The sequence below is a fragment of the Raskinella chloraquaticus (SeqCode) genome (assembly GCF_021731865.1).
Lineage (GTDB): Bacteria > Pseudomonadota > Alphaproteobacteria > Rhizobiales > UBA4765 > Raskinella > Raskinella chloraquaticus.
Genome location: NZ_JAKFWN010000035.1, coordinates 1 through 44,089, shown reverse-complemented (window position 1 = coordinate 44,089; position 44,089 = coordinate 1). Strand labels below are relative to the sequence as shown.

The 44,089-nt window shown below is 61.7% G+C and carries 41 protein-coding genes, 2 tRNA genes and 1 pseudogene; 30 read left to right on the top strand and 14 right to left on the bottom strand.

What is annotated here, in order from left to right; all coding sequences use genetic code 11:
* The 3 genes from ACINK1_RS12255 to ACINK1_RS12245 form a co-directional block, all read right to left on the bottom strand.
* Positions 1–658: extracellular solute-binding protein (locus ACINK1_RS12255; RefSeq protein WP_395760142.1), on the bottom strand; the 658-nt coding region annotated here is incomplete at its 3' end.
* Positions 659–1,110: 452 nt separating this feature from the next.
* A tRNA-Ala gene (locus ACINK1_RS12250) sits at positions 1,111–1,186 on the bottom strand.
* 97 nt (positions 1,187–1,283) lie between these two features.
* Positions 1,284–1,688, bottom strand: a complete 405-nt coding sequence (locus ACINK1_RS12245; RefSeq protein ID WP_395760141.1) for a TIGR02300 family protein — start codon at positions 1,686–1,688, stop codon at positions 1,284–1,286.
* A 180-nt stretch (positions 1,689–1,868) separates the two neighbouring features.
* On the opposite strand from ACINK1_RS12245, the gene aroA reads away from it, so the two are divergent.
* From aroA to ACINK1_RS12205, 8 genes and pseudogenes are all read left to right on the top strand, one after another.
* Positions 1,869–3,203, top strand: coding sequence for a 3-phosphoshikimate 1-carboxyvinyltransferase (gene aroA, locus ACINK1_RS12240; RefSeq protein WP_376801995.1), 1,335 nt, complete (start codon positions 1,869–1,871; stop codon positions 3,201–3,203).
* On the top strand, positions 3,200–3,835 hold the full coding sequence (cmk, locus tag ACINK1_RS12235; protein WP_376801994.1) for a (d)CMP kinase: 636 nt from the start codon (positions 3,200–3,202) through the stop codon (positions 3,833–3,835). The genes aroA and cmk overlap by 4 nt, the downstream gene beginning before the upstream one ends.
* A gap of 243 nt (positions 3,836–4,078) precedes the next feature.
* Complete coding sequence (gene rpsA, locus ACINK1_RS12230) at positions 4,079–5,794, top strand: 30S ribosomal protein S1 (RefSeq protein WP_376801993.1); 1,716 nt, start codon at positions 4,079–4,081, stop codon at positions 5,792–5,794.
* A gap of 143 nt (positions 5,795–5,937) precedes the next feature.
* The gene (locus ACINK1_RS12225; RefSeq protein WP_376801992.1) at positions 5,938–7,230 is read left to right on the top strand and encodes a phosphopantothenate--cysteine ligase family flavoprotein; all 1,293 of its coding nucleotides are present in this window, start codon (positions 5,938–5,940) and stop codon (positions 7,228–7,230) included.
* 2 nt (positions 7,231–7,232) lie between these two features.
* Positions 7,233–7,691, top strand: a complete 459-nt coding sequence (gene dut / locus ACINK1_RS12220) for a dUTP diphosphatase (protein ID WP_376801991.1) — start codon at positions 7,233–7,235, stop codon at positions 7,689–7,691.
* Complete coding sequence (locus tag ACINK1_RS12215; protein ID WP_376801990.1) at positions 7,691–8,119, top strand: Rrf2 family transcriptional regulator; 429 nt, start codon at positions 7,691–7,693, stop codon at positions 8,117–8,119. The genes dut and ACINK1_RS12215 overlap by 1 nt, the downstream gene beginning before the upstream one ends.
* 116 nt (positions 8,120–8,235) lie before the next feature.
* Positions 8,236–9,212, top strand: a pseudogene (gene cysK, locus ACINK1_RS12210) (cysteine synthase A).
* A gap of 83 nt (positions 9,213–9,295) precedes the next feature.
* Positions 9,296–11,473 carry a transglycosylase domain-containing protein gene (locus ACINK1_RS12205; protein WP_376801989.1) on the top strand — a complete coding sequence of 726 codons (2,178 nt, stop codon included), beginning with the start codon at positions 9,296–9,298 and terminating at the stop codon, positions 11,471–11,473.
* Here ACINK1_RS12205 and ACINK1_RS12200 read toward each other — a convergent pair.
* The gene (locus tag ACINK1_RS12200) at positions 11,470–12,276 is read right to left on the bottom strand and encodes a M48 family metallopeptidase (RefSeq protein WP_376803095.1); all 807 of its coding nucleotides are present in this window, start codon (positions 12,274–12,276) and stop codon (positions 11,470–11,472) included. The two genes, ACINK1_RS12205 and ACINK1_RS12200, sit on opposite strands and share 4 nt — an antisense overlap.
* 95 nt (positions 12,277–12,371) lie before the next feature.
* Here ACINK1_RS12200 and speB point away from each other — a divergent pair, with 95 nt between their 5' ends.
* The 6 genes from speB (at position 12,372) to hemA (ending at position 18,044) form a co-directional block, all read left to right on the top strand.
* Complete coding sequence (gene speB, locus ACINK1_RS12195; protein ID WP_376801987.1) at positions 12,372–13,424, top strand: agmatinase; 1,053 nt, start codon at positions 12,372–12,374, stop codon at positions 13,422–13,424.
* A gap of 116 nt (positions 13,425–13,540) precedes the next feature.
* The gene (locus ACINK1_RS12190) at positions 13,541–14,395 is read left to right on the top strand and encodes a transporter substrate-binding domain-containing protein (RefSeq protein WP_376801986.1); all 855 of its coding nucleotides are present in this window, start codon (positions 13,541–13,543) and stop codon (positions 14,393–14,395) included.
* Positions 14,396–14,456: 61 nt separating this feature from the next.
* Complete coding sequence (locus tag ACINK1_RS12185; protein ID WP_376801985.1) at positions 14,457–15,170, top strand: ABC transporter permease; 714 nt, start codon at positions 14,457–14,459, stop codon at positions 15,168–15,170.
* Complete coding sequence (locus ACINK1_RS12180; protein WP_376801984.1) at positions 15,170–15,892, top strand: ABC transporter permease; 723 nt, start codon at positions 15,170–15,172, stop codon at positions 15,890–15,892. Before ACINK1_RS12185 ends, ACINK1_RS12180 begins: the two co-directional genes overlap by 1 nt.
* A gap of 5 nt (positions 15,893–15,897) precedes the next feature.
* Positions 15,898–16,668 (top strand): ABC transporter ATP-binding protein, encoded by a 771-nt coding sequence (locus tag ACINK1_RS12175; protein ID WP_376801983.1) that lies wholly within the window; start codon positions 15,898–15,900, stop codon positions 16,666–16,668.
* A 17-nt stretch (positions 16,669–16,685) separates the two neighbouring features.
* On the top strand, positions 16,686–18,044 hold the full coding sequence (gene hemA, locus ACINK1_RS12170; protein WP_376801982.1) for a 5-aminolevulinate synthase: 1,359 nt from the start codon (positions 16,686–16,688) through the stop codon (positions 18,042–18,044).
* A 2-nt stretch (positions 18,045–18,046) separates the two neighbouring features.
* Here the strand turns inward: hemA and ACINK1_RS12165 are convergent, their stop codons facing one another.
* From ACINK1_RS12165 to ACINK1_RS12150, 4 genes are read right to left on the bottom strand one after another with little or no spacing between them, the layout of a single operon-like run.
* Complete coding sequence (locus ACINK1_RS12165; RefSeq protein ID WP_376801981.1) at positions 18,047–18,940, bottom strand: SDR family oxidoreductase; 894 nt, start codon at positions 18,938–18,940, stop codon at positions 18,047–18,049.
* Entirely contained in the window at positions 18,937–20,073 is a 1,137-nt protein-coding gene (gene queG / locus ACINK1_RS12160) for a tRNA epoxyqueuosine(34) reductase QueG (RefSeq protein WP_376802071.1), read from the bottom strand. Before queG ends, ACINK1_RS12165 begins: the two co-directional genes overlap by 4 nt.
* Positions 20,070–20,756, bottom strand: a complete 687-nt coding sequence (locus tag ACINK1_RS12155; RefSeq protein ID WP_376801980.1) for a glutathione S-transferase family protein — start codon at positions 20,754–20,756, stop codon at positions 20,070–20,072. Before ACINK1_RS12155 ends, queG begins: the two co-directional genes overlap by 4 nt.
* A 15-nt stretch (positions 20,757–20,771) precedes the next feature.
* Complete coding sequence (locus ACINK1_RS12150; RefSeq protein ID WP_376801979.1) at positions 20,772–21,740, bottom strand: complex I NDUFA9 subunit family protein; 969 nt, start codon at positions 21,738–21,740, stop codon at positions 20,772–20,774.
* A 167-nt stretch (positions 21,741–21,907) separates the two neighbouring features.
* Here ACINK1_RS12150 and ACINK1_RS12145 point away from each other — a divergent pair.
* The 8 genes from ACINK1_RS12145 (at position 21,908) to ACINK1_RS12110 (ending at position 28,173) form a co-directional block, all read left to right on the top strand.
* A tRNA-Leu gene (locus tag ACINK1_RS12145) sits at positions 21,908–21,992 on the top strand.
* 134 nt (positions 21,993–22,126) lie between these two features.
* Positions 22,127–22,741, top strand: a complete 615-nt coding sequence (locus tag ACINK1_RS12140; protein ID WP_376801978.1) for a ribonuclease D — start codon at positions 22,127–22,129, stop codon at positions 22,739–22,741.
* A gap of 81 nt (positions 22,742–22,822) precedes the next feature.
* Positions 22,823–23,443, top strand: a complete 621-nt coding sequence (gene lptC, locus ACINK1_RS12135; RefSeq protein ID WP_376801977.1) for an LPS export ABC transporter periplasmic protein LptC — start codon at positions 22,823–22,825, stop codon at positions 23,441–23,443.
* Entirely contained in the window at positions 23,440–24,123 is a 684-nt protein-coding gene (locus ACINK1_RS12130) for an LptA/OstA family protein (protein WP_376801976.1), read from the top strand. The genes lptC and ACINK1_RS12130 overlap by 4 nt, the downstream gene beginning before the upstream one ends.
* Before the next feature lie 354 nt (positions 24,124–24,477).
* A complete protein-coding gene (gene lptB / locus ACINK1_RS12125; protein WP_376802070.1) occupies positions 24,478–25,239 on the top strand; it encodes an LPS export ABC transporter ATP-binding protein in 762 nt (253 codons plus the stop codon).
* Positions 25,240–25,273: 34 nt separating this feature from the next.
* Entirely contained in the window at positions 25,274–26,806 is a 1,533-nt protein-coding gene (rpoN, locus tag ACINK1_RS12120; RefSeq protein ID WP_376801975.1) for an RNA polymerase factor sigma-54, read from the top strand.
* A gap of 152 nt (positions 26,807–26,958) precedes the next feature.
* Entirely contained in the window at positions 26,959–27,546 is a 588-nt protein-coding gene (hpf, locus tag ACINK1_RS12115) for a ribosome hibernation-promoting factor, HPF/YfiA family (protein WP_376801974.1), read from the top strand.
* Positions 27,547–27,708: 162 nt separating this feature from the next.
* Positions 27,709–28,173 (top strand): PTS sugar transporter subunit IIA, encoded by a 465-nt coding sequence (locus ACINK1_RS12110; protein WP_376801973.1) that lies wholly within the window; start codon positions 27,709–27,711, stop codon positions 28,171–28,173.
* A gap of 3 nt (positions 28,174–28,176) precedes the next feature.
* Here ACINK1_RS12110 and ACINK1_RS12105 read toward each other — a convergent pair whose 3' ends face one another.
* Genes ACINK1_RS12105 through ACINK1_RS12095 form a run of 3 tightly spaced genes read right to left on the bottom strand, consistent with a single transcriptional unit; the run spans position 28,177 to position 30,611 of the window.
* Positions 28,177–28,656 (bottom strand): OsmC family protein, encoded by a 480-nt coding sequence (locus ACINK1_RS12105; protein WP_376801972.1) that lies wholly within the window; start codon positions 28,654–28,656, stop codon positions 28,177–28,179.
* Entirely contained in the window at positions 28,653–29,165 is a 513-nt protein-coding gene (locus ACINK1_RS12100) for an MmcB family DNA repair protein (protein WP_376801971.1), read from the bottom strand. The genes ACINK1_RS12105 and ACINK1_RS12100 overlap by 4 nt, the downstream gene beginning before the upstream one ends.
* A gap of 15 nt (positions 29,166–29,180) precedes the next feature.
* Positions 29,181–30,611, bottom strand: coding sequence for a sodium:proton antiporter (locus ACINK1_RS12095; protein WP_376801970.1), 1,431 nt, complete (start codon positions 30,609–30,611; stop codon positions 29,181–29,183).
* Positions 30,612–30,791: 180 nt separating this feature from the next.
* On the opposite strand from ACINK1_RS12095, the gene ACINK1_RS12090 reads away from it, so the two are divergent.
* The 3 genes from ACINK1_RS12090 to ACINK1_RS12080 all read left to right on the top strand — a co-directional run bounded on the left by ACINK1_RS12090 (position 30,792) and on the right by ACINK1_RS12080 (position 34,243).
* Positions 30,792–32,504 (top strand): AMP-binding protein, encoded by a 1,713-nt coding sequence (locus tag ACINK1_RS12090; RefSeq protein WP_376801969.1) that lies wholly within the window; start codon positions 30,792–30,794, stop codon positions 32,502–32,504.
* A gap of 63 nt (positions 32,505–32,567) precedes the next feature.
* Complete coding sequence (mutM, locus tag ACINK1_RS12085; RefSeq protein ID WP_376801968.1) at positions 32,568–33,473, top strand: bifunctional DNA-formamidopyrimidine glycosylase/DNA-(apurinic or apyrimidinic site) lyase; 906 nt, start codon at positions 32,568–32,570, stop codon at positions 33,471–33,473.
* Positions 33,470–34,243 carry an enoyl-CoA hydratase gene (locus ACINK1_RS12080; protein ID WP_376801967.1) on the top strand — a complete coding sequence of 258 codons (774 nt, stop codon included), beginning with the start codon at positions 33,470–33,472 and terminating at the stop codon, positions 34,241–34,243. Before mutM ends, ACINK1_RS12080 begins: the two co-directional genes overlap by 4 nt.
* Here the strand turns inward: ACINK1_RS12080 and ACINK1_RS12075 are convergent.
* Positions 34,230–34,370, bottom strand: coding sequence for a hypothetical protein (locus tag ACINK1_RS12075; protein WP_376801966.1), 141 nt, complete (start codon positions 34,368–34,370; stop codon positions 34,230–34,232). The genes ACINK1_RS12080 and ACINK1_RS12075 overlap by 14 nt on opposite strands.
* Positions 34,371–34,414: 44 nt before the next feature.
* On the opposite strand from ACINK1_RS12075, the gene rpsT reads away from it, so the two are divergent.
* The 5 genes from rpsT to gyrB all read left to right on the top strand — a co-directional run bounded on the left by rpsT (position 34,415) and on the right by gyrB (position 42,064).
* Positions 34,415–34,675 (top strand): 30S ribosomal protein S20, encoded by a 261-nt coding sequence (rpsT, locus tag ACINK1_RS12070; protein ID WP_376801965.1) that lies wholly within the window; start codon positions 34,415–34,417, stop codon positions 34,673–34,675.
* A gap of 1,034 nt (positions 34,676–35,709) precedes the next feature.
* Entirely contained in the window at positions 35,710–37,113 is a 1,404-nt protein-coding gene (dnaA, locus tag ACINK1_RS12065; protein WP_376802069.1) for a chromosomal replication initiator protein DnaA, read from the top strand.
* A gap of 128 nt (positions 37,114–37,241) precedes the next feature.
* The gene (gene dnaN / locus ACINK1_RS12060; RefSeq protein ID WP_376801964.1) at positions 37,242–38,360 is read left to right on the top strand and encodes a DNA polymerase III subunit beta; all 1,119 of its coding nucleotides are present in this window, start codon (positions 37,242–37,244) and stop codon (positions 38,358–38,360) included.
* A complete protein-coding gene (gene recF / locus ACINK1_RS12055; RefSeq protein ID WP_376801963.1) occupies positions 38,357–39,511 on the top strand; it encodes a DNA replication/repair protein RecF in 1,155 nt (384 codons plus the stop codon). The genes dnaN and recF overlap by 4 nt, the downstream gene beginning before the upstream one ends.
* A 129-nt stretch (positions 39,512–39,640) precedes the next feature.
* Positions 39,641–42,064: a DNA topoisomerase (ATP-hydrolyzing) subunit B gene (gene gyrB / locus ACINK1_RS12050; protein WP_376801962.1), complete on the top strand. Its 2,424-nt coding sequence runs from the start codon at positions 39,641–39,643 to the stop codon at positions 42,062–42,064.
* 23 nt (positions 42,065–42,087) lie between these two features.
* On the opposite strand, the gene ACINK1_RS12045 is transcribed toward gyrB, so the two are convergent.
* Together ACINK1_RS12045 and ACINK1_RS12040 are read right to left on the bottom strand one after the other, a co-directional pair.
* On the bottom strand, positions 42,088–43,155 hold the full coding sequence (locus ACINK1_RS12045) for a flavin monoamine oxidase family protein (protein WP_376801961.1): 1,068 nt from the start codon (positions 43,153–43,155) through the stop codon (positions 42,088–42,090).
* A gap of 16 nt (positions 43,156–43,171) precedes the next feature.
* On the bottom strand, positions 43,172–44,089 hold a 918-nt coding region (locus tag ACINK1_RS12040), incomplete at its 5' end, for an MDR family oxidoreductase (RefSeq protein WP_395760140.1).

Genomic DNA, 44,089 nt, shown 5'->3' with positions numbered 1-44,089 from the left:
AGCCATTGGCTTTGCTGGCAACACCGACATTGTGGATGGCGCCAACCTGCTCGATCTGGGTCCAGGTCGGCCATGACGAGGTGAAAGCGCAGGCCGATGCGCCGCTTTCCTTGATCTTCTTGGCGGCGGCGCGAAGCTCTGCCCATGTAGCGGGAGCCTTTTCGGGGTCGAGGCCAGCCTTGCGGAAGGCCTCCTTGTTATAAAACATGATCGAGGTCGATGAATTGAACGGCATCGACATCAGCTTCCCGTCCGTGGTCGAGTAATAGCCGCGGATGGCTGGCAGATAATCATTGGTGTCGAGCGCCACGCCGGCTTCGGCAAGCAGCTCATGCACCGGCTTCACCGCGCCGCGTGCCGCCATCATGGTGGCGGTGCCAACCTCGAACATCTGGACGATGTGCGGGGCATTGCCGGCGCGGAAAGCAGCGATCGAGGAGACCATCGTCTCGGGATAGGAGCCACGGAAGGAGGGCTTGATCTCGTATTGCGCTTGTGAAGCATTAAAGCCGGCCACCACCTGCTCCAGCAGACCGCCCAGCGGTTGCGGCAGGCCGTGCCAGAAGTCGATCGATACTTTCTGCTGCGCGTGCGCTGATCCGGTCAATGCCAGCGTCAGCACCAGCGCGGCCAATCCTCTGCGATGAAACAAGGCCATATCACCCTCCTCCGGTTATTTTTATTCTGTGACGGCCTAGAATGACGCGGTCATGACGCAAGGGCAACAGCCTGATGACGATGCTGCCCCGAAATCGTGTTGGGACAAGATTTCTGCAAGCCCCGACACCATCAGCCTGTGACGGCCGATTCCAGTAGCGATTCATACAAATTTAACCATGTTCGAACATCTTTGCGATGATGAGCACCGAGGTGTCGAATGATCGAGATCAATGACAGCAAGGACGGGCTGTGGATTTTTGCGGTATCAGCGATGACCGCACTCAGCGTCGCGGTCGCGGTGCTGCGGCTTCTAACCGTCTGATGACCGCCAGCGCCAAGCCGGTGTGAGTGACAAGCACCGCTTCGTCGCCAGCCGCGCCCCGTCAGGCAAATGCGTGCCCGCCAACATCACTTCATCAACGAACCAGCCTGATTGACAAAACAGAGGGATGGTGGAGCCAAGCGGGATCGAACCGCTGACCTCCTGCGTGCCACGCAGGCGCTCTCCCAGCTGAGCTATGGCCCCATCAGATGTCCCGCCACTCTTGGGAGCGTGGCGGGGTGAACGCGCGAACACTAACGACAGGTCCACCGACGATCAAGTGCGCGGCGGGCTGGTCGGGTTAAACTTCTTCCTCAGGCTCGATGTCGCCATCAATCAGATCGGCGACATCCGTATTCTCATCTTCGTCTTCCTCAAGTAACGTGTCATCCTCGACACCATCATCCTCGATCTCGACATCATCGTCGATGCTCACGGCCACTTTGCCGCCCGCATCGGCCTGCTCCTGCTCGGCTTCATCGAGGCTGATCACCTCGACCTTGTCCGCCTCGGTGGGCAATTCATCATCAGCCTCGACTTCGGCAGGCGCCGATTTCGCGGCGATCTGATTTTTTACCACTTCGAACTGCGATCGCGGATAGGAAATGCCCGTATAGGGCGAGACGACCGGATCCTTGCCGAGATCGTAAAATTTCCGCCCGGTGACCGGGCAGACACGTTTTGTACCGAGTTCGGGTTTTACCACGGTCCAAGGCCTCGAGATTCAGGCGCCGTTTCAGGCAGCTGTGACGGGAAGGACGCGGCCTTTAAGCTATTCAATCGCGCTTGTCAAAACGTCTGGAGCCGATGTCGGGACGATGACGCGCACCGCGACCCGTGTTAGGAGCACGCCGCCTGCCATTTCGTGACACCAAGGACAACATTCGTGACCTCTTCCGCTCCCACCCGTTCCGCCCGCGCCGATTGCTCGCCAGCGCTCAGTGGCACTGTTAAGGTTCCCGGCGACAAGTCGATCTCGCATCGCTCGCTCATGCTGGGATTGCTGGCGCGAGGGCGAAGCGAGATCACCGGGCTTCTCGAAGGTGAGGACGTGCTGGCAACCGCCAGGGCGTGTGCTGCGCTTGGCGCCACCGTCAGACAGAACGCTCCCGGTGAATGGCAGGTTGACGGGGTGGGCGTCGGCGCGCTGCTTGAGCCGCGTCACGCGCTTGATTTCGGCAATTCCGGTACGGGAGCGCGCCTGATGATGGGTGTTATCGGCGGCCACGGCATTACCGCGCGCTTTGACGGCGATGCCTCGCTGTGCCGGCGGCCGATGCAAAGGGTTATCCTTCCCCTTGAGCGCATGGGCGCGCGGGTCGTCTCGTCTGCTGCCGGGCACCGTTTTCCGCTGACGCTGCAAGGAGCACGGGACGCGATAGCGATCACGTATGAGGTGCCGGTGCCCTCGGCGCAGGTGAAATCGGCTGTCCTGCTTGCCGGCCTTAACGCGCCGGGAACGACGACGGTGATTGAGAAAGAAGCCACGCGCGACCATACCGAGCGCATGCTCACAGGCTTTGGCGCGCGGCTCCGGATCGAGCCCTACGGGGCGCAGGGGCGAAAAATCGAACTCGACGGCGAGGCCGACCTCGTCGGGCAGAAGGTCGCGGTGCCGGCGGATCCCTCTTCCGCCGCTTTCCCGCTGGTCGCAGCCCTCATCGTGCCTGGCTCGCAGATCCGGCTGCTCAACGTGATGATGAACCCGACACGCACCGGGCTTTTGACGACGCTGCGCGAGATGGGCGGCGATATCGTGATCGAGAACCGGCGGCTTGAGGGAGGCGAGGAAGTGGGTGATCTCATCGTCTCGGCAAGCGGGCTTGCCGGCGTTGAGGTACCGGCTGAGCGCGCGCCCAGCATGATCGATGAATATCCGATTCTGGCGGTAGCGGCGGCGTTCGCCTCGGGCACAACCATCATGCGCGGGCTCGCCGAATTGCGCGCCAAGGAATCAGACCGCTTGGCGGCCGTCGCTGCGGGGCTCAGGGCAAACGGTGTCAGCTATGCCATCGAGGGCGATGATCTCATCGTCGAAGGCGGGCGGGTGCCAGGCGGCGGGGTGGTTGAAACCCATCTTGATCACCGGCTTGCGATGTCGTTTCTGGTGATGGGGCTGGCGAGCGAAGCCGGTGTCACAGTCGATGATAGTGCTACAATTGCCACCAGTTTTCCGCAATTCATGCCCTTGATGCGGGAGTTGGGAGCGCGGATACAGTGATTATCGCCATTGACGGGCCGGCAGCCTCCGGCAAGGGCACGCTGGGGCGGAAACTCGCCACCCATTACCGTTTTCATCATCTTGACACCGGTCTTCTCTATCGCGGTGTGGCGGCACGTCTGATGGCTGATGGCGCGCACCTCGATGACAGGGAAGCGGCGCACAGAGCCGCGTGCGATCTCGACATTGCCGATCTTGATGCAACGCGCCTGCGGACGGCCGAACTCGGCGAGGGTGCCTCCATCATCGCCGCCTACCCGGCCGTGCGCCAGGCACTGCTGGAGTTGCAGAGGGATTTTGCGCGCCGGGCGCCGGGCGCCGTCCTTGACGGGCGTGATATCGGCTCCGTCGTCTGCCCGCATGCCGATTGCAAGCTGTTTGTGACCGCCAGTGCGGAGGAGCGGGCGCGCCGTCGTGCTCGCGAATTCGCGGCGACGGGGGCAGGTCCGAGCTACGAGGCCGTGCTGGCCGATATCCAGCGCCGTGACGCGCGGGATGGCGCACGCAGCAGCGCACCGCTCGTGATGGCCAGCGACGCGGTATTGCTCGATACGACCAAATTGGATATAGAAGCGGCGTTGCAAGCAGCCATCGATATTGTCGACGGCAGCGCAAATTTAGCGCAAGGGTAGCTCTGGCTACAATCCACACCTGGCGCTGAAGTTGACTTGCAGGGTTCTGCGCTTCTTTGAAGCCTGCTCTGCTTTTGCGGCAAATTCACTGTTGAACAATGAGGGTCTGGCGGCCTCGCGCCGTTTGCGCACGCTGACACGTGCGCCTTGTTCCCTGGAAACGGGGAACACCGCCGGGTCTTCATTGCCCTGAAACACTCACCCCCGGCGCCGGCCCTCGAGAAGAGGCCCTATGGAGACCTGATGAACGCGCAAGCCGCGATGACGACCCCGACGCGCGATGATTTCGCCGCGCTGCTCGAGCAAAGTTTCAACGACGACAACATGATGGAAGGCACGGTCATCAAGGGCCGTGTGGTTGCCATCGAGAAGGATCTCGTCGTTATCGATATCGGCCTCAAGACCGAAGGCCGGGTTGCCCTGAAAGAATTCACCGGTCCTGGCCGCACCGCGCCGGTGGTTGGCGAAGAGGTCGAGGTTTATCTCGAGCGCGTCGAGAATGCGCTGGGCGAAGCCGTCCTGTCGCGTGACAAGGCGCGGCGCGAGGAAAGCTGGATCAGGCTGGAGCGCGCCTTCAAGGCCAATGAGAAGGTCAGCGGCAGCATCTTCAATACCGTCAAAGGTGGCTATACGGTTGATCTTGACGGCGCGGTGGCCTTCCTGCCGCGCAGCCAGGTCGATATCCGCCCGGTGCGTGACATCGGCCCGCTGATGCATGCGCCTCAGCCCTTCCAGATCCTGAAAATGGATCGCCGTCGTGGCAACATCGTCGTGTCACGGCGTACCGTTCTCGAAGAGACACGAGCGGATGCGCGCGCCGAACTGGTTGCCAATCTGAGCGAAGGCCAGATCATTGATGGTGTGGTGAAGAACATCACCGATTACGGTGCCTTCGTCGACCTTGGCGGCATTGACGGCCTGCTGCATGTCACCGACATCGCCTGGCGGCGCGTCAACCACCCCTCCGAAGTGCTGTCGATTGGCCAGCAGGTCAAGGTGCAGGTGATCAAGGTCAATCCCGAGACGCACCGTATCTCGCTTGGCATGAAGCAGCTCCTTTCGGATCCGTGGGACGGGATCGAAGCGAAATATCCGATCGACGCCAAATTCTCGGGCCGGGTCACCAACATCACCGATTACGGTGCGTTCGTTGAGCTTGAGCCGGGCATTGAAGGCCTGATCCATGTTTCGGAAATGTCGTGGGTCAAGAAGAACGTTCATCCCGGCAAGATCCTGTCGACTTCGCAGGAAGTCGAAGTGATGGTGCTCGAAGTCGATTCGGTGAAGCGGCGCATCTCGCTTGGCCTCAAGCAGACGCTCGACAATCCGTGGGATGCCTTCGTCTCGAAACATCCCGTTGGTTCGACCGTTGAGGGCGAGGTCAAGAACAAGACCGAGTTCGGTCTCTTCATCGGTCTTGATGGCGAGGTTGACGGCATGGTCCATCTCTCCGATCTCGACTGGAACCGGCCGGGCGAGCAGGTGCTCGACGAATACCAGCGCGGGCAGATGGTGACGGCCGTCGTTCTTGATGTCGATGTCGAGAAGGAGCGTATCTCGCTTGGCGTCAAGCAAGTGTCCGGCGACCCCTTCAGCGAGCCCCAGGCGGGTGACATGAAGAAGGGCTCGGTGGTGACGTGCGAGGTCATCGAGGTGAAGGAAAACGGGCTTGAGGTGAAGATCACCGGCTCCGATCTCACCGCCTTCATCCGCCGCTCCGAACTGGCGCGCGACCGGGCCGACCAGCGCCCCGAGCGCTTCGCGGTCGGCGAGAAGGTTGATGCGCGCATCACGCTCCTCGACCGTCGCGCCCGCAAGGTGCAGGTGTCGATCAAGGCTCTTGAGATGGCGGAAGAGAAAGAGGCGATTGCCCAGTATGGCTCGGCTGATTCGGGGGCCTCGCTTGGTGACATTCTCGGAGCGGCACTGCGCCAGCGTGGCGACAAGGGCGACAAATAAGCGCTTCTTGCAAACGATATGGAAAAGGGGCGGCCAAAACCGCCCCTTTTTCCTGTCTGCCCGGTGAACAGCTTTTACACCGCGCAGGGCTCTCGCATTCGCTCATTCAATGGTAAGCTTGCCATCGTTTGAACGGGTTAGGCATGCTGAAACACAAACGTATTCTTCTCATCATCGGTGGCGGGATCGCTGCCTACAAATCGCTCGAACTCATTCGCCTGCTGCGCAAGGCCGAGGCGAGTGTCCACGCCATTCTGACCAGCGCCGGCCAGCATTTCGTGACCCCCCTTTCGGTGAGCGCTCTGTGCGAGGCAAGAGTATTCACCGATCTGTTTGATCTGACCGCCGAAGCGGAGATGGGGCATATCGAATTGTCCCGCGCCGCCGATCTCGTCGTCGTGGCGCCCGCCACAGCAGATCTCATGGCCAAACTCGCCGGCGGCCTTGCCAATGATCTGGCCTCGACAACGCTGCTGGCGACCGACAAGGCGGTCTTGATGGCGCCAGCGATGAATGTGCGGATGTGGACCCATGCCGCCACCCAGCGCAATCTCGTGCAACTCATTGCCGACGGCGTTCTGTTCGTTGGCCCTGATGAGGGACCGATGGCCTGTGGCGAATATGGACCCGGGCGGATGGCTGAGCCCACTGACATCCTGCAGGCAATCGCAGCGGCACTCGCGGGCGTCACCGCGCGGCCGGCTATGGCGGCAACCAGCACGACTGTCCCGGTGCCCAAGCCACTGCGCAGCGAAAGCCTGCCGGCGCTCACCAGTAATGCACTGCAGGGCGTGCGGGTGGTCATCACATCAGGACCGACACATGAGCCGATTGATCCGGTGCGCTATATCGCCAACCGCTCCTCGGGAAAGCAGGGCTATGCGATCGCGCGGGCGGCGGCGGCGGTTGGTGCCGAGGTGACGCTGATCAGCGGACCGGTTCAGCTTGCCCCGCCTGCCGGCGTGGAGGTGGTGCAGGTCGAATCGGCACGCGACATGCTGAACGCGGTCGAACTGGCTCTGCCGGCTCAGGTGTTTATCGCGGCGGCGGCTGTCGCCGACTGGCGCACCGCTGCGACCGCCGGGCAGAAGATCAAGAAAGTGCCGGGCGCGCGTGGACCGACATTGGCGCTGGTTGAAAACCCCGACATCCTCGCCGCCATTGCCAAACGGCGCAAGGATCGTCCGCGCCTTGTTATCGGTTTTGCGGCCGAAACCGAAGAGGTGGTGGCTCACGCCAAGACAAAGCGCGTGCGCAAGGGCTGCGACTGGATTGTCGCCAATGACGTGACGCCGGCGAGCGGGGTCATGGGGGGTGATCTCAACACCGTTCATATCATCGACACCGGTGGCGTCGAATCCTGGCCGAAACTTGCAAAGGAGGAGGTGGCGCGCCGCCTCATTTCGCGCATCGGCGATTATTTCGCCGCGCATTGATCATGCCGGTCTCGTCGATAAAAATCCGTGTTCTGCCGCATGGCGAAGGGTTGGCCCTGCCGCGTTACGAGACGCGCGATGCGGCGGGAATGGATCTGCGCGCAGCCATTGACGGGGCTTCCCCTCTCACTCTGTCACCATCCTGCCGCATTCTCATCCCGACCGGTCTCATTTTCGCCATTCCGCCGGGTTTTGAAGGTCAAGTGCGTCCAAGATCGGGGTTGGCTCTGCGGCACGGCATCACGGTGTTGAATTCACCGGGGACGATTGATGCCGATTATCGAGGAGAAGTCAGTGTGATCCTGATTAATCATGGTTCTGAAACTGTCATGATCGCCCGCGGTGAACGCATCGCCCAGCTGGTGATTGCACCCGTCACCCGTCTTGATCTCGCCCTCGTCGATACGCTCGACGAGACGGATCGCGGCGCAGGTGGCTACGGCTCGACGGGTTTGTCGTAATGGTGTTGTCGCGGCGCGTCATCCTGGCGCTGCTGGCCATTTGCGATATCGCGCTGCATGCCCGGGCAAACCGGGTGTCGGCACGCGAGTTATCGCAGCGCTATCAGCTGCCCCCCCGTCACTTTGAATCGATCCTGCAGGATCTCACCCGGGCCGGCATCATTCGCGGTCAACGCGGCCCGAAAGGCGGTTATGAGCTTGCGGTCGAGCGCCGGCGCCTGCCGATCTCCGCCATTCTCGAAGCCGTCTACAAACACCCCGACAACGACATTCTGCCGCCCGATGGTCTGGCAGCCCGGCTTGTGGGTTCAGTTGTCGAGGCCGCCGACCAGCGGCTCAAATCGCTCCTCAGCGACATATCAATCGACGATGTCCTGGAACGATCCACCCTCAAGGCCGAAGTTAATGCCGGGGATTTTTCTATCTGACAGACAAAATTTGGAAAATCATTTCTCCTCGTTGACGGCTGCCACCGCCAGTGCTCCCTTGCGGCAACACAAAGGCGCCGGCGCCGCTCGCGTCCGGGTTTTCAGGGAGCACGATCATGTCCGATCCAAACGCCACACCGCCGGGCCATAAGCCCGGTCGCGGGCGCATTTACAGCTCGATCACGCAGACCATCGGCGATACGCCGGTCGTCCGCCTGGAGAGGCTGATGGCGCAGGCCAATGTCGGGGGAGAAATTCTCGCCAAGCTCGAATTCTTCAACCCGCTGGCAAGCGTCAAGGACCGCATCGGCGTGTCGATGATCGATACGCTGATGGAAGAAGGCTTGATCAAGCCCGACACTGTTCTGATCGAACCAACCTCCGGCAATACCGGTATCGCGCTGGCCTTCGTGGCGGCCGCGCGTGGCCTTCGGCTTATTCTGGTGATGCCGGAGACAATGTCGATTGAGCGGCGCAAGATGCTGGCGCTCCTCGGTGCCGAGCTTGATCTTACTCCCGGCCCGCTCGGCATGAAGGGGGCGGTGGCGCGGGCGGAAGAATTACAGCGCAGCATTCCCCATTCCCTCATTCCCCAGCAATTCAAGAACCTCGCCAATCCGGCGATCCACCGGCGCACGACGGCTGAGGAAATCTGGAACGATACCGGCGGCAAGCTCGATTTCTTCGTCTCGGGCGTTGGCACGGGCGGCACCATCACCGGCGTCGGCCAGGTGCTGAAACCCCGTTTGCCCGGGCTCAAAGTGGTGGCGATCGAACCGGAAGATTCGCCCGTTCTCTCCGGCGGCGCCCCGGCCCCCACAAGATCCAGGGCATCGGCGCGGGGTTCATACCTGATATTCTCGATCGCTCTGTCATCGATGAAGTGATGCGCATCGGTAACCAGACGGCCTTCGACACCGCCCGCAGGCTGGCGCGCGTCGAGGGTATCCCCGGCGGCATCTCGTCAGGTGCGGCGGTCGCAGCAGCGCTTGAACTGGCGGGGCGAGCGGAGAACAAGGGCAAGCGTATTCTTGTCATCATCCCCTCCTTCGCCGAGCGCTACCTGTCAACCACGCTCTTTGACGGGCTGTAGAAGCGCGCAACCTTAACGCCGCCTTAAAGCCACGCTTTTATAATGGCCTCACGAGTTCGGCCCGCCCGGCCGAGTGATGCGGGATGGCGATGGCGCGCGGCAAGGCACAGAATCGGCGCGAACCTGTGTTCAGGGACGAGCGGGATGATCTGCGGGTCAGCCCTGATGATCGTGTGTCGCAGCCCGCGCGCGGACGTCCTGCGGCACCCGCCTGGGATACCGATGATGGCGAGCCACCCGAGCGCAGCGCCAGCAAAACAAAACGGCGCAATCCAGCGGCGCGGCGCGGCGCCAAGGGTTCAAAGAAAAAGCACAAACGGTCCTTTTTCGGCCGCCTTGTCTACTGGGGTTTCGTCGTCAGCCTGTGGGGCGGGCTGGCCGTCGCAGGGGTGGTTGGATGGTATGCTGCGCATCTACCGGCGATGTCGGAACTCGAAGTGCCTGAGCGCCCGCCCAATATCTCGATTGTCGGCACGTCCGGCGACGTGCTGGTTGACCGTGGCGCCATGGGGGCGGCGGTCAAGCTTGCCGAATTGCCCAAACATCTGCCGCGTGCGGTCATCGCCATCGAGGATCGCCGCTTCTACAGCCATCTGGGGATTGATCCGCTCGGCATTGCCAGGGCCGCCGTGCGCAACCTGCTCGGTCGCGGCGTCTCGGAGGGTGGCTCGACGCTCACCCAGCAGCTTGCCAAGAACATCTTCCTCACCAGCGAGCGGACCTTCGGGCGCAAAATTCAGGAAATGATCCTGGCTCTGTGGCTTGAGGCGCGGTTTTCAAAAAATGAGATCATCGAGATGTATCTCAACCGCGTCTATCTGGGCGCCGGCGCCTACGGCGTCGAAGCCGCCTCGCAGCGCTATTTCGGCAAATCGGCGCGGGCGGTGAACCTGCAGGAAGCCGCAATCCTTGCCGGCCTTCTGCGGGCGCCCTCGCGCTATGCGCCCTCGCGCAATCCCAAACTGGCGATCGCACGAGCCAAAACCGTGCTCAACTCCATGGTGGAAGAGCGTTACATCAGCGACAACGACGCCAGGATCGCCGGCGCCGGGCGCCCGAGCGTCAAGCCGGCTGACGCGGCCGGCTCCTCGATCAATTATGCCGCCGACTGGGTGATGGATCTGCTGCCGACGCTGATTGGCACGATCGACAGCGATATCGTGGTTGAGACGACGATTGACGCTAATCTCCAGCGCGAGGCAGAAAAGGCGTTGCGCGAGACGCTCGACAAGGACGGCGGGCGCTATCAGGTGAGCCAGGGGGCGGTGGTGAGCATCGATGTCAACGGCGCGGTCCGTGCGCTCGTCGGCGGCAAGACCTATAGCGAAAGCCCCTATAATCGGGCGGTGGTCGCCAGGCGCCAACCGGGCTCCGCTTTCAAGCCCTTTGTTTATCTGACCGCGCTTGAGAGAGGCCTCACGCCCGACACGGCGCGCGAGGACGCGCCGATCACGATCAAGGGCTGGTCGCCTGAAAACTACAGCCGCGATTATCGCGGGCCGGTGAGCTTGCGCGATGCGCTGGCGCTGTCGCTCAACACAGTTGCCGTCCGGCTTGGCGTTGAAGCTGGCCCGGCCAATGTGGTGCGCACCGCCCAGCGGCTCGGCATCGCCTCGTCTCTCCAGGCCAATCCCTCGCTGGCGCTTGGCACCTCGGATGTCAGCGTGCTTGAGCTGACGCGTGCCTATGCGGCCTTTGCCAATGGTGGCTTTGCGGTGCCGGCCTATGTTGTGAAATCGATCCGCACCGCCAAGGGCCGCGTGCTGTTTGATCATCTGGGGGATGCGGGAAAGCGCGTCATCCGGCCCGAGCAGATCGCCCAGATGAACGACATGCTGGCGCGGGCGGTCGATATCGGCACGGCACGCAATGCCCGCGTGCCGGGCTGGCCGGTTGCCGGCAAAACGGGCACCAGCCAGGATTTTCGTGACGCCTGGTTTGTCGGCTATTCAGCGCAGATGGTCACCGGGGTATGGCTTGGCAATGATGATGGAACGCCGACCAAACGCGCGTCAGGCGGTGGCCTGCCGACCGCCATCTGGAGCCGGGTGATGGGGCTTGCCCATCGCGGCCTGCCGGCGATCTCGCTGCCAGGCGCCGGACAGCCCCTGCGCGAGCCTGATCAGCCAGCCCCGCACTCGATTGATGAGATCCTGCTGGGCAGGAACGAGCGCCAAAACCCACCACGCAGCGCCGGGCGCCCGACGGCCGCACCCTGCCAGATCAACGCCGATTTCCTGCGCTGTCTGTTTGGCGGTTAGGCCGGCGGCACTGCCCGGCGTGGTCCAGGTGGCGGGCCATAGGCATGGAGGCTCGCGCCATTGGCGCTCATCCACGCCTTGGCGGCCGCGGTGCCCGGACATATCTCGTTGAGCAGGCGCCAGAAGTTCGGCCCGTGATTCATGTGCTTTAAATGTGCCACCTCGTGTGCTGCGACATAATCAAGAACAAGAGGCGGCGCCAGAATAAGGCGCCATGAAAACGACAGAGCCCCATTGGCCGCGCATGATCCCCAGCGGCTTGAGCCGTCACGCAGGACAAGCCGGGCCGCGCTCGTGCCGGTCAGCGCCGTGTAGGTCGCGACCGCCCGCTCCAGATCGCGCCGCGCTTCGGCTTTCAGGAAATCGACCAGGCGGCGCTCGACATGGGGGGTGTCGCCGGGAATGACGAGGCAGGGATACTCGCCCTCCTCCACCTGCACCCGCCCGCGATAATCTCCGCTTTCGCGCAAGCGGTGCGGTATGCCTCTGAGAGGGACCACTGCCCCGTCAGTGAACCGCAGACGCTGCGGCTGGCGCGTCAGCCGCTCCACGATCCACGGGCGATGGCGATCGATAAACGCCGTGATCGCCGACAGCCGCAGTTGAGGTGGCGCGGTGACGGTGACCGCGCCGGTGGCGTTGGAGAGGCGCAAGGTGAGGCGACGTGAGCGCAGGCTGCGGCGCAGTGTCACCACACAGTCCTGCCCGCCCAGATCAACACGCAGCAGGGTTGCACGCGGCGGCGGACCGGCTGTGCCCCCGACCCGGTTCCTGCTTACGCCGCGCCTGAAAAGTGCTTTCATATCGATCATCGTCCTGTCGAAGAGGCATGATATCGCTGATTCGCCAAGCGCAGCCTCGCCAGGCTTCACTGGCCAGCGCAGAAAGAGGTGGCAAGATGGACATCGATAAGCTCAAGCGCCTGCGCGAGCGCTATCTGACGGCCAAGGGCGGAGACATGTTCGACCCGCATTTCGCCGCCATCGCGCAGGCCCAGTTCAAGGATGGCGACAAGCGTAAATGGCCCTTTGCCGATCCGGCCACCTTTCTGGCGGCTCCCCTGCGCGCCAGCAATGACGAGGCGTCCAATATCACGGACGTTGATATCGCGCTCATCGGCGTGCCGATGGATCTGGGTGTCACGAACCGGGCCGGCGCGCGCCTCGGGCCACGAGCGGTCAGAGGAATCGAGCGCATCGGCGCCTATGAGCCAGCCCTCAAGATGGCACCGCTCGGCGAGGCCGTGATCGCCGATATCGGCGATGTGCCGATGCGCTCGCGCTTTTCGCTTGCCGACTGCCACAGTGACATTGAGACTTTTTTTTCTAGGCTTGCCGGGCATGACATCCGGCCACTGGCGATCGGCGGAGATCATTCCATCTCCCTGCCCATTCTGAAGGCTCTGGGTGCCAAGCGCCCGCTCGGTCTCATCCACATTGACGCTCATGCCGACACATCAGGCGAGTATGAAGGGACCAAGTTCCATCATGGGGGCCCGTTTCGTCAGGCAGTCCTCGAAGGCGTCCTTGATCCCGACCGGACCATCCAGATCGGCATCCGCGGTGGTGCCGGCTGGCTGTGGGAGTTTTCCCACGAGAGCGGCATGACGATGATCGAGATGCATGAGGTGGTGGCGATGGGGCTGCCGGCGGTCATCGCCAAAGCCCGCGAAATTGCCGGCTCGGGGCCGACGTATCTGACTTTCGATGTCGATTCGCTCGATCCCGGCTTCGCGCCCGGCACGGGAACGCCGGAAGTGGGTGGGTTCAGCCCGCGCGAAGTGATTGAAATCCTGCGCGGCCTTGTCGGACTTGATATTGTCGCGGGCGATGTTGTGGAGGTTGCACCGCAATATGACGCCACCACCAACACCGCGCACGCGGCCGCGCAGATGGCGTTTGAAATCCTCTGCCTGATGCTGCGCGCGCCGTCCTTTCAGCGCAAAGTTTGAAAACGATGAAAAAACGCCCTTGCCTGTCCCTCCATTCTTTCTGCTAGCTTGTGGGCAGGCGCAGGCGGGCGGGCACCACGCAGACCTGCCCGCGTGCAAAAATGGAGGTCGTCACAATGAACATGCTGAAACCGCTGACGCTGGCCGCGCTCGGCCTTGTCGCCACCTATACGGTCGCCTTCACCCAGGGAAAAACCTGGACCAAGGTCACGATTGCCACCGAAGGCGCCTACGCGCCATGGAACTTCACGGAAGCAGGAGGCAAGCTCGCGGGCTTCGAAATTGATCTGGGCAATGAGCTGTGCAAGCGCATGAAGGTCGAATGCAATATCATTGCCCAGGATTGGGACGGCATCATTCCAGCCCTTCAGGCCGGCAAGTATGACGCCATCATGGCGGGCATGAACATCACCGAAAAACGTCTCGAGACGATCAATTTCTCGCGCGTCTATGGCACCGGCGGGCAGGTGTTCGGGGTCGCCAGGGGCGGGCCGCTTGCGGCGCTTCCAGGGCTAGGCGCGCGGCTTAATCTCACCACCAGCGAGGCTGATGCGCTCAAGGCGATGGAGGAGATGAAAAAGCTCCTCAAGGGCAAGACGGTTGGCGTCCAGGTGTCGACCATCAACTCCCAGTTCCTCGACAAATATTTCAAGGATGCCGTCACCATCAAGGAATACAAGACCACCGAAGAGCATGACCTTGATCTGGCCAATGGCCGCCTTGACGCCATCTTCGTGTCGATCCTGGCGCTGAATGCGACCATCGAAAAGCCGGACTTCAAGAACCTTCAGGTTGCCGGCCCGAGCTTCGGTGGCGGATTGCTCGGCAGCGGGGTTGGAGTTGGTCTGCGCAAGGCCGATCCGGAGCTGAAAGCAATGTTCGACAAGGCAATCGGCGACATGATCGCCGATGGCAGCCTCAAGGCGCTCGCGGTGAAATGGTTCAAGCTTGATATCTCGCCACAAAGCTGACGTTACGATGCGGGGCATCAATGATGCCCCGCCTCCCTGACCCGATCCGGATCATGTGCTGATGGCGTGGTACGATTTGCTCGGCTTCGGCCCCAAGGGTTGGGGCCTTCAATTGCTGATCGCCGCCGGCATGACGCTGGCGGTCGCCACCTGTGGCGCCATCATCGGCCTGATGATCGGCACGCTTGCCGCCTGGGCGAAGCTCAGCCGCAGCCTGGTGGCGCGCCTGTGCGCTGACGCCTATACGACGATCCTGCGCGGGGTACCCGATCTCCTCGTCATCTATCTTTTCTATTTTGGCGGCTCGCTGGTCCTCACCTATGTGAGCAGTCATGTGCTGGGCACCAGCGGTTTTGTCTCGGTGCCGGCCTTCGCCATCGGCGCGCTGGCGCTTGGTGTGTGCAATGGTGGTTATCAGGCGGAGGTGCTGCGCGGCGCCTACCTGGCGTTGTCGAAAGGCGAAATCGAGGCTGCGCGCGCGGTCGGGATGTCACCCCTTCTGATGTTCCGCCGCATCATCGGCCCGCAGGTACTGCGCTATGCCATTCCCGGGCTCGGTAATTGCTGGCAGCTTTGCCTGAAGGAATCAGCACTGGTGACGGTCACCGGCCTCGTCGAATTATTGCGCCAGTCAAACGTCGCCGGGCGCTCGACGCGCGAGCCGTTCCTGTTTTTCTCGGCCGCAGCCATTCTCTACCTCGTCATCACAATCGTCTCGGGGCAGATTTTCGAGCGCGCCGAGAAGCGGGCGATGCGCGGCATGAGGAGAGCGTGATGGATATCGCTTTCCTGTGGTCGACGCTACTCGCCATTCTGCCTGGCGTGCCAACGACGCTGAAGCTCACCGCCATATCGGTCTTTATCGGTCTGTTTCTGGCGCTGGCGTTGGCGGCCATGCGCCTGTCGGGACATCCGCTGCTGGTATTGCCGGCGCGTGCCTATGTTTTCGTGTTCCGTGGGACACCGCTGCTGGTGCAGATTTACCTTATCTATTACGGGCTGGCGCAGTTCTCGGTGGTACGTGAGAGCCTGTTATGGCCTTTCCTGCGCGAGGCCTATTGGTGCGCCATCCTGGCGCTGACGCTCAATACGGGCGCCTATGCGAGTGAAATCGTGCGCGGCGGCCTGCAATCGGTGCCCTTTGGCCAGATCGAGGCGGCGCGGGCTGCTGGCATGTCGCGGCTCGTGATGTTCCGGCGCATCGTCGCACCGCTTGCCATCCGCCAGGCTCTGCCGGGCTATTCGAATGAACTGATCCTGATGATCAAATCAACGTCGCTTGCCTCCATCATCACCATTTTCGAGATTTCGGGCCTTGCCTACAAGGTGGCGTCGGAAACTTACCGCTATATCGAGGTTTTTTTCGTCGCCGGGCTCATTTATCTCAGCCTCAACTTCGCCATCACCCGTGCCATCCAGGCGCTTGAACACTGGTTGTCGCCGCATCTGCGCCCGGCGCCAGCCACCCCCCTCCTTAACGAACTCAAGGCCGTGTGACGATCATGCCCGACATTGCCGTTGAAACCCGCAACCTCAGCAAACGTTTCGGCTCGAATGAAGTGCTGAAAGGTATTTCGCTTGCCGCACATGAAGGCGATGTCATCTCCATCATCGGCGCCTCGGGATCGGGAAAATCAACCTTCCTGCGCTGTATCAATTTCCTCGAAACGCCCGATTCGGGTGATGTCATCGTTGCCGGTGAAAAGGTCGAGATGAGGCAGCGCGGCGGGCGCGTTGAGCCGGCTGATCGCCAACAGATCGACCGCATCCGCTCCAGCCTCGGCATGGTGTTCCAGAATTTCAATCTGTGGAGCCATATGACGATCCTTGAGAACATTATCGAGGCCCCAATCCATGTGCAGAAGCGCCCGCGGGCGGAGGCGATCGAGGAAGCGGAAGCCTTTCTTGCCAAAGTAGGCATCGCCGAGAAGCGCGATCATTACCCGGCCCATCTTTCCGGCGGCCAGCAACAGCGCGCAGCGATTGCCCGCGCCCTTGCCATGCGCCCTGCCGTCATGCTGTTTGACGAGCCGACGTCCGCGCTTGATCCTGAACTCGTCGGTGAGGTACTGCGAGTGATCCGCGCCTTGGCGGAGGAAGGACGAACGATGCTGCTGGTCACCCATGAGATGAAATTTGCCCGCGAGGTTTCCAGCCGGGCGATTTTCCTGCATCAGGGCAGAATCGAATGCGAAGGCGCCCCGCGCGACATATTCACGCGCCCGCCCAATGAGCGGTTTGCCCAATTTATTGCTAATAGTGCGATGCACTGAAAGCGGACGGAGCACCGATGGATTACGACAGGTTTTTCCGCGATCGCCTCGATCATCTGCGCGATGAAGGACGCTATCGCGTGTTTGCCGATCTTGAACGTCAGGCAGGCGCGTTTCCACGCGCCATCCACCACGCTGCCGACGGCCCGCGACCGGTAACTGTCTGGTGCTCGAACGATTATCTCGGCATGGGCCAGCACCCGCAGGTGCTGGCAGCAATGACAGCGGCGCTGGAGGCGAGCGGCGCCGGCGCGGGCGGCACGCGCAATATCGGCGGCACCAATCACGCCCATGTCGTGCTTGAGCACGAACTTGCCGATCTCCACGGCAAGGAAGCAGCCCTTGTGTTCACGTCAGGCTACGTCGCCAACTGGGCGGCGATTTCAACGCTTGCCGCGCACCTGCCCGATTGCGTCGTGTTGTCGGATGTCGGCAATCACGCCTCGATGATCGAGGGGTTGCGCCATTCGCGCGCCGAGCGGCAGATCTTTGCCCATAATGACCCGGCTGACCTTGAGCGCCGTTTGTCAGCACTTGATCCGGCGCGCCCCAGGCTGGTGATGTTTGAATCCGTCTATTCGATGGATGGCGATATCGCCCCGATCAGCGCCCTGTGCGATGTCGCCGAGGCCCATGGCGCGCTCACCTATCTTGACGAGGTGCATGCGGTTGGCATGTACGGACAGCGTGGCGGCGGCATTGCCGAGCGCGAGGGGGTCATGCATCGCCTCGACGTCATCCAGGGAACGCTTGGCAAGGCGTTCGGCGTCATGGGTGGTTATATCGCCGGCTCGCGCGCGCTGTGCGATTATGTGCGCAGCTTTGCCTCGGGATTTATCTTTACCACCGCCCTGCCTCCTCATGTCTGCGCTGGCGCGATTGCCGCCATCCGCCATCTGAAAACGAGCGCGGGCGAGCGCCATCTCCAGCAGGAGCGGGTGAGCGAACTGCGCTGGGCGCTGCAACGCAAGGGCATCCCCCATCTCGCCAATGACAGTCACATCGTTCCGGTCATGGTTGGTGACCCGCGCGCCTGCAAGGCGGCAAGCGACATGCTGCTGGAGGATTGCGGCATCTATGTCCAGCCGATCAACTACCCAACCGTGCCGCGTGGCAGCGAACGCCTGCGCCTGACGCCAACGCCGCTCCACAGCAGCGCTGATATCCGTCATCTGGCGCTGGCGCTCGATGAGACCTGGGATCGGCTTGGCCTGCCACGGACGACGAAGCCGTCGTCCAGCAGCACCCTTTCCCAGCTGTGCCCGGTGGTTGGTCTCTACAAGGCCGATCCGCAGAGCCTTGGTTGCGATAGCTGTCCGATGAGCAAGGACAAAAGCCTCACCCCCGCCATCGACCATATGACGCAGGATCTGTGATCTCAGGCGTCAGGCGGCGGGTTTTTCTCCCAGTCGCGCTGCGCCGCCAGCGCCGCCAGCCCTTCCCGGTAGGTCGGATAGAGCAGGCGATAGTCCAGTTGCGCCTTGGTCGCGCGATTGGAAACGCGCTTGTTCTCAGCATAAAAACTCCGACCCATCGGTGACAGGTCAGCCTCGTCAAGCGTGATTGCCGGCGGCGGGTCACGGCCCATGAGCCCGGCGGCATAGACGACAACATCCTGCGGGGCAGCCGGTTCATCATCAACACCGTTCAGAACCGGCCCGGCCTGCGGATGGGCCATGCCGGCGAGCACCATGCCGGCGATATCCTGGACATGGATGCGATTGAAGACCTGCCCGGGTTTGACGATGCGCCGCTGGCTGGCGTCTGCAAGCGCCACGAGTGTGTTGCGGCCGGGACCATAAATGCCGCCCAGACGGAAGATCTGGACCGGCGTTCCACGCTGTTGCGCCAGCTTTTGCCAGTCCGCTTCGGCGCCCAGACGCTGGCGCGCACGCGCGGAATTGGGCTGCGGCATTGTCGTTTCATCCACCCATCTCCCGTCATGATTGCCATAAACGCCCACTGTTGACAGATAGCCGATCCAGCCCAGGCGGGGTGCGGCCAGCACATCAGGGCGATGGCGCAGGAGCAGCGGATCGCCGCTCGCGCCCGGCGGGGCGCTGATGAGCAGGTGTGTCGTCGTGGCGAGGGCATCAGCGAGTTCCGCGCTTACGCTCTCGCCATCAAACAAGATCGGCCGGGCGCCCAGCGTTTCGACTTTATGGTAATTTTCCCGGCGTCGAATGGTAGCGCTCACCGGCATCTCGCCGACAAGCGAGCGGGTGATCGCCGCCGCGCTATAGCCCATGCCGATGATCAGGCAGGCGTTCATTCCCGTGCCTCACCCAGCGCCAGCTGCCATTCATGGCCGACATCGTCATCAACCTCGCCCTGTCGTTTTGCCGCCATCCTGCGCAGGCGTGCATGGTCCAGTTTCCCCAGAGCCCAGACGGCGGCACCACGCACCAGCGGCGAGGGATCGTCGAGGCAATCGGCGATCGGGTCGGCAAGTGTTCCATTCGCGGAATTGCCGGCGGCAATCAGGCAATTGCGCAGAAAACGGTCTCGTCCGGTACGTTTGACCGGTGTTCTGGCAAACAGGGTGCGAAAGGCCAAATCATCGAGGCGCAACAACTCCGCGAGGGGGCGAAGCGCAATATCACGCCGGGCGCTCAGGCGCTGGTCGCGGGCAGCGCCGGCAAAGCGGTTCCACGGGCAGACCGCGAGACAATCATCGCAGCCGAAAATACGATTGCCCATGGGCCCGCGAAACTCATGGGGAATGGGGCCCTTGTGCTCGATTGACAGATACGCAAGGCAGCGCCGGGCATCGAGTTTGTGAGGGGCGGGAAAGGCCTGCGTCGGGCAGATATCCAGACAGCGGCTGCACGTGCCGCATCGGGGTGCATGTGGCTCATCCGGGGTGATTTCAAGCGTGGTGTAGATAACACCAAGCAGCAGCCACGAGCCGGCGCGGCGCGACACGAGCACCGTATGCTTGCCCTGCCAGCCAAGACCGGCAGCGGCGGCGAGCGGCTTTTCCATCACGGGTGCCGTATCGACGAAGACCTTGGCCTCACCCTCGCCCGCCGCCGCAAGCAGGGCGCGCGCCAGAACCTTCAGCCGGGGCTTGATGACGTCATGATAATCCTGTCCCTGGGCGTAGGTGGCGATCAGGCCGCGGTGCCGTTCATCGAGGGCTGCGATCGGATCATGGTCGGGGGGGGCGGCCACGCCGACGACGATGATGGAACGCACCGCCGGCCACAGAAGAGGCGGCGCCCGGCGCTCCTCAGCGCGGCCCTCCATCCATGTCATGCCGGCTTGAAAGCCCTTGGCCAGGTATTCGTCGAGGCCCGGTCCGGCAGCAGCAATGGATTGCGGCGTGCAGACGCCTGCTGCATCAAAACCCTGCGCGCCAGCAAGCGTACCGAGGGCGGCACGCCAGTCAGGCGGCGCGCTCAGAAGTCGAGATCGGCGTAATGCGCCGCCGGCGGCAACCCCGGCAGTTCCTCGCTCAGCAGCGGACGGAAGCTCGGCCGCGACTTCATGCGCGCGTACCAGGTCTTGGCGGCGTTGTCCTCGTCCCACGGCACATCCCCGAAATAATCGACGGATGAAAGATGCGCCGCCGCCGCCAGATCCGCAATCGACAGCCATTCGCCCGCCAGAAAACTGCGCGTATTCATGAGGAAGCCGATATATTTGAGGTGATAGCGGATATTGGCGCGGGCGGCGCGTATCAGCCCCATGTCGGGCGCGCTCTTGCCGCCCTTGTAGGAGCGCTTGGTGAGCTTCTCGTGGACGATGAGGTGGCTCACCTCATCATGGAATTTGAGCGAGAACCATTCAACCAGCCGACGCACCTCGGCGCGGGCGACCGCATCAGCCGGCAACAGACGGCGCGAGCCAAGCTCGCTGCCGCGCGTCTCGTCGAGATATTCGGCAATCGGCGTTGCGCCGATGATGGCGCGCTCCTCGTCGACCATAACCGGCACATGCCCGGCCGGGTTGAGGCGCAGGAAATCAGGGCGGCGCTCTTCAACATTTTCATACACGGCATCGAAACGCACGCCACATTCGCCCAGACAAAGGCGAACAAAACGCGAGGCAGGGTCAAGCATCCCCTGATGGAGTATCACCGTCATTTGACCAGAATTCCGTCAGCGCGGCATGGCAGCGAACTGTCCGCCCTTGCGATAGCGCCACAAATAGGAAGGAAGAACCGCCGCCATCGCGGTCGGGGCGATACCAAGACCCTCGATCGTGCGGCCCTCGGCATGAGCGGCTTCACCTACAATGTTGTCTTTTTCGAGAAGCCGTACCTGGTCAACCGTCAAAAAAGGTTTGGGTAGCATCTGCAGGAAAAGCGCGATGAGCCGGGCAAGAGCGAAGGGCAGTGGAACGAGCAGGCGCTGGCGGCCGATTTCCTGCATCATCACTTCCAGCAAGGCACGGAAGCTGCAGATATCCGGCCCGCCCAATTCGTAGATGCAGCCTGGCCGCGCCTGCCCGTCAACGGCGCGCGCAATCACTTCGGCGACATCGCCGACAAAGACCGGCTGGAACCGGGTATGACCGCCGCCGATCAGCGGCAGGGCGGGAGCAAATTGTGCCAGCCCGGCGAAGAGATTGAAAAAGCGGTCCTCGGCGCCAAAAACAATCGATGGACGCAGGATCACCGCGCCCGGCACGGCAGACAGAATTGCCGCCTCGCCGGCTGCCTTGCTGGTGGCATAGTCGGAGGAGGAATCGTCATCAGCGCCGATGGCTGAAAGCTGGACAAGCGAGGAGATATCCTTTTGTGCGCAATAACGGGCAATGGTCGCCGCGCCCTCGCGCTGGACGGCTGCAAAGCTCTGGCGCCCTGTTTCCGCCAATATGCCGACCAGATTGACGGCGGCATCCGCCCCTTTGAGCGCAGCAGCCACCGATTCGGGATAACGAAGATTGGCCTGCACCGCATGAATCTGGCCAACCGTGCCCATGGTTTGCAGGTGACCGGCAAGGTCAGGCCGGCGGACGGCGACACGAATACGATAGCCACGCTTTGCCAGCGCGCGCACCGCATGGCGCCCTACAAAGCCCGATCCGCCGAAAACGGTCACCAGGCGCTCATTTCGTCCCGCCATCACGCTTCCCCGCTGTTGTCGCCGATGCAGCTGACAAATGATACCCTGCCGCATAGCTGACCGCGCTTGTGCCGTCCAGCACAAGCTTGTGCCAGGGTCAGGTCATCGTGGTGCCTGCCTATGTGCGTTGACAAGTCCGGCTCTTTACCCCTATTCGAGGCATCAGGGCCCAGGTGGCGGAATTGGTAGACGCACTGCTTTCAGGTAGCAGCGGGTAACACCGTGAAGGTTCGAGTCCTTTCCTGGGCACCACAAATCTCAAATCCTCGCAGTGCAGCAGCCGGCAAGCTGATGATCTCGAGGCGATCAGGACCACATTGATCGCTTGCGATGCGCGCCCGGAAAGTGTTGATAGGGCATGAAAACGGGGCGAGAGCGAAAATATCATGAAAATCGACGTGCATGAGGGTGATTTGCCTGCGGGATGGCAATCAGGTCCGGTGGTCGCCATCGACACCGAGACGCGCGGACTTGATCTGAGACGCGACCGGCTGTGTCTCGTGCAGCTGACAAACGGCAATGGCACGGTCGATCTGGTACGCATCGCCAAGGGGCAGATTTCGGCTCCGCATCTGAGCCGCATGCTCGCTGACCCGAACGTGGAAAAACTGTTCCATTTCGGGCGTTTTGATATCGCCGTGCTGCTCAATGCCTTCGGCGTGCTGACGACGCCCGTCTACTGCACCAAAATCGCCTCGCGCCTGGTGCGCACCTATACTGATCGCCACGGCCTCAAGGATCTGGTGCGCGAACTTCTTGCCCGTGATCTTTCCAAGGAACAGCAATCATCCGATTGGGGGGCGGCGAGTTTAAGCGAGGCGCAACAGCTCTATGCCGCCTCTGATGTATTTCACCTCCATGAGCTTCGCCAGAAACTTGACGCCATGCTGGAGCGCGAAGGGCGCAGCGAACTTGCCCGGGCCTGTTTTTCGTTCCTGCCGGCGCGCGCGGCGCTCGATCTGGCTGGCTGGGCGGAGAGCGATATTTTCGCCCATTCCTGATCCGTGCGGCTTGCCGTCAAAAAATCACCTTCTTGCGGCATAGGCAGATGATATGGATGGATTTCAGGAATTTTCCAGGACATGAGCGCGATCATTTCAGGCGAACGCTATGCCGCCGCCGCGCGCCACAGCCGGCTGGTGCGCCGCCTGCGCTGGCTGCTGCCGGCGCTTGTCGGCATCGCCATCATCGCCTTTATCGGCCTTGGTGCCGCCCGCTCATTCCTCGGATCGATTTCGTTTCTTCCCGTCCGTCTTGACGGATCGACACTCGAGATGGCGCACCCCCATCTGACGGGGTATGATGCCAACCGGCGCCGCTACTCGCTGTCTGCCGAGCGGGCGCGTCAAGATATCGCCGCACCGAGCAAAATTCAGCTCGATAGACTTGATGCACATATGGAACTTGCCGGAAACAACGAAGTCCGCATCCTTTCCGACAAAGGTTTTTTCGACGGCGAGGCCAATCGCTTCATTGCGCAGGGAAATGTGCGCGTCAACACGACGCTTGGCTATGAACTTTTTCTCAGGAGCATGACGGTCCTCACTAAAACCTCCTCCATGGAGTCCGAGGAGCCGGTGGAGGTGCGCAATGGCGACAATCGCATCTTTGCCGACCGCATGCAGGTCCATAGCGGTGGTGAGCGCATCGTCTTTGACGGGCGGGTGAAGACCATCTTCCATCTGCCGCCAGAGAGCCCATGACCGTGACCTTGATTACAGCCTTGCGCCTGCCCTGTTTGAGCGCGCTGATGGCAGCGGGATTTATGCTCGCTGTGGACGGCGGACCATTGCTTGCCCAACCCAGGCAAGCACCGGCGGCGCCAACATCCAACGCGGTCGGCGGCTCGGGTCCCATCACCATCGATGCTGACCGCCTGGAAGTTCTCGACAAGGACAAGCGAGCCGTTTTCAGCGGCAATGTGGTAGCTGCGCGCGGCGATATGACGGTGCGCTCCTCCACGATGACAGTTTTCTACGATGCCGATCTGACCAGCAACACCTCGACCAGCAGGCCCGCAGCGGCCAATTCAAACCAAAGCGTGCGGCGAATTGAAATGACCGGCAAAGTCCTGTTCGTCCAGCGTGACCAGCAGGCAACAGGCGACGCCGCCGTGTACGAACGCGCCAGCGAGACCCTCATCCTGAGCGGTAATGTTGTCCTGACCCAATGCCAGAACGTGGTCACGGGACCGCGCCTGGTCGTCAACCTGCGGACCAATCAGGCCCAGGTTGAGGGCGCTCCCGGCGCGCGGGTGCGCAGCATCCTCGTTCCTGGCGATTCGTCCTCGCCCCAAGGGAGTGCGGGGACGGGCTGCGCCCAGCCTGCGGCTCAGCCACCGCAAGGCGCGGCGCCACCGCCCGCTGCCAAGCGCAAAAACTGAGCCCCCGGCGGAATCACTCGCATAAATGACGTCATAATGGCGCTGAGCAGATTCTGGTAATCTTGTTGTGGCATGAAAATTGCGCTCGCCTGCCGGCACGTGGCATGCGATGGAGACATCGTTACGTCCGAGCGTTCAAACAGAACCGTTCAACGACCTCATGAAACCGGGTGTTCGACAGCAGTGAAGCAGATTTTCGCACGAGTGACGTCGAGCGTTGCCAAGGTCGACCTGTTCGGGCGCCTTGCGAAGGCCAGATTGCGTGCGCCGGCGATATTGAAGACAGATAGTGCAGTATCAACTTCCGCCAAGCTGTCGGCAAACCGGGCCGGGCCGGCAGCGCCGCGCCCGACCATCGCCGGCTCATCCAAGCCGCCAGCCGCCCGAGACGGGCAAAGCTGGCTGGTGGCGGAGGGAGTTGAGAAGAGCTTCAAAAACCGGAAAGTCGTCCAGGGTGCCAGCCTGGCGGTGGGGCGTGGCGAATCGGTGGGGCTGCTTGGCCCCAATGGCGCCGGCAAGACAACGATCTTCTATATGATCACCGGCCTTATCCCGGCTGATGCCGGCTTCATTCAGCTCGATGGCCACGATATCACCAAGCTGCCGATGTATCAGCGCGCGCGCCTTGGCATCGGCTATCTGCCGCAGGAAGCCTCGATTTTCCGCGGGTTGAGCGTCGAGGACAACATCATGGCCGTCCTCGAAGTGGTCGAGCCCAATGCCCGCAAACGCGAAAACGAGCTCAACTCGCTGCTTGAGGAATTCCGCATAAGTCATCTGCGCAAGAGCCCGTCGCTCGCCCTGTCCGGCGGGGAACGCCGGCGCACGGAAATCGCCCGGGCGCTGGCGACGCGCCCCTCCTTCATGCTGCTTGATGAGCCGTTTGCCGGGATCGATCCCATCGCTGTCGGTGATATTCAGCTTCTGGTGCGCCATCTCACCACGCGCGGCATCGGCGTGCTGATTACCGACCATAATGTGCGCGAGACACTGGGGCTGATCGACCGCGCCTATATCATTCATTCCGGGCGCGTGCTGATGCAGGGCACGCCCGACGAGGTCGTCGCGCACCCCGATGTCAGGCGCTTCTACCTCGGCGAACAATTCACCATGTAAGCGGCCATCGGCCCAGCAAGGACACGGGTTACACATGGCACTCGCAGCCAGGTTGGAAATGAGACAGGGCCAGGCCCTGATCATGACACCGCAGCTGATGCAGGCAATCAAGCTGCTGCAGATGTCGAATGTCGATGTCGTGGCCTATGTCGAGGCCGAGCTTGAGCGCAACCCGTTGCTGGAACGCGAAGAGGGCACAGGCGACAATGACGGGCCGCTGGAGAGCGCTGGTACGAATGAGGGCGCAGGCAGTGATGACGGCCCGCGTGAAGGTGACTGGAGCGAAATCGATCCGACACCCAGCAGCGAGGCAATTGCCGCCCGCCTCGATACGGATCAGGCCAATCTCTACCCGGAGGCGGAGCCTGCCACGAGGGAGCGCAGCGGCGAGACGCCGGACGGCCTTTCGGCAAGTGCATGGAGCGGGGTTGGCGGATCGGGCGGCGACAGCGATTATAATCTTGAATCATTCGTGGCGCGGGAGCGAACGCTGGGTGAACATCTGGCAGAACAGCTCGCCGTCGCCCTCAAGGATCCCGCCGACAAGTTGATTGGTCAGTACCTCATCGATCTCATCGACGAGGCAGGCTATCTGACTGCCTCGCTTGAGGACGTCGCCGATCGGCTCGGCGCAGCGATGGCGGATATCGAGCGGGTTCTCAGTCACATCCATCGTTTCGACCCGCCGGGCATCGGCGCCCGCCATTTGCGCGAATGCCTGGCAATCCAGCTGCGCGAGCGCGATCGCCTCGATCCCCTCATGCAGAAACTTGTCGACAATCTCGACCTGCTCGCACGCCATGATTATGCGGGATTGCGCAAAATATGCGGCGTTGATGACGAAGACCTCGCCGATATGGTGGGCGAGATCAAGCGGCTGACCCCCAAGCCAGGTCTTGCGTTCGGCCATACGATCATCGAGCCTGTCGTCCCTGATCTGACGGTGCGCAAGGGACCGGATGGCGGGTGGATTGTGGAACTCAACAGCGAAAGCCTGCCGCGCGTGCTGCTCAACCAGAGCTATTATGCGCATGTGACCCGCAGCAAGCTCGGCGACAAGGACAAGGTGTTTCTGCATGATTGTCTGCAGAATGCCAACTGGCTGGTCAAAAGCCTTGACCAGCGGGCGCGCACGATTCTGAAGGTCGGGATCGAACTGGTGCGCCAGCAGGACAGTTTTCTTGCCCATGGCGTCGCCCATCTGCGGCCGCTCAATCTGCGCACAGTCGCCGAAGCCATCGGCATGCACGAATCGACCGTTTCGCGCGTCACATCGAACAAATATCTGGGGACGCCGCGCGGCGTCTTTGAACTCAAATACTTCTTCACCTCGTCGATTGCGTCTTCGGAAGGCGGGGAGGCTCATTCGGCTGAAGCCGTTCGCCATCGCATCAAGCAATTGATCGACGCGGAGCCTGCCAATAGTGTTTTGTCCGATGATACGATTGTCGACGTGCTCAAGGAGGCCGGGATCGATATCGCCCGGCGAACGGTCGCAAAATACCGGGAATCGATGCGTATCCCCTCAAGCGTCCAGCGCCGCCGCTCCAAGCAGGCGCCGGCATAGGATTGCGCGCCCGTGACCGCCAGCGGGGCTGGCATAATTGACTTGGCCGCAAGCCACGCCTACCTCTTTTATCAGCGTAGAAGTCCAGCGGTTTTGACTGGCAGTGCCTGTGCCAGCGGACAAACGAACAGGGCCAGGGGTGGAGACAAGCGATGGCGTTTCGCGTTTCTGGAAAAAATATCGATATCGGCGACGTTCTGCGGACACGGATCACGGAGCGTGTCGCAGAAGTGCTGGAGAAGTATTTCGACGGTACGGCGAGCGGTCATGTGACTGTGAAGCGCGATGGCTCGTCCTATACGACGGAAGGGGTTCTGCACCTCTCATCGGGCATGACGATCCATGCCGAGGGCGCGGCAATGGACCCTTATCAAAGCGCCGATGCGGCGGCGATCGTGATCGAGAAACGCCTGCGCCGCTACAAGCATCGCCTCAAGGATCATCATGCCGGGCGAGGTAATGGCGCGGTTGAGGAGGCGATGGCGGCAAGCTATGTTCTAGCCGCACCGCCGGACGAGGAGGACGAGGCGGCCGAGGGCGCGTATCATCCGGTCATCATCGCTGAATCCGCGACGCAATTGCGCCGTCTGTCGGTTGGCGAAGCGGTGATGGATCTCGACCTGTCAGGGGCGCCGACGCTGGTCTTCCGCCATGCCGGGCATGGCCGGGTCAACATCGTCTATCGCCGGGCCGACGGGAACATCGGCTGGGTCGATCCTTCGACAGCCACTGGAAATTGAACGGACAACCTATCCAGATATGTTAGGTTAGAAAGATCGCTTACCCCTTCCCTAACGGCAAATAACTGCGGACGCTGAACCAGAATCATTATACGTCGCACCTCTCGATGTCGTCCTCGGTAGCGGGGCCATTCCCACCCCCCTCGTTTCAATAGGTAAACCATGCGAACGAGTGACCTGCTGAGCGAACACTCTGTTCTTTCCTCGCTCAGGGTAAGCGGCAAGGACCATGCCTTCGAGCAGATCGCCCGCGCCATCGGCTCGCTGCATGGGCTCGATGCGAAGCGCATCTTCCAGGCCCTTCGCGAGCGCGAGCAGCTCGGGTCAACCGGCGTCGGGGCCGGCATTGCCATTCCGCATGCGAAACTTCCTTCGCTTGAGCGGATCGTCGGCTTCTTTGCCCGGCTGGAAAAGCCCATCGACTTCGCCGCGCTCGACGAAGAGCCGGTTGATCTCATGTTCGTGCTGGTGGCACCGGAAGCAGCGGGAGCCGATCATCTGCGGGCGCTGGCGAATGTCGCCCGGTTGCTGCGCGACCCGGTGATGGCGGAAAAATTACGCGGGACGACCGAGCCAACAGCCCTTTACACGCTGCTTGTTGGCGCAGAGCGCTCGCACGCGGCCTGATGGTCAATCCGCGTGCCGGATGACCGGACTGACCGTCACCGTAAAATTCACCGAATTGGCCAGAAAGCACGCCGCATGCGCATCTCCATGCAAAGCGCGGGCCTTGTTGATGTCGCCGGCGGCGGCAATCACCACATCAGGGCGCAGTGTCAATGAGGTGATGCGCCCACCATGCGCGTCATCCTCGATCATCGTGCCTTCGGCCTTGTCGACATAGGAGGTGACGATCACCCCCTCGACGGCGCACAGATGCAGGTACCACAGCTTGTGGCAGGCGCTCAGCGAGGCAATGAACAGCTCCTCGGGGTTCCAGCGCGCGCAATCACCGCGAAAGCTCGGGTCGGAGGAGCCGGGAATATCGCTTTTTCCAGCCGCCGAAATGACATGGGCGCGCTCATAGGCGCGGTAACCGCTGGTGCCGCTGCCGGTATTGCCGGTCCAGGTGACCGTCACATGGTAGCGGTGTTGTTTGTGATCGCTCATCCCCTTTCAACCTCTCCTATTCCAGCAAAGCCACCATCCCAGAGATTATGAAGGCGCTGGGCGGCGATGGTGGCAAAACGCAGCATGACCGCCTTGCGACGAGCCGCTGAAAGGCGCGTCTCGCCTGCTTCGCGCAGAATGGCGGCGCCATGTTCGTCAGCAGCGATATAGCCGGGATCGGCGGGAAAGACAGCCATATCCAGCTCACGCGGCGCGGCAAAGAAGAAGCGATCGCAATGGGCCAGGTAATCCGGCCATTTCTGATCGGAACGCAAATCGGCGAGCGATGATTTGATTTCAACAATCCATATATCGCCAGCGCCGTTCAGCGCCACGATATCGGCGCGGCGCCCGTCGGACAGCGGTAATTCGCTCAGGATGGAGAAGCCCAGTGCCCGCAGCAACCGGCCGCTGCCGCGCAGGACACGGCGGGCCTGGGGCGACAGACGCCCGTCGCGCAGCAACGGATCGCTTGCCGCCGGTTCGTCGAACCCGGCCAGTCCTTCCATCAGCCGTGCTCCCGTTCAGCGGAAGAATATGATGGTGATAAGAATGAACAGGGGGATCAGAAAACACAACGCCCAGCCGCAATAACCGAAGAACGAGGGCATCTTGACGCCCATATCATCGGCAATCGACTTGACCATGAAATTGGGCGCATTGCCGATATAGCTGTTGGCACCCATGAAGACGGCTCCGCAGGAAATGGCCGCAAGCGTCAACGCCCCCTCGCCCATCAGGCGCTGGGCGTCGCCACCGGCAACGTTGAAAAACAGCAGGTAAGTCGGTGCGTTGTCGAGAAAGGATGACAGCCCGCCCGTCAACCAGAAATACATCGCATGATTGGGTGTGCCATCGCCATTTGTGACCAGAGCCACCAGGCCGGCGAGCGCTCCCGATTTGCCGGCCTGCAGGATGGCCAGAACCGGCACAATGGTGAGAAAAATGCCGATGAAAAGCTTCGCCACCTCGGCAATCGGCCCCCAGTTGAAGCCATTGCCCTCGCGCGCCAGCGCCGGCGTCAGTTTCAGCGAAACAAAGGCGATGAGCAGCAAGAGGACATCTCGGGTGAGGTCCTGAAGCTGCAATGTGTTGTGAAACACCTCGACGCTGACACCAGGCTTCCAGCCGGCGCAGGTGATGAGAACGGCGATGATGGCCGCCAGCAGCAGGAGATTGACCTGGCCAAAAAGCCGGATGCCCGGGTGGGTATCGGGGGGCGGATCGCGCATGACGGGCGCGGAGCGGTCGCTCGCCACAAAATAGCTGTCAAGCGCGAAAAACACCACGAGCAGGATGACAGCGGCCGTCAACATCTCGGAAAAGAGATGGGTGGTGGTCCAGAAGAAATCGACGCCCTTGAGGAAGCCCAGGAACAGCGGAGGATCGCCCAGCGGCGTCAGGGATCCGCCGATGTTCGATACCAGGAAGATGAAAAAGACGACGACGTGGACGTTGTGCTGGCGGGCGTCGTTGGCGCGGATGAGGGGGCGGATGAGAATCATGGAGGCACCGGTGGTGCCAACCAGGCTCGCCAGCACGGTTCCCAAAGCCAGGATCGCAGTATTCATCAGCGGAGAGCCATGAATGTTGCCCGAGATGAAAATGCCGCCCGCCACCGTGTAGAGGGCAAAAAGCAGAATGATGAACGGGATGTATTCGAGAAGCAGCGTGTGCAGAACCGCGTAGAGCGCGGGAGAAAACCCTGCCAGCGCGAGATAGGGTATGACAAAGCAACCCGCCCAGAAGAGCGCGACCTTGCCGAAATGATGATGCCAGAATCCCGGCGTGAGAAGCGGGCCAAGCGCAATCGACAGCAGGATACCGGCAAAGGGCAGCGCCCAGATCAACGACAATCTGCTCCCGTCGACAGCAAGTGCGGCGTCGGCGCCAAAGGCCGTCGCCGGAAACAGGCCGAGGGCAAGTGCGATCAGCGTCTTTGTCAGGCAGGGCATCGACATCTCCGGTTCACAGCGTGCGTTGGCAGCGCCCCGGCGGATGATGCACGGACGATTTGCACGAGGAAAGAGGCCTTATCGGTATTTCCGCTGCTGGCAAAAGATAAATTGCCTCTTCCCGCCGCTGCCATCTCGGCTTAGCCTTGTCGCACAAGAATGAAAAAGGGGAGGCACACGATGGCAGCGACCGGCAGACCGTGGCAGATGCATTATCCGCCAGGCGTGCGAGCAACGATTGATGCTCCGCCCTACCGGAACCTCGCAGATTTCGCCCGCGACCGCGCCCGGCATTTCGGCGACGCGACCGCCTTTACCTGCGTTTTGCCCAACGGCATGTCAGGTGCGCTCAGCTTTCGCGAAACTGATCGGCTGGCTGACTGCTTTGCCGTTTATCTGCGGGAGGTCGCTGGGCTCAAGGCAGGCGACAGGGTGGCGGTGCAAATGCCCAACAGCCTGACCTATCCGGTCGTGGCGCTGGGCATTTTCAAAGCCGGCTGCGTGCTGGTCAACGTGAACCCGCTCTATACGGCCGATGAAATGGCGCACACGCTCGCTGATTCGCAGCCGAAGGTGCTGGTGATCATCGATCTTTTCGCTGACAAGCTGACTCCGGCGCTGGCGAAAAGCCCGGTGCCGCACGTGGTGATTGCCGGAATTGCCGCGTTTTTTCCCCTGCTGCGCAAGACCATCGTCGGCATCGTGCAGAAATATGTGAAAAAGCAGGTTCCGCCGGTCGGCGTTCCAGCCATCACCATCGACAGCGCGATCGCCCAGGGTCGCGCCCGCCATGGCGGCGGTGACCAGCAAATTGCCGCCTATAGTGCGGACGTCAACGGGGATGATCTGGTCTGCCTGCAATACACGGGCGGCACGACGGGGGTGTCAAAAGCCGCCATGCTCTCCCACGGCAATCTGATCATGAACATGGCCCAGGTCAGCGAGATGATCAGCAGCGGGCTCAAAGAGGGCGAGGAAACAGTTCTGACCGCGCTGCCGCTCTATCATATCTTTGCCTTCACAGCGAATTTCCTGTGTTTTTACGCGCTTGGCGGCCATAATGTGCTGATCCCCAGCCCGCGCCCCCTGTCCAATCTGCGCAAGGCCTTCGAGCAGATCCCGATCACCTGGATGACGGGCGTCAACACATTGTTCAACGGCCTGCTGAACGAGGAATGGTTCAAATCCAATCCGCCACGAACACTCAAAGGCTCGTCGGCGGGCGGTATGGCGCTTCACAGCGCGGTTGCGGAGCGCTGGACGAAACTGCTGGGAACGCCGGTGATTGAAGGTTACGGCCTCAGCGAGGCCTCGCCCGTTCTCACCTTCAACCCGTTCGGGGGCATCAAGGCCGATTCAATCGGTATTCCTATTCCCTCAACCGATCTGCGCTGCGTTGACGAGAATGGCAAAGAGGTTGCCCACGGCATGCCCGGTGAAATCATCGCCAAAGGCCCGCAGGTGATGCTTGGCTACTGGCGGCGCCCTGACGAGACGGCCAATGTGCTTAAAGATGGCTGGCTCTATACCGGCGATATCGGCATCATGGATGATGATGGCTACACACGCATCGTCGACCGCAAGAAGGACATGATCATCGTCTCGGGCTTCAAGGTGTTCCCCAATGAGGTGGAAGACTGCCTGGCAAAGCTCGACAGCGTGCAGGAGGCCGCCGTCATCGGCGTGCCGGATGAGGGGACCGGAGAGGCGGTCAAGGCCTTTGTGGTCGCCAAATCCCCGCAGCTTACCAGCGAGGACGTCCGCGCGTTCTGCAAGCAGCACCTGACGGCCTACAAGGTGCCGAAGCTGGTGGAGTTCAGGGCCGAGCTGCCCAAATCCAATGTCGGCAAGATCCTGCGCAAGGAATTGCGCCAGCCAGCTGCCGGACGCTAGGCATGACCGCAGGGATGCGGTCGTCCGCGCCGTGCGCTTTCAGGCCCGAGGCCGAAGCGTGCGATGCCTGAGCTACCCGAGGTCGAGACGGTCATGCGCGGGCTCGCGAGCGCCCTCCAGGGGCAGAAGCTGGTGCGGGTCGAACAGCGTCGCGCCAATCTTCGCCGGCCCTTTCCGCCCGATTTCCGGCAGAGGCTGGAAGGGCGGCGCATCGAAGCGCTGTCACGCCGCGGCAAGTATATTCTCGCTGATCTCGATGACAGCCAGGTGCTGATCATTCATCTCGGCATGACGGGGCGATTCCAGGTCGAGAGCGGCGAGCAAACGAACGGCATGGCCGATTTCTATTATGACGGCCCACGCGACATCCGGCACGATCATGTCGTCTTCCATCTCTCCAGCGGGGTGGTGGTCACCTATAATGACGCTCGTCGCTTCGGCTTTATCGACGTGACGGGCAGGAGCGATCTTGACACTCACCCGGCGCTGGCGAAGCTTGGGGTTGAGCCGCTGGGCAATCGCCTTGATGCGCCGTTTCTGCTGGACGCCGCCGGGCGACGGGCAGCGCCGCTCAAAGCTCTCCTCATGGATCAGGGCGTGATCGCCGGGCTTGGCAATATCTACGCCAGCGAAGCCTTGTTCCGGGCCAGGCTCCATCCCGAACGGGCGGCCTCGAGCCTGAAGGCGCCGGAAGCCTTGCTCCTGGTGCGAGAGATCAAGGCCGTGCTGCACGAGGCGATCGCGGCCGGCGGGTCGACACTGCGCGATTTCACCCACGCCAACGGCGCGAGTGGCGATTTTCAGGAACGCTTTTTTGTTTATGATCGTGAAGGCCAACCTTGTGCCGTTTGCAGGACGCCGATCCTGCGGCTGGTTCAAGGCGGGCGCTCGACCTTCTTCTGTTCCCGCTGCCAGCCGCGCCGGCCGGCACGCCTGCGCTCTCACCTGATCCCGCGGAGTTCGCCATGACATATGAAACGCTGCTTGTTGCGACCCATGGGCGGGTCGGCCTCATCACCCTGAACCGGCCGAAAGCGCTCAATGCGCTGAGCCCGCAGCTCATTGGCGAGCTGGGGGCAGCGCTTGCCGCCTTCGAGGCTGATGAGGCTATCGGCGCCATGGTGATGACCGGATCGGACAAAGCCTTTGCGGCAGGGGCCGATATCAAGGCGATGGCGACAAAGAGTTTCCAGGAGGTGTTCCGCGAAGATCTCTTCGCCAATTGGGACGGGGTGGCGCGCGCCCGCAAGCCGGTGATTGCAGCGGTGGCGGGTTTTGCGCTGGGAGGCGGGTGCGAACTGGCGATGATGTGCGATTTCATCATCGCGGCCGACACGGCGCGCTTCGGCCAGCCGGAAATCAATATCGGCCTCATCCCGGGGGCAGGTGGCACGCAAAGGCTGGCGCGCTTCATCGGCAAGGCGAAAACCATGGATCTGTGCCTCACCGGGCGCTTGATGGACGCAACCGAGGCCGAGCGTTGCGGCCTTGTCTCGCGCGTCGTCCCGGCGAGCGAATTGATGACAACAGCCCTCGCCGCGGCTGAGACCATCGCCTCGAAATCGCTCATTTCGGCGATGCTGGCGAAAGAAGCCGTCAATCGCGCCTATGAAACACCCCTTGCCGAGGGCCTGCGTTTCGAACGCCGTGCCTGCCTGTCGCTTTTTGCAACCGACGACCAGAAGGAGGGAATGGCGGCCTTTATCGATAAAAGAGCGCCGAAATTTAAGCAAAACTGACAAGATTTGCCGTAGCAACGCAATGCAGATTGACGCCACGCGCGGCCAAGGCTATAGAGCCGCCCTTGCCATGCTGCAGCGCCGATCCGGCGATCGGCATGGTGTTTGACCACTCAGCATTTGACATGACAGCAGGCGGGCGCGGTGTCGTCCCGTTTCAGGAACGGACAGATGGCCAATACCAGCTCAGCCCAAAAAATGGTACGCAAGATTGCCAAGCGCACGGCAGTCAATCGTGATCGTCGCGGACGCATGCGTACCTTCGTGAAGAAGGTTGAAGAAGCGATCGCAGCAGGCAACAAGCCGGCGGCGGAAGCAGCTCTCCGGCTCGCAGAGCCTCAACTCCTGCGATCAGCGCAGAACGGGATCATTCACAAGAACACAGCCTCGCGCAAAGTGTCGCGCCTGACGCGGGCAGTTCGCGCGCTCTGAGATCTGCGCGAGCGATCGCACCCACATATCTGACCACGCTGTTTCGGCCGCTCCTGCCCTGTCATCTGACAGATGCTTGAGCGGCTGATTTTGTTTTCCCGGCAAAGGTTCATTGAATCAAAACAGAAAAAACGAAGGATCGAACGGATACCAGGGGAGATTCCACCGAATTTTTTTGTGACAATTTCCCGTCAAAAAAAAATTCGTTGATTCAACGTCTTACGACTAGGACGTTTGATGACACCGCAGATGCAGCAAGCGCACGCCATTCGGTAATGAGACTATTTCCAAATTTTGTCGGTTCAATTGTGCCGGTTGCCAAGCGGACAAATGTCCGAATCTGTTTGGCAAACAACGTTATTTTTCCCTGAAGGGCGAGAGCGGGGAAATCATGTGCGCGACGCACGCCAGCGCGGGACTCATTTTCCTACCAACTTCCTTGCGCGCTCCGGCTGGATATGTTTCTTTCAATTGGCTCGGGGGCGGGTTGAAACGGCAGTCTTTGTTTCAGCGTTTTTAGATGAAATCGGGGCGTAAGATGACAAATAGAATGCTCGTTGAATGCAGGTCATTTTTTTGTAACAATAATTTATTCAACCAGGAATTAAATGCTGGAAGAATACATTAATTTCTTTCGTTCCGCCTCTTAAATACATCCCGATGCAGAGATGTATTATTTATCTAGTCTAGATTACCATTTGGAAGAGAGTTACACTGAGATGAATAAGCAGGCGCTTCCCTGGTATGACCATGCCGCTCACCGCCAACCTGCCCGTCGATATCAGCTGGCATGTTCAGGTTCGACAAACACGGTCCAGTAGTCGCCACAGATCTGGCGATCGCACAGTCCACCGACTCATCGGGAAACAATTATGAAATCGGAACATGAAGTGCGCGCTCATCGTGCGCCGCAGAATGGTTTTGTCTCGCTTGCTGCCGCTGCTGCGCCCTTTGGCGGTGCGGCGCTGCATAATCCAGCGCCCTCTTGCGCGCGCTCAACGCCGGTGAAGCCCCTTCCGCCATCAGCGCCGGAGATGGCGCCTCACGATGTGTGGGAGCGCGTGCGGGTGCACTTGCGCAAGGCCATTGGTGACGACAAATTCATCAGCTGGTTCGGCGAAGCGAATTTCGAGGGCCTGGTCGACCAGTCCGTCGTGTTGTCGGTGTCGACCAAATTCCTGCGCTCGTGGATCCGCAACAACTACACCGATATTCTGCTGAGCCTTTTCTGCGCCGAGGGGCTCGATGCGCGAAAGCTCGACGTCGTGGAGCGTGGCTCTGTCGTCACCTCGCGCATCAGCGTCGCGGAGCCGGTTGTTCTCGGTGATGGCGCGCGGCGGGCTGACGAGTGCGCGATTGCCGCCCCTGCCCGCGCCGCTGCCGAGGGCAGCGACAGCCTGGGAGCCAACCCGGACAAGAAACTCACTTTTGGCAGTTTCATGGTCGGCCAATCGAATATCGTTGCCCACGCCGCCGCCTCGCGCATTGCCCAGTCGCTCGACCATGTTCAATTCAATCCGCTCTATATTTATGGCAGCGTTGGTCTGGGAAAAACGCATCTTCTGCACGCGCTCGCGCATGCCGCAAAAGAAAGCGGAAAGCGGGTGCTTTATCTTACCGCCGAGGGCTTCCGCTTCGGGTTTCTGAAGGCACTGACCAACCGTTCGGCGGCAGCGGCCTTCAAGGAGACGATGCGCGGGTTTGATCTGCTGCTGATCGATGATCTGCAGTTTCTGCAGGGAAAGCACACCGAGGCCGAATTCGGCCATACGCTCAACGCTTTGCTTGATGGCTCGCGGCAGGTAGTCGTCGCCTGCGACCGGCGGCCGGCGGACCTTGAGACCTTCGACGAGCGCCTGCGCTCGCGGCTGGGTGGCGGCCTGATGGTGCAGATCAGCCTGCCCGAGGAGAGCCTGCGCCGCAACATTCTGCTGGCCAAGGCTGACCTCGAACGCCAGCGCTATCCCGAGCTTCAGGTACCCGATGGCGTCATCAGCTTCATGGCCCGGTCGGTTGACAGCAATGGCCGCGACCTTGAAGGCGCGCTGCATCGCCTTGTCCATTACCATCAGCTCAGCCGCACGCCGATCACGGTTGATATGGCAGAAGACATCATGCGCGGCTTTGTCCGGGCGCGCGATCCCAAGCGCGTCAAGATCGAAGACATCATCCGCATGAGCGCCAAATTCTATGCCATTTCAAGAAATGACCTGCTGTCGAGCCGGCGCACGCGCAATGTGGTGCTGCCGCGCCAGATTGCCATGTATCTGGCAAAGACCATGACCCCGCGATCCCTGCCGGAAATTGGCGGGCGCTTCGGCAATCGTGATCACACGACGGTGCTGCATGCGGTGCGCAAGATCGAAAACATGCTGAAGGGCGATGTGCAACTCGCCAATGATCTCGATATGCTGCGCCAGATGATCCTGGAGGCGTGAAGCCCGGGCGCGCCTGATGCCGCGTGGCGCTGTGGGGTGGCTTGCGTTCACGCGACAATCGGGTCAAATACGGGGGCGGCGTTCCGGGTAATTTCCGTGATCGCCAACGTTATGATCGGATAGAATTCATGCGAGTCAGTCTCGAACGCGCAGCCTTGTTCAAAACCCTCTCCCACGTGCAGCGGGTCGTTGAACGGCGCAATACCATTCCCATTCTGTCCAACGTGCTGGTGCGCGCTGCCCAGGGACGCATCGAGTTCAAGGCGACGGATCTTGATATCGAACTGGTGGAATCCCTGCCAGCCGATGTGGCGAGCGCCGGGGCGACGACCGTTCCTGCCCATCTCTTCCACGATATCGTCCGCAAATTGCCCGATGGCGCGCAGGTCAGCCTTGACCTTGGCGCGGACCAGTCGGCGATGATCCTGCGGGCCTCACGCTCGCGCTTTCAACTGCAGGTGCTGCCGGAAAGCGATTTTCCCGACCTGTCGGCCAGTGATTTCTCGCATCGCTTCGCGCTGACCGCGAAGGATCTGAAAGCCCTGATCGACAAGACGGAATTTGCCATCTCGTCCGAAGAGACCCGCTACTATCTCAATGGTATCTATCTCCATCTGGTTGATATCCAGGGCGCCGCGATGTTGCGGGCGGTGGCAACCGATGGCCATCGCCTGGCGCAGATGCAGATGGCGGCACCGGCTGGCAGCGCCGGCATGCCGGGCGTCATCATCCCGCGCAAGACGGTCAATGAGGTCCTGCGCCTCATCGAGGATGCCAGCGCCGAGGTGGGGGTTGAGATTTCGCTCACCAAGATTCGCTTCATGATCGGTTCGGTTGTCTTGACCTCGAAGCTGATCGACGGGACGTTTCCTGACTATGCGCGGGTGATCCCGGTTGGCAATGACAAGAAACTGGTGATCGACCGCCGGCAATTTGCCGCTGCCGTTGACCGCGTCTCGACGATTGCCTCGGAACGTGGCCGGGCGGTCAAGCTGTCGCTGTCGAGCGGCAAGCTGATGCTTACCGTCACCAACCCTGATTCCGGCTCGGCCACCGAGGAGGTCGAGGTCGACTACAGCGCCGAACCGCTCGATATCGGCTTCAATGCCCGTTATCTGCTCGACATCGCGGAGCGCCTGCAGGACGAGAATGCGGTGTTCATGCTCGCTGATCCGGGTTCGCCGACGCTCATCCATGAGGCGACAGGAAGTGGTGCCCTCTACGTGCTGATGCCGATGCGGGTGTGACGGGACGAGCGCCACAAGGGCTGCGACGCCTCAGCCTTGTTGATTTCCGGTCCTATCCGCAGGTGAGCGTCGAGACGCAATCCCGCTGCTGTGCCCTCATTGGCGATAACGGAGCGGGGAAAACCAATCTTCTCGAAGCGATTTCGCTGTTCACACCGGGGCGCGGACTGCGCCGGATCGAGTTGGCGGCGATGGCGCGCCAGAACGGCGCCGGCGGCTTTGCGGTGGCGCTTGAACTGGCACGCGGCGAGGACGGGCTTGATGGCAGACAGCTTGGTGTCGGTTTGTTGCCAGCCGATGGCGAGGGGCGGCGGCAGCGGCAAAGCCGCATTGACGGCGCCGAGGCCGGCTCGGCGGCAGCCTTTGCCGATCATATCCGCATTGTCTGGCTCACGCCGGATATGGACGGGCTGTTTCGCGGGGCGGCCGGGGATCGGCGGCGGTTTCTTGACCGCCTCGTCCTGGGGGTGGATGCGGCCCATGCCGCCCGCACGAACGCGCTTGAGCGGGCGTTGCGCCAGCGCAACCGCATCCTTGAGGACCATGCGCAGGATCATGTGTGGCTCGAAGCGACAGAACGTGAAATCGCCGAATACGGCATCGCGGTCGCCAGCGCCCGCGCGCTGACCGTCGCCCGCCTGTCGGCCCTCATCACCGAGCGTCGAGATGAGGCCTCGCCCTTTCCAGCCGCCGGGCTGGCGCTTGCAGGGGATATCGACCGCCTTCTTGCCGAGCATGGTCCGCAAGATGGAGAAGTGCGCTACCGCCACCTGCTGCGCTCCACGCGAGCGCGCGACAGGGCGGCGGGGCGCACACTTCTGGGGCCCCAGGCGAGCGAATTGATGGTCCGCCATCTCGATCGCGACATTGCGGCAGCGCAGGGCTCAACGGGAGAACAGAAAGCCCTGCTGATCGCCCTCATCCTCGCCCAGGCGCGCCTCATTCGCCGCGTCAGCGGCATTGCTCCCCTCCTGCTGCTGGATGAGGTCGCCGCCCATCTCGACCCGCGCCGGCGCGCTGCCCTCTACCGCGAAATCGACGATATCGGCGGGCAGGTATGGATGACGGGAACCGAGGCCGGTCTGTTTGCCGATATGGCGGCGGGAAGCGAGCGTTTCCTGGTCGCCGGCGGGATGATCGAGCGCCTGTAAACCGCCAATGCCACCTGCCTTGGCAAGCCACTGAAATTATTACTGAAAGATTGGGCGATTTTGCATGAAATCACCGCATTTAGGGCCTATATTGCCCGTCACGAATCAGTCGCAAAAAGCCGAAAATTGATGACAGACCAAGCACACAACGATGCCTCAGCCGATTATGGCGCCGATTCCATCAAGGTTCTCAAAGGCCTGGATGCGGTGCGCAAGCGTCCGGGAATGTATATTGGCGATACGGATGACGGCTCGGGCCTGCATCACATGGTCTATGAGGTCGTCGATAACGCCATCGACGAAGCGCTCGCCGGCCATGCCAGCGAGGTCACGGTCGCGCTCAATTCCGACGGCTCCTGCACGGTGGCTGATAATGGCCGCGGCATCCCCACCGATATCCACACCGAGGAAGGCATCTCGGCTGCTGAAGTCATCATGACGCAGCTCCATGCCGGCGGAAAATTCGACCAGAACTCCTATAAAGTGTCGGGCGGGCTGCACGGGGTTGGTGTCTCGGTTGTCAACGCGCTCTCCTCAAGCCTGCAGCTGCGCGTGTGGCGCAATAATCAGGAACACGCCATGGCCTTCAGCCATGGGGTGGCGCTAGCGCCATTGGCGGTCATTGGCCCGGCCAATGGGCGGCGCGGCACCGAGGTCACCTTCCTGCCCTCGACCGAGACATTCACCATGGTCGAGTTCGACTATGCGACACTCGAGCATCGCCTGCGCGAGCTTGCCTTTCTCAATTCGGGCGTCGTCATCACGCTGACCGACAATCGCCATGCCGAAGCGAAATCAACGACGCTCGTCTATGAAGGCGGGGTTGAGGCGTTCGTCGCCTGGCTTGATCGCAACAAGACGCCGCTGCTGCCAAAGCCGATCACGCTCAAAGCCGAACGCGATGGCATCGTGGTCGAATGTGCGCTGTCGTGGAATGATGGCTATCATGAAAGCGTGCTATGCTTCACCAATAACATTCCGCAACGCGATGGCGGCACCCATCTGGCGGGCTTTCGTGGTGCGCTGACCCGGCAGGTGACGAGCTATGCGGAGGCCAGCGGCCTTGGCAAGAAGGAAAAGGTGACGCTCACCGGCGATGATTGCCGCGAGGGTCTCACCGCTGTTTTGTCGGTCAAGGTGCCTGATCCCAAATTCTCCTCGCAGACAAAGGACAAGCTCGTTTCGTCCGAAGTGCGCCCCGTCGTCGAAGGGGTGATGAATGAAGAGCTGAAAACATGGTTCGAGGAGCATCCGGGCGAAGCCCGCGGGCTGGTGGCCAAGGTGATCGAGGCGGCGGCCGCGCGTGAGGCAGCGCGCAAGGCGCGCGAGCTGACGCGGCGCAAGGGAGCGCTCGACATGGCTTCGCTCCCCGGCAAGCTTGCCGATTGCCAGGAGCGCGATCCGGCGAAATCCGAACTCTTTCTGGTCGAGGGCGATTCAGCCGGCGGCTCGGCCAAGCAGGGACGCTCGCGCGAATTCCAGGCGGTGCTGCCGCTGCGCGGCAAGATCCTCAATGTCGAGCGGGCGCGCTTTGACAAGATGCTGGGCTCGCAGGAGATCGGCACGCTCATCACCGCGCTTGGCACCGGTATCGGCCGTGATGATCTCAATCTCGACAAGCTGCGCTATCACAAGGTCATCATCATGACCGACGCCGATGTCGATGGTGCTCATATCCGCACCCTGCTGCTCACCTTTTTCTACCGCCAGATGCCTGAACTCATCGAGCGTGGTCATCTCTACATCGCCCAGCCGCCGCTCTACAAAGTGACGCGCGGCAAATCGGTTCAATATCTGAAGGATGAGCGGGCGCTTGAGGCCTATCTGGTGACGGCTGGCATCGAAGAGGCAAGCTTGACGCTGGCCTCAGGCGAAAAACGCACCGGCGCTGATCTCCTCAAGACGGTGAACGACGCGCGGACTGCCCGCTCGCTGCTGCTTGGCCTTCATCATCGCTATCATCGTGGCGCCGTCGAGCAGGCAGCCGTTGCCGGAGCGCTCAAGGCCGACATCCTGGGCGATCGCATCGCGGCTGACGCCAAGGCGAGCGAGCTTGCGGCGCGCCTTGACCGGCTTTCCGACAGCATGGAGCGGGGATGGGCGGGCGAGGCCTCCGCTCTGGGTTTCACCCTGACACGGACATTGCGCGGGGTGCGCGAGGCCATCAGCCTTGATGCGGCACTTCTGGGCTCGCTCGAAGCCCGCAAGCTGGACCAGCTGGCGCCCTCATTGCGCGAGGTTTATGAGAAACCAGCCATTTTGCGACGCAAGGAGGACGAGGCGGAGGTCTACGGGCCAACGCAGCTCTTCGACGCGGTGAGCGGGGTGGCGCGCAAATCAATCGCCCTGCAGCGCTACAAGGGCCTTGGCGAGATGAACGCCGAGCAGCTGTGGGAAACGACGCTCGACCGCAATGCGCGCCTTTTGCTGCAGGTCAAAATCCGCGAAACCGACGATGCCGACGATGTGTTCACCAAGCTGATGGGGGACGCGGTTGAACCACGGCGTGATTTCATCGTCGAGAACGCGCTCAACGCCAGCGTCGACGTCTAGATCCAGGGTCAGGACCCATTAATTCAGGCAATACGCGCCAGATCGAGCGTGTCGGCAGCTTCGAGCGCCCCTTCAAGGTAGCCGCCGAAATGCGGCGCCATTTCGCTTGAGGCAAAATGCAGCCGCCCCTGCCAGAGGTGGTCGAGCGCTGATGGGCGACCATAGGCGGGATGCTGCGTTGGCCCGGCATGGTCGGCCAATGTCGCCGTCAGCGGCTCATCGGCCCAATCCTGCATGATGAGCGCGCGCGGCTCGCCAAGCGCTGCGCCAAACAGGCGCACCAGCTGGCTGGCCGCCAGACGCAGCACCTCGTGGCGATGCGCCTGGCGGATGGCCGGTGGAACACCGACGAAGCCAAACAGCGCATAGGGGCCGCCTGATGCCGGCGAGGCATCGTGAATTTCCACCATCGGCCCGCGCTGGCTCATCGCATCACCCGAGAGCCCCGCGTCACGCCAATGCGGCGCGTCATAGATGGCGAGAATCTTCGCCTGCCCCGCCATCCAGGTCGGCACGTCGTTTGCTGCCTGACGGATGGCCGGCGCCAGAGGCGGGTCGAAGGAGATGTGATTGACGGCGAGACGCGGCGGCATCGCCAGCACGACCTGGTGGGCTTCGATCGTCAGGTGATCAGCGCCCTGCATGACCTTTGCCCTCACGGTTTTGCCGTGATCGTCAAGGCCGGCAAGGCGCGTCGATGTCAGTATCCGCTTTGCCGGCAATGTGCGCGCAAGCCCGGTGATCAGGCTGCTCATGCCGCCTGCGACCCGCAACGATCCCTGCATGGATGAAAAACCACGCCCGCGCTCGACCACGCCATCATGGTGTTCGTAGACAAGGTCGCCACGGCAATACTGCTCGAAGGCGGTCAGGCCTAGATCAGCAATCAGCGCTTCCATGCGCGGCTGGCCGGGCCAGAACCAGGCGGGACCCAGATCGAAGGCGGCACCGCCTTCTTCATGGACATGAATACGCCCGCCAAAACGCTCGCGCGCTTCGACAAGGAGGACGCGGCGATGCTCTCGGTGAAGCCGGTTGGCCAGCGCCATACCCGCCAGGCCGGCACCAATGATCAGGATGTCGGTCTGCATCGGACCTTGCAACCGATCAGTTCAGGCGCACCACGAACCGGCCACGGGTCTTGCCGGCGATGATGTCATGACCAGCCGCAATCGCCTGATCAAGCGGGATGGTGGTGGTCATGGCGGCAAGCTTGTCCATATCGAGATCACGCACCAGACGCTGCCATGCCGCTTCGCGGGCTGAAACCGGCGTCTGCACCGAATCGACACCGAGAAGCGCCACATTGCGCAGAATGAAGGGATGGACGCTTGAGGGCAGATCGCCACCAGCGGCAAGTCCGCAGGCGGCAACCGCCCCGCCATATTTGATCATCGACAGAAGATTGGCGAGCGTGGTTGACCCGACGCTGTCGATTGCCGAACCGAAACGCTCCTTGGCGAGCGCTCGCACCGGGCCCGCCAATTCCTTGCGGTCAATGATTTCGGAAGCCCCCAGCGCTTTGAGATAGGCGGCCTCTTCCGGGCGCCCGGTGGAGGCAATCACATGGAAGCCAAGCTTTGCCAGCAGGGCTACGGCGATCGAACCGACGCCACCGGCGGCACCCGTCACCAATGCCGGCCCATGGGCGGGCGTGATGGCGTGACGCTCCAGTGTCATGACGCACAGCATGGCGGTGAGGCCCGCCGTACCGATGGCCATCGCCTGTTCCTCGCTCAACCCCGCCGGCAGCCGCACCAGCCAGTCACCCCTGACGCGGGCACGCTCGGCATAGGCACCAAGATGGGTTTCGCCGACGCCAAAACCAGTGAGAACAACCTTGTCGCCGGCCTTCCATTTGGGGTTTGTCGAGTGCTCGACAGTGCCCGCGCTGTCAATGCCCGGGATCATCGGAAAACGGCGGACGACCGGCGCCTTGCCGGTGATCGCCAGACCATCCTTGTAATTGACGCTGGAGGCTGTCACCCGCACCGTGACGTCGCCCTCCATCAGATCCTTGTCATC

Excerpts from the sequence above, each read along its gene's own strand:
- ACINK1_RS12140 (WP_376801978.1), top strand. The coding sequence starts at position 22,127 with ATGAAAATCGACGTGCATGAGGGTGATTTGCCTGCGGGATGGCAATCA.
- hemA (WP_376801982.1), top strand. The coding sequence starts at position 16,686 with ATGGATTACGACAGGTTTTTCCGCGATCGCCTCGATCATCTGCGCGAT.
- speB (WP_376801987.1), top strand. The coding sequence starts at position 12,372 with ATGGACATCGATAAGCTCAAGCGCCTGCGCGAGCGCTATCTGACGGCC.
- ACINK1_RS12225 (WP_376801992.1), top strand. The coding sequence starts at position 5,938 with ATGCTGAAACACAAACGTATTCTTCTCATCATCGGTGGCGGGATCGCT.
- dnaA (WP_376802069.1), top strand. The coding sequence starts at position 35,710 with ATGGCGCCTCACGATGTGTGGGAGCGCGTGCGGGTGCACTTGCGCAAG.
- ACINK1_RS12215 (WP_376801990.1), top strand. The coding sequence starts at position 7,691 with ATGGTGTTGTCGCGGCGCGTCATCCTGGCGCTGCTGGCCATTTGCGAT.
- ACINK1_RS12155 (WP_376801980.1), bottom strand. The coding sequence starts at position 20,756 with ATGACGGTGATACTCCATCAGGGGATGCTTGACCCTGCCTCGCGTTTT.
- ACINK1_RS12180 (WP_376801984.1), top strand. The coding sequence starts at position 15,170 with ATGGATATCGCTTTCCTGTGGTCGACGCTACTCGCCATTCTGCCTGGC.
- ACINK1_RS12185 (WP_376801985.1), top strand. The coding sequence starts at position 14,457 with ATGGCGTGGTACGATTTGCTCGGCTTCGGCCCCAAGGGTTGGGGCCTT.
- lptC (WP_376801977.1), top strand. The coding sequence starts at position 22,823 with ATGAGCGCGATCATTTCAGGCGAACGCTATGCCGCCGCCGCGCGCCAC.
- ACINK1_RS12190 (WP_376801986.1), top strand. The coding sequence starts at position 13,541 with ATGAACATGCTGAAACCGCTGACGCTGGCCGCGCTCGGCCTTGTCGCC.
- rpsT (WP_376801965.1), top strand. The coding sequence starts at position 34,415 with ATGGCCAATACCAGCTCAGCCCAAAAAATGGTACGCAAGATTGCCAAG.
- ACINK1_RS12095 (WP_376801970.1), bottom strand. The coding sequence starts at position 30,611 with ATGCCCTGCCTGACAAAGACGCTGATCGCACTTGCCCTCGGCCTGTTT.
- ACINK1_RS12130 (WP_376801976.1), top strand. The coding sequence starts at position 23,440 with ATGACCGTGACCTTGATTACAGCCTTGCGCCTGCCCTGTTTGAGCGCG.
- rpsA (WP_376801993.1), top strand. The coding sequence starts at position 4,079 with ATGAACGCGCAAGCCGCGATGACGACCCCGACGCGCGATGATTTCGCC.
- gyrB (WP_376801962.1), top strand. The coding sequence starts at position 39,641 with ATGACAGACCAAGCACACAACGATGCCTCAGCCGATTATGGCGCCGAT.
- ACINK1_RS12175 (WP_376801983.1), top strand. The coding sequence starts at position 15,898 with ATGCCCGACATTGCCGTTGAAACCCGCAACCTCAGCAAACGTTTCGGC.
- dut (WP_376801991.1), top strand. The coding sequence starts at position 7,233 with ATGCCGGTCTCGTCGATAAAAATCCGTGTTCTGCCGCATGGCGAAGGG.
- ACINK1_RS12045 (WP_376801961.1), bottom strand. The coding sequence starts at position 43,155 with ATGCAGACCGACATCCTGATCATTGGTGCCGGCCTGGCGGGTATGGCG.
- ACINK1_RS12150 (WP_376801979.1), bottom strand. The coding sequence starts at position 21,740 with ATGGCGGGACGAAATGAGCGCCTGGTGACCGTTTTCGGCGGATCGGGC.
- ACINK1_RS12100 (WP_376801971.1), bottom strand. The coding sequence starts at position 29,165 with ATGGAAGGACTGGCCGGGTTCGACGAACCGGCGGCAAGCGATCCGTTG.
- dnaN (WP_376801964.1), top strand. The coding sequence starts at position 37,242 with ATGCGAGTCAGTCTCGAACGCGCAGCCTTGTTCAAAACCCTCTCCCAC.
- ACINK1_RS12110 (WP_376801973.1), top strand. The coding sequence starts at position 27,709 with ATGCGAACGAGTGACCTGCTGAGCGAACACTCTGTTCTTTCCTCGCTC.
- ACINK1_RS12165 (WP_376801981.1), bottom strand. The coding sequence starts at position 18,940 with ATGAACGCCTGCCTGATCATCGGCATGGGCTATAGCGCGGCGGCGATC.
- rpoN (WP_376801975.1), top strand. The coding sequence starts at position 25,274 with ATGGCACTCGCAGCCAGGTTGGAAATGAGACAGGGCCAGGCCCTGATC.
- ACINK1_RS12080 (WP_376801967.1), top strand. The coding sequence starts at position 33,470 with ATGACATATGAAACGCTGCTTGTTGCGACCCATGGGCGGGTCGGCCTC.
- ACINK1_RS12200 (WP_376803095.1), bottom strand. The coding sequence starts at position 12,276 with ATGAAAGCACTTTTCAGGCGCGGCGTAAGCAGGAACCGGGTCGGGGGC.
- hpf (WP_376801974.1), top strand. The coding sequence starts at position 26,959 with ATGGCGTTTCGCGTTTCTGGAAAAAATATCGATATCGGCGACGTTCTG.
- mutM (WP_376801968.1), top strand. The coding sequence starts at position 32,568 with ATGCCTGAGCTACCCGAGGTCGAGACGGTCATGCGCGGGCTCGCGAGC.
- ACINK1_RS12205 (WP_376801989.1), top strand. The coding sequence starts at position 9,296 with ATGGCGATGGCGCGCGGCAAGGCACAGAATCGGCGCGAACCTGTGTTC.
- ACINK1_RS12075 (WP_376801966.1), bottom strand. The coding sequence starts at position 34,370 with ATGTCAAATGCTGAGTGGTCAAACACCATGCCGATCGCCGGATCGGCG.
- ACINK1_RS12105 (WP_376801972.1), bottom strand. The coding sequence starts at position 28,656 with ATGAGCGATCACAAACAACACCGCTACCATGTGACGGTCACCTGGACC.
- ACINK1_RS12090 (WP_376801969.1), top strand. The coding sequence starts at position 30,792 with ATGGCAGCGACCGGCAGACCGTGGCAGATGCATTATCCGCCAGGCGTG.